At 48.9% G+C, this 42264-nt stretch carries 30 protein-coding genes and 2 other RNA genes (1 of these 32 only partly in view); 7 read left to right on the top strand and 25 right to left on the bottom strand.

All coding sequences use genetic code 11. The annotated features are described in order from the left end of the window. From QZV31_RS01060 to QZV31_RS00940, 25 genes are all read right to left on the bottom strand, one after another. On the bottom strand, nucleotides 1–1727 hold a 1727-nt coding region (locus QZV31_RS01060), incomplete at its 3' end, for a hypothetical protein (protein ID WP_295356934.1). Between the two features lie 72 nt (nucleotides 1728–1799). Beyond that, entirely contained in the window at nucleotides 1800–17051 is a 15252-nt protein-coding gene (locus tag QZV31_RS01055; RefSeq protein ID WP_295356931.1) for an LPD38 domain-containing protein, read from the bottom strand. A gap of 56 nt (nucleotides 17052–17107) precedes the next feature. After that, nucleotides 17108–18193, bottom strand: coding sequence for a hypothetical protein (locus QZV31_RS01050; RefSeq protein WP_295356928.1), 1086 nt, complete (start codon nucleotides 18191–18193; stop codon nucleotides 17108–17110). 14 nt (nucleotides 18194–18207) lie between these two features. Then, nucleotides 18208–19185 (bottom strand): hypothetical protein, encoded by a 978-nt coding sequence (locus QZV31_RS01045; RefSeq protein WP_295356925.1) that lies wholly within the window; start codon nucleotides 19183–19185, stop codon nucleotides 18208–18210. Between the two features lie 24 nt (nucleotides 19186–19209). Further along, nucleotides 19210–19953, bottom strand: coding sequence for a hypothetical protein (locus QZV31_RS01040; RefSeq protein ID WP_295356922.1), 744 nt, complete (start codon nucleotides 19951–19953; stop codon nucleotides 19210–19212). A 38-nt stretch (nucleotides 19954–19991) separates the two neighbouring features. Then, the gene (locus tag QZV31_RS01035; RefSeq protein ID WP_295356919.1) at nucleotides 19992–20501 is read right to left on the bottom strand and encodes a hypothetical protein; all 510 of its coding nucleotides are present in this window, start codon (nucleotides 20499–20501) and stop codon (nucleotides 19992–19994) included. Beyond that, nucleotides 20501–22756 carry a hypothetical protein gene (locus QZV31_RS01030; protein WP_295356916.1) on the bottom strand — a complete coding sequence of 752 codons (2256 nt, stop codon included), beginning with the start codon at nucleotides 22754–22756 and terminating at the stop codon, nucleotides 20501–20503. The genes QZV31_RS01035 and QZV31_RS01030 overlap by 1 nt, the downstream gene beginning before the upstream one ends. Before the next feature lie 18 nt (nucleotides 22757–22774). Next, on the bottom strand, nucleotides 22775–23314 hold the full coding sequence (locus tag QZV31_RS01025) for a hypothetical protein (protein ID WP_295356913.1): 540 nt from the start codon (nucleotides 23312–23314) through the stop codon (nucleotides 22775–22777). After that, nucleotides 23304–25343, bottom strand: coding sequence for a leucine-rich repeat protein (locus QZV31_RS01020; RefSeq protein WP_295356910.1), 2040 nt, complete (start codon nucleotides 25341–25343; stop codon nucleotides 23304–23306). The genes QZV31_RS01025 and QZV31_RS01020 overlap by 11 nt, the downstream gene beginning before the upstream one ends. Before the next feature lie 17 nt (nucleotides 25344–25360). After that, nucleotides 25361–25609 (bottom strand): hypothetical protein, encoded by a 249-nt coding sequence (locus QZV31_RS01015; RefSeq protein ID WP_295356907.1) that lies wholly within the window; start codon nucleotides 25607–25609, stop codon nucleotides 25361–25363. Then, entirely contained in the window at nucleotides 25609–26130 is a 522-nt protein-coding gene (locus QZV31_RS01010) for a hypothetical protein (RefSeq protein ID WP_295356905.1), read from the bottom strand. Before QZV31_RS01010 ends, QZV31_RS01015 begins: the two co-directional genes overlap by 1 nt. Before the next feature lie 13 nt (nucleotides 26131–26143). Beyond that, nucleotides 26144–27520: a BspA family leucine-rich repeat surface protein gene (locus QZV31_RS01005; protein WP_295356902.1), complete on the bottom strand. Its 1377-nt coding sequence runs from the start codon at nucleotides 27518–27520 to the stop codon at nucleotides 26144–26146. Between the two features lie 13 nt (nucleotides 27521–27533). Beyond that, on the bottom strand, nucleotides 27534–27812 hold the full coding sequence (locus QZV31_RS01000) for a hypothetical protein (RefSeq protein ID WP_295356899.1): 279 nt from the start codon (nucleotides 27810–27812) through the stop codon (nucleotides 27534–27536). Between the two features lie 4 nt (nucleotides 27813–27816). Next, nucleotides 27817–29361 carry a hypothetical protein gene (locus QZV31_RS00995; RefSeq protein ID WP_295356897.1) on the bottom strand — a complete coding sequence of 515 codons (1545 nt, stop codon included), beginning with the start codon at nucleotides 29359–29361 and terminating at the stop codon, nucleotides 27817–27819. Further along, entirely contained in the window at nucleotides 29358–29849 is a 492-nt protein-coding gene (locus tag QZV31_RS00990; RefSeq protein WP_295356894.1) for a hypothetical protein, read from the bottom strand. Before QZV31_RS00990 ends, QZV31_RS00995 begins: the two co-directional genes overlap by 4 nt. Before the next feature lie 9 nt (nucleotides 29850–29858). Then, nucleotides 29859–30515: a hypothetical protein gene (locus tag QZV31_RS00985; RefSeq protein WP_295356891.1), complete on the bottom strand. Its 657-nt coding sequence runs from the start codon at nucleotides 30513–30515 to the stop codon at nucleotides 29859–29861. Nucleotides 30516–30525: 10 nt separating this feature from the next. Then, complete coding sequence (locus QZV31_RS00980) at nucleotides 30526–30894, bottom strand: hypothetical protein (RefSeq protein WP_295356888.1); 369 nt, start codon at nucleotides 30892–30894, stop codon at nucleotides 30526–30528. A 110-nt stretch (nucleotides 30895–31004) separates the two neighbouring features. Further along, on the bottom strand, nucleotides 31005–32204 hold the full coding sequence (locus tag QZV31_RS00975; RefSeq protein ID WP_295356885.1) for a DUF5309 family protein: 1200 nt from the start codon (nucleotides 32202–32204) through the stop codon (nucleotides 31005–31007). Between the two features lie 106 nt (nucleotides 32205–32310). Continuing rightward, the gene (locus QZV31_RS00970) at nucleotides 32311–33600 is read right to left on the bottom strand and encodes a hypothetical protein (protein WP_295356882.1); all 1290 of its coding nucleotides are present in this window, start codon (nucleotides 33598–33600) and stop codon (nucleotides 32311–32313) included. 3 nt (nucleotides 33601–33603) lie between these two features. Next, nucleotides 33604–33894 carry a hypothetical protein gene (locus tag QZV31_RS00965; protein WP_295356879.1) on the bottom strand — a complete coding sequence of 97 codons (291 nt, stop codon included), beginning with the start codon at nucleotides 33892–33894 and terminating at the stop codon, nucleotides 33604–33606. Continuing rightward, a complete protein-coding gene (locus QZV31_RS00960) occupies nucleotides 33875–36154 on the bottom strand; it encodes a hypothetical protein (protein WP_295356876.1) in 2280 nt (759 codons plus the stop codon). Before QZV31_RS00960 ends, QZV31_RS00965 begins: the two co-directional genes overlap by 20 nt. Before the next feature lie 15 nt (nucleotides 36155–36169). Further along, nucleotides 36170–36466 (bottom strand): hypothetical protein, encoded by a 297-nt coding sequence (locus tag QZV31_RS00955; protein WP_295356873.1) that lies wholly within the window; start codon nucleotides 36464–36466, stop codon nucleotides 36170–36172. Between the two features lie 93 nt (nucleotides 36467–36559). Then, complete coding sequence (locus QZV31_RS00950) at nucleotides 36560–38044, bottom strand: terminase (protein ID WP_295356870.1); 1485 nt, start codon at nucleotides 38042–38044, stop codon at nucleotides 36560–36562. Nucleotides 38045–38066: 22 nt separating this feature from the next. Beyond that, on the bottom strand, nucleotides 38067–38576 hold the full coding sequence (locus tag QZV31_RS00945) for a hypothetical protein (RefSeq protein WP_295356867.1): 510 nt from the start codon (nucleotides 38574–38576) through the stop codon (nucleotides 38067–38069). Nucleotides 38577–39103: 527 nt separating this feature from the next. Continuing rightward, nucleotides 39104–39646 carry a hypothetical protein gene (locus QZV31_RS00940; protein ID WP_295356864.1) on the bottom strand — a complete coding sequence of 181 codons (543 nt, stop codon included), beginning with the start codon at nucleotides 39644–39646 and terminating at the stop codon, nucleotides 39104–39106. Between the two features lie 1096 nt (nucleotides 39647–40742). On the opposite strand from QZV31_RS00940, the gene QZV31_RS00935 reads away from it, so the two are divergent. The 7 genes from QZV31_RS00935 to QZV31_RS00905 all read left to right on the top strand — a co-directional run. Further along, nucleotides 40743–41066, top strand: a complete 324-nt coding sequence (locus QZV31_RS00935; protein WP_295356861.1) for a hypothetical protein — start codon at nucleotides 40743–40745, stop codon at nucleotides 41064–41066. Between the two features lie 16 nt (nucleotides 41067–41082). Beyond that, nucleotides 41083–41301: a hypothetical protein gene (locus QZV31_RS00930; RefSeq protein WP_295356858.1), complete on the top strand. Its 219-nt coding sequence runs from the start codon at nucleotides 41083–41085 to the stop codon at nucleotides 41299–41301. Next, an RNA gene (locus QZV31_RS00925) (hammerhead ribozyme type II) lies at nucleotides 41300–41366 on the top strand. Before QZV31_RS00930 ends, QZV31_RS00925 begins: the two co-directional genes overlap by 2 nt. 17 nt (nucleotides 41367–41383) lie before the next feature. Continuing rightward, nucleotides 41384–41650, top strand: coding sequence for a hypothetical protein (locus QZV31_RS00920; RefSeq protein WP_295356855.1), 267 nt, complete (start codon nucleotides 41384–41386; stop codon nucleotides 41648–41650). 1 nt (nucleotide 41651) lies between these two features. Further along, on the top strand, nucleotides 41652–41957 hold the full coding sequence (locus QZV31_RS00915) for a hypothetical protein (protein ID WP_295356853.1): 306 nt from the start codon (nucleotides 41652–41654) through the stop codon (nucleotides 41955–41957). Between the two features lie 4 nt (nucleotides 41958–41961). After that, an RNA gene (locus QZV31_RS00910) (hammerhead ribozyme type II) lies at nucleotides 41962–42033 on the top strand. A gap of 115 nt (nucleotides 42034–42148) precedes the next feature. Then, a protein-coding gene (locus QZV31_RS00905; protein WP_295356851.1) for a hypothetical protein crosses the window boundary here: on the top strand, nucleotides 42149–42264 show its start. Its footprint extends 178 nt past the window's final position; the window shows 116 of its 294 coding nt (coding positions 1–116); it begins with the start codon at nucleotides 42149–42151; its stop codon lies beyond the right edge, outside the window.

Here is a 42264-nt window from a genome sequence, read left to right as displayed (position 1 = left end):
CCCCCGCGATTCCCGTTTGGAGAAGGACGCGACACGATGCCCCAGCCCGCAAGCGCCACGCCGCCGTGGAGGGCCGCGTAGAACAGGCCGCAATACGCCGTCCCGCCGCTCAAGGCACCGAAGCATAAGACCTCTCTAATCCCGACAGTAGCTGCTAAAATGTACCACGAATCCTTATAATAGGTGCTGCTACTTCCTCCAAATACATCAGGAATCAGCACGCCGCACCGGCCCATGGTCTTGTGTTTGATGTAGTTCCATGAAGATGAGCCGGGTTGGTCAATTTCCACGCCGGATGCTTTGTAGTTCTCCGTAACATCGGTAGCCTGATGTGCCGTCCGTTCCGCAAAGTACAGTTGCATCTTATAGTTGTCACTGCTGTCTTTGTAGTATTTGGCAATAACATCTGCCAATACTTCATACGCACCAGCGCTATACTCAATGCCTTGCAGTTTGGCTGCGTACTTGCCGCCTGCCGGGTTACCGGGCGAACCGTCATTGCCGAGAATGTTATCACAGCTTCCATTCGGCCAGTGGAACGTGGCAATACATGTAGTGTCAGCCGTTGTGTCAAACGTGCTGTCCGTGTCCACATAGATAGCAACGTAACTGGTGCCGTTGACTGTAACATTCTCAATAGATGTGATTTTACATCCAGCGTTTGTACTGATATTGTAACAAGAAGCACTGCCGCGGTCAACATTATTACTGGCATTAACTTCTCCAACCAGTACGCCCATCCCCACTTCGTAACCGGGATTGCTGGAAAGCAGGATCCGTTTCACGCCGGTTTCGCCAGCAGCCGCTTTGGATGTGTAATTGTTAGACAGGCATCCCTGTAAGATACCATCTGCAGACAGGCTGGCGTATTTAATCATAAACATAATCCACAGGAAGTTCCAGTCACAGTAGCACATGCCGCTCCATCCGGTTCCGGTTGCTGCCGCCAGCGTATGCAGCGTGTTATGCGAAATGCTGTACGCCGTCGGGATAGGCCCGGAATAGGAAGTCAGCTTGCCATTAACCGTTTTATTAAGATATTTTGAGTGAATCACCCACGGTCGCATTTTGCTGTTTGACGGCCTGACCGATTCATGCAGCGGCCAAATGTAAGTATACGGAACAAACTTTGCCGTGTAGCCCAGCCGGAACCGGGAAGCATCGTTCATTACATAAACGTAACCGCTCTGCTGTAACACCCCTACCATCTTATCCGGGTTATAGCGTTCAAAGTTCCCGTAGATGCCGTCGATAGCCGTAATAACCGGTTCCAGTGTTTCGGGATCCATTTCAAAATTACAATCCCTCGGTGCAAACAGCGGCAGTCCTGCATAATCGTCCTGGCCTGCAGTCGAATTCGTAGAACATACCGCAGTCATGCCCGCATTGTCCCCGCCTTTTGTGCCGGTGGCAACAGCGGAAAGGTCCGGGTTATAAAAATCCACATAACCATCCCACGGAAGCCGTGTCTTTTCGAACCATAAGTCGGTTACCGCAGTAATTTGTTCTTTCGTAGGATTATCCGGCAGATTTTCCTCGAAGAACAGCTGCATACCAGCATAGTATTTACTTGGCGTTCCGTCCAGCATCAGGGCAGGCTCCACGCCAAAATGTTTGTTCAGCGTGTTTCTGATGCCGGCAAGTTCATTTCTGATTTGCTCCTGCCTTGTCAGTAGGTTTTCTCCCTGCTCATGCGTAAAGACGCGATCTTCATCAACATTGCTCAAATTGTATTCCCCCTTTCTAAATGAAAAGGCACCCTGCGCATACAGAGTGCCTTTCCTTATTTAATTAAGTGTTTAAAATTTGTCGCGGAAGCGCTGCAATGTTTTCTTTTGGATTTTGTGAATCACTTTCCGCTTCTGATCTATCATCTTCCGCTTATTCTCCGGAGAGATGTTCTTTGCGTCCGTAATCTGCTGAATTTCTTTGTTCTTCAGAGATACGTCCCGCAACGCCTTATTGATAGCTGCCACGGCGGGCGTAGGCTTGCCTTTGACGCCATACCCGGCATGGTGTTGCTGGGCTGCGCTCACAAGGTTGTAAAAATCCTCGCTCGTCCGGTTCATGTTCATATCGTTAAGGAAAAAGTCACGAATGAAAACACGTTCCTTCAACTGTTTCGCAGGCTGGTTGCGTTCTGTACCGATAACAGGGTCAAGCGACTGTATCGCTATCATTCCCATAGTACCGGTATAGTCACGCCATACATTATCAAGTTTGACCGGAGAAAGCCCCGTATTCGCACCGATAGCCTTGGACAGTTCAGAAGTGCCTTTATTGTATCTCATTCCTGCCGGTAATCTTTGTAACCGGTTGCCCTCAATAGGTTTCTCCCGGAAGAAGCTATAATTCGCTTGCCATTCCAAAATAGGAAGGAACATTGTCGGGAGTATGTTCGGCAGTAAATTGTCTTTAAACGCTTTCCACCAGTTCCCTATTGCTTCCGGGTCGTTTTTGGTAGCAAGGTCAAGCAGCGCTTCTGTACCGCTGCCGAAAATCACGCCCGCTTCCTGCGGTTTCGGTATGCGGACGCTGCCAATTATCCAGTTCTGCATCCTGATATGCGGGTCAATTTCCTCATACCAGGGTTCGTCGTGGTTAAAGCCCCACAACAGCAGAGACGGAAGTATGATGTATTTTGCCAGGTTTACCATTGTGCCTACCGGGTTTTCTTTGAACAGGTTCCGCAGCTTGTCGCCGCCCTGCAGACAGGCATTGAAGAACGGCACTACCTGATTTACTTTCCGCCCGGAAGTACCGGAACGGCTAAAGTCCAGGGTAACATCCCGTGCGTCAAACGCCGCTTCTATGACAGACTTTCCGTTTTTGCGTGCCCGCATGAACTCGCCCATACGGGTTGACGCTTCGACAAATTCGCTTGCGTTCTCCCAGCCTCTGAAAAATGCTTTTATAAGGTCGGTAAGAGAGTGAATCTTTCCGTCGCCGGTCAATTCCTTCATAGATTGTACTGCAGAACGCTCACTACCGAAGTAGTTGAACGCTGTAACGCCTGCTGCCATAAATTCGCCTTGGAGTTTTTTGTCTCCCCACCGGTCCGACAATGCCAGCATACCACGGACGCTATCCACAACCGGTATGAATCCGTTGCGACTGGAAACGCCCGCAAAAATCGTATCACGGATAAAGTTACGGATGATAAAGGACGGTGACGTGGTAGCGCCGTAACGTAACATCCTTGCGGATGTCCGTAAAGCACCGAACACGATACCCGCCGATTCATTCCCGTAACCGACAATAGGCCCGTACAATTCCTGTGTGGTTTTGAACGCCACTTTTTCACCGTTCATCAGAACAGTAAATACGAAATTCTTCGGGTCTTCTGCTTTGCCAGGAACCTTTTGAAGTATGCCGCTTTCCTGTAAGGCTTTGTCATTGGCCACCATGTTTACGAACCGCATAGCGACTTTGTTACGTTCCGCACGGTCCGTCAGTGTTTCGATACCTTGGTAGGTTGCTTCCATAGGCGATATCAGACCGCGTTCGCTACCTTCCGACAGTACGAATTTCATCATGTTCTGCACGTTGGCCATACTGCGCCCGTCAGTGTTCAGGAACCGCAGCACCTTATCAATAGATGCCGTATCAGAGTAGTCTATCATCAGCGGGCAGTATTCCTTGTACGTCTTGTTGATCTTGTCATGAACTGACGGACGGATAAGCCCGCCATCTTCCATTAAAATCAGCAGGTTTTTCTGTAACTGGTAATACTTCTCCGCTGCTGCGGCAAACTCTTTCGGCGCGTTCTTCACAACTTCCTGTAAGTCTGCCGGGTTGATTTCCTTCGGCAGCTTATAATCAGTAACGCCTTTTTCTTTCGCAATACGCAGCAATTCCAATATACGCCGTGCGCCCAGGTAGTTACTGAACGCCTGGTGCCATGAGTTCAGGCCGTGGCGCTGCAAGTAATCCGGGTGCGCTTTGTCCATCTGCGCCGTAGCAATGGTTTCCAGCACGTCTTTCATGGTCACGTTGTTGAAAATCCCTTTCAGGTATTTTGCCCGTGCCAGTTTTTGTTTGTCACTGGGGTCAATGTGCTGCCCGATACGGTCACGTAACGTATTCAAACTGTGCTCATTACCCTTTACAAGCGTTTCTGCCGTGCCGTTGGCCAGCGCCCTTACAAGGCGCATACGTTCATACACCTTTTCGTTAAACGTGAGTTTCCGGCCCAGTTTCTTTTCAACGGCTTCGTCCACCATCTTCAGGCTGGACAGACTATCAAACCATTCGCTGTAAAACTTCTTGCGCCGGTCCTCTATCCATTCCAAAGCGTTTTGGAACCTGGTCTTGTTCTGCGTGTTGTGGAAAATCTTGTCTGTGCGCCCTTCTGCGGTCGCTTCGTTTGCTGTCCGGACGTTGCGGTTTGCATACGCTTCGGCCTTGCTGAATCCTTCGTTTACAGCAGAGGAAATGGACGCTTCGACCTTCCCTTTTCCTGCCGCTAACGCCGGAATTGCAGCCTGTTCGTAGTTTAATTGTCCGTCAACAACATACGGCCTACCGTTTCTGTCCTTGACATCTTTCAGAAGTTCTGCTACACTTATTTCAGGCGGTATTGTAGCGACCTTTTTCCCACCTGATTTGGGTGGACCGGCGCTTACAATACCGTCTTTTATTATGTCGTAAAACTTGGCGTCAGAGATTTCGTACAAGCCGGAGTTCGGATTTCCCTCTTTGGCAACGATTCTAAAGCGGGTTAACGTGTTGCTGTTTTTGTTTCCCACAACGGCATAAAGTTCAATATACTTTGTCCCGCTGCCGTGCGAAGCATCAGGGTGTTTGTCAACATATACGGCTGATTCCAGTATATCTTTAATGCTGGAAAGCGCCCTTAACCTCGTTTTGTTGTTTCTGTTGCTGTGAGATTTATCACTTGACTTGAAAAGATGATCTCCGTCTTTAATACTTGAGATGCGGCCAACAGGCCCTTCATTTTGAATGGTAAACTTAATCGGTTCACCGCTCTTATCGTTCATCAGGTCTAAAATGGCCTTTTTGAGATTTGCGTTATCGTATAAATCAAATTTCGGATTTCCTGTAATATCAATCACCGGGACTTGTGTGTCTGCGGTGATTTTATTATTTGTAACCAGGTAATCTTTTACGTTCACGCCGCTTTTCGCTTCCCGGTTCCACACTTCGCCTTCCGCAATTTTGCGCATCACGTTATGGACGTTCTCTGTTCCTGTAAGTATGGCCTGTACTTTCCTTGCAAAGTCCTGTATCTTTTGGAACAGCTTTCCTAACCGGGTTCCTTTGCGCTGCTGCCGTGCCAACTGCCAGTCGCGATATGCGTCTGCGCTGACTTCAATTACGGATTTTCCCAGCTTTTCTGCCGTCGCCCCGTACTCTTTTTCCATTGCCGCCTTTTCTTTTTCGGTCATGACAAGGTTGTACGCCGGATGATAGCTTTCATGGAACACGGTCCCTTTGTCTCCGTACTGCGCCAGTGAAATAGCTGCGCCCTTATCAAAGGTTTCGGTGTAGCCGTTTACCCTGATAGGTTCGTTAGCGTTCTTTCCGTGGGCCTTGCGTGCTTCTGCCGCTTCTTCGGCGTTAAGGAAGCACTGGTTGGCAATATCTACTGAAATTGCTGTTCCGTTCGGCAACGTAAAGGTAATATGCTGCCATTCCCGGGTAAAGTTCTTGGCACCCGGGAACGCCGTCTTAACATCTGCAACGATATCGTCAACGGCCTGCCGAATTGCTGGTTCTGTGCTTTCTGCTACGGATGCTTCCAGTTTTTGTCTGCGCTGGACGATTACGCTTTGAGGTGTTTCGCCGATTTGTTCATCCTTTTCGTTGACAGCCTTAAAGGTCGTTACCGTCTCTGTGTCGGTTTCGGTTTTTGTTTTCTTCCACGGAACTCCGTTTTTCCTCGTATCGCCGGGGACTTTCCGACTGATGCTGTTAATGTTCCAAAAATCAGGGTCAGCATCATCGAGAATGTTAGACATTGCTGTGTCTACCGTGGTTTCAAAATCAGCAGTATAGTTCACATCGTCGCTCACGTCAGTAATTCGCTGGCGGGGGTCACGTTGCAGATCTTCCGGCTGGAATAACAGGCTGCCGTTCGTGTCCGTAACCTCGCTTGCCGGTGCTACAACATTTTCTACTTCTCCTGCAATGTAGCGTTCCAGTGAAAGCCCGTATTCTTTGATGGTGTCGCCGTTCGGTATCCTGTGCCCTGCAATTTCCCACTCTTCACCATTGTATAAAACGACATTTCCGATAGTAGCTATGTTCCTGTACCAGTCCGGCGCAGGAATACTATTCTCTTCCATATCCTTTTCAATGGCCTTGGCTTTCCTTTCGTATGCGTCCAGCCGTTCCTGGTCCTTCCACACACCTTTGGATGCTGATTCGGCTTCTACAAGGTCAACTTCCGCTTTGTCTAACCGCTTCTGCCATCCTTCCTTGGAACGCCTGATGTTACTCAGGGTGTTTTGCAGTGAGCCGATAGTCATTTGCAGTGCCACGTGCTCAACCTGTCCGTAATCTTCGTCCTTTACAGTCTTCAGGTCGATGTATTCCTTCTTCGATTTTGCAGTGGCCTTTTTCTTGCCTTCTTCCTTGCCTTTTGGTTCTTCAATTAACGGTGCTGCTTCTTCGGCAGGCTTTTCGCTCCTGGCTACAAGCCTATACTCACTCCCTTTCAGAAGGTTAATTTTTTCTACGCTTACCTTAAAACCTCTGTACCGGATAAAGTCTTTAGCGTACTCTTCATTCCTGGCAGCAGCCTGGTAGTTAGATTCCAAAAACGGCGCTGCCTTTTTCTCGTCAGTGAATGTTTGGAACTCTCCCGTTGCTGCGTTTCGGATTTGAATAGAGAAGTCCGGGTGCAATTCCCGGTCATGCGCATATACGGCATCGTCAATATCTGCACACTCTAAATTCTTTTTCAGTTGAGGTATCTCTCTCCGCAACCGTTGAGCGGATTCTTTACTTTCCCGTTTTCGTCCCTCAAAATTGCTTCTCTGTTTCTTTAACTGTTCAATCTTCTTTTTCGCGTCCGCAAGTTTGGCAAACCGGGTGTCACCGACTGCTGCTGCCTGGGTTTCCGCAATATCGCCGATACTGTCGTTTTCTTCTTCTGCCAGTGCGTCACTTTCAATAGTACGGACTTTGCTCTTCGTGTTCATGAAAGCTGCAATGAAAGAAGATTTAGCCGCCAGCGCTGACCATTTCTTACCGTCCAGCAGCGGCATAGTGTAGCGGTATTCCAATACGGTGTTCCAGTGGTTCCCCTGGCGCACGGCCCGCTTGTTCTCCTGTTCCAGTTCACCAGGCATCCACGGTGCGTCAATGTGGTGGATAGCACGCAAGTTTTCCTGCATGTTCACGCCTACGCCCATGGTCTTGTACGGCGCGATAACAACGGCGACTTCGCCGCTGCTTACGCGGTCTGCTAACCTCTGACGATCTTCGGGGTCTTTGAACTCGTTTTCGTCGCCGGCGACAATCGCAACCTGCTCCGGCTTGAATCCCTGTTCCACAAGTTTCTGCTTGAGGTCTAACGCCATATTGTAGCCCTCTACGGAAAGGGTATCGGAATAATTCTTACGGTACTTCCCGCCCTCTACTCTCTCTCCGCTTGTTATGGTAACAGAACGCTCGTCGTTGTAGCCTTTTTCCATAAAAATAACCTGAGCGCATGGCAAGCCCCTCTTTTGTGAATCGTCATACAGCTTTTTAATGTTGCTGACGCACATACTGGCCTTGCTCATGTTCAGGTCTGTCAGGCTTTTATACAGGTTTTTGATGCTTGCGCCGATACCAGGAACGAGGTTTTGGAATTTCAGGCCCATGCCTTTCGCAAACATTTCTTTGGCTTCTGCGCCTTTTGCTTCCTTCATCCATTTCGCAAATTTCTGTATCTGCTTATAGATGTAGTCCATGCGCTTCGTGTTGGGTACTAACACATTGATTACTTTATGGTTAGGCAGCCCTTCGGGTTTTATGCTGTGGTCATAGCCGTTTTCCAAATAATCCCGTTCTTCAGGTGTCAAGTCCTTGGCCTTGATATCCTTTCCGCTTTCCGTCTTACGTGTCGTGAACTCCGGCAGGTCTTGTGTCGTAACGATATCGATATGCTGTCCTGCAATATTACGCAAGTCAGGGATATTGATAAACTTTGTCAGTCTGTCTTCATATACGATATCGCCTGCGGCGTCCGGTTCCTGCTCGTGAACCACTTCTGTAAACGAATTAAGAAAATCATCAAGATTGTAAATACCGTGCTCTTTCAGAACGTCCGGCATTACATATTTCATGTGTGTATGGATTTCCGGTATGGTATTGGTAATAAGTGTTCCTGTAAACTCAAACACGCCTTTGTTGTCGTGGGTGTTGTTGATGTACTTCGTCAGCATATCCATCGCCGCACCCATTTCGCTTACGCTGGTATCCAGACCTTTGACCTGAAGGTTAGAGTTTTTCGGGCCTTTCTTGAATTCGTGTGCTTCGTCTACCAGGCAGCAGTCAATGCCGGTTTCCTCAAAATTGATGTAACCGGGCTGGTTTAACCTCTGCCCCATAAGTCTGCACTTCTGCCTTATGGTCCTGATACGACGGATATATTGTGCCGCACTCCCCAAACGCTTCTTTTCGTCCTTGTCCATCACGTTTTCACCGTTGGCGGTGTACTTGCTGGTAAGTACGTCAGCGTTGAAGTCTTCATCGAAAAGTTCGATTTTGTCGTCGGCCTGTGCTTCTGCCAGCGCTCTTTCGGTCCAGTAATCAATTTCTTCCTGCCGTAAGGCCAGGGCAGCTTCCTCTGTGAAAGCTATCCGGTCAATCAGGCTGTGCGGAAGTACGATAGCGTCCCAGTCGCCGCTGACAATCTGCGACATCAAAATACGTGTGGTTTCGGAATTTGCAGTTTTGCTGAACTCCTTTACATATAAAACTTTGGAATCCGGGTAATATTTCCCGAAGTTCCGTGCGATTTCTGCGCTGTTTGCGTTGTGTGCAAAGATGATCGGCTTCTTGGCCTTGCCGGTTCTGCGCATTTCCATGCACAACATAGCCATAAGCAGCGTTTTTCCTGTTCCTGCATCATGTGCGGCGATACCGCGCATTTCCGTCAGGAATTTCAGGAAAGCATTGCGCTGGTGCTTGCGCGGGAATAACGGTTTATCGTCCACCATGGGAGACATGCCGGGGAACTCCGTCATAAAGTCTGCATCATATACCGGATTAACGGTACAGTTTACCTCTTCGTTGTACCGGTGTTCCATTTCAGCACGGCGGTCTTCGTCCTTGTCCCACAACCACTCATTAAGCAGGTTGTTCATTTCCCGCATCTGTGCGGCAACCGCTTCTGTTTCGTGGATATTGACCTCTTTTTTCTTGGTGTACGAATCTACATCGTAAATCGTGTATGGCCTTTTGTTCAATACGCTGTTAAAGAACCGGCCCACTTTGGCACGACTTGAACCGCATACCCTCTTTTTGAGTTCCGAGAAGTTGTCAAAAAAGTCGTCGTCAACCTCTACTACCCACCGTCCGTTATCGTTACGGACTTCAACTGCATTATTCACTCCGTCGTTTTTCTGCCCTAACAAATCCATAAAGAATTCTTTATAGGACTTGACAGGAATCCAACTTGCACCCATGTTCACCGTGATTTCACTGGAAGTAAGGTTTTCCGGTAAAACTTTTTTCAGCGCTTCTACATTACGTTTAAATTTAGGGTCTTTTTTCGCAATGGCCTGCGCTTCACGGAGTTTTTTGCGCACGTTTCCGGACAGGTACACGTTGGCAGGTACAAAATCCCCTTCGAAAGTCTCGTAAACCGCATTGGCTTTTATCAGGTCTTTGATAACCTCTTCTTTGGCTTTGTTATTTTCTTTTGCTATCTTGTCAATGTCAATAGCTGTTGCGCCGTCGGCTATCTGCATCTGTAAGGACTGTTGCACAGAGGGCTCTTCGGCCTTTTTTCTGCTCTGCAGTGTTACGCCGGTCAGGATATCGGAAGGCTGCCCGCCGCCCTTGTCCAGTTTCGTTATACGGTCAAAAGAAAGCCCGTCACCAAACTTTTGAAGCGTTTTCAGGGAATCCGCAAAGCCTATCTTGGTTTTCCCGGTTTTTGTGTCCGGTTCTTCCCACACTAACCGGTGTCCCGGTGTGGCTTCAATTACCTTGTTGAATAAATCCAGCGTTTCAGCACGCAATTTCTCTATTGTTTCAGTGGCTTCGCCTTGGCGCATGGATTTTAACAGGTCTTCAAACTTCTCTTTGAGCACGATAAGCGGCTCTATTTGTTTTGCAAGTTCTTCACTCTTCCTGGTCCTGTCTGCTTCAACCTTTTCCTTAAATGCTGCATCAATAGCCTTTTTCGCAAGTTCAGGATTTTTCCTTTCTACATCATCCAGTTTTTCTTTCCAGCTATAATTTTTACCATCCGGCTTCTTGTCCAGTTCGCTATTGCGCCAGTCTAAATCCTTAAATTCAGGATGCCGTGCAATAAAATCGTCATAGCCGTTTTGGGTAGTGCTTACGTTCTTGCCGGTCGGGCTTTGGCCTGCCGGGATGTTCAAAATGTTCTTCAATGAAGTTGGGCGGGCCAGCTTGCTTTTTGCCATCTTGTCGCCACGGACTGAGATTTCGCTGCTTTCTTCCTTGAATTTCAAATCGCCATCCTTCATGTAGAAACTGTAATTAGGACGGCTCACGTCAGCCGATACATATTCGCTCTCCGCTTTTGTCAGCGTTTCGCCCATGATATCTTTCGGGAAGTTATCTGCAACGATTTGTTCTACGGCCTGGGCAATTTCTTCGTCCGTTCCCTTAAATTCCGTTTTCAGTGTAGGCCCGAATTGCCCGGTTCCCACACTCATATCACCAACGATGTTATCGGGATTGTTTACAAAATAGTCATTTACAACAACACTGGTATTACCCTCTTGTTTTAGTAAATGCGCTTGAATCCACGGTTCCTTTGCCGCTTCCATTCCGCTGATAGGCGTTTCTCTCTTGCGGAACACGAGCAGGTCGCATGCCGCGTCCGTACCAGCGCTCCGTTTAAAGGTCTTATTAGGCAGGCGGATAGCGCCTACCAATTCGGCCTGTTTTGCCATAGCAATGCGGATCTGCGTGTCCTGCTTGTCCATCGTGCCGGTCGAAGTCAGTCCCATCATAATGCCGCCGGGACGTAACTGGTTGATGCCGCGCAGGAAGAAGAAGTCGTGAATCCTCACAGATGCCGGGTTGGTGAATTGCCGTGCTTCCGGTGTATCTTCCATTGTAGTCGTGTCATACGGCACGTTGCTAACGATGAAGTCAAAGGAATCTTTCTTTGCAAGGTGGTCTTCGTAATGTTCCGTGAAGACGTGCGCACTCGGGTAAAGCTGTTCAGAGATTTTTGTGGCTACTTTGTCAATATCAATGCCTGTCAAAGTGCTGTTTTCAAAAATTTCCTTCGGCATGGTAGCAAAAAAGCCGCCTACACCCATAGACGGCTCCAAAATATTACCATGCTTTAATCCTAATTTTTGCGCCAGTTTCCACATGGCGGTTGTGATGCCATACGGCGTATAGAAAGAAGTGGTGGTTGAATCCTGCACGGATTCCCATTCTTCCTGCGTCATAAGGTCGTGAAGCTGCTGTGCTTCCTTTTCCCATCCTGCCTGCGGCTTCATGTTGTCGTACGTGCCGCCGAAAAGCTGGTTACGGAAACGTCCGAAGCCGTTATAGTTTGCCAGTGCGTTCATTACTTCCGGCGTAAATTCAACGGTTTCGTCTCCCTCACGGATGCGCCTGATAGTTTCCAGCGCCAGCACATTGCGGTTGAACGCTTCTTTTTCAGTAGCGCCGAACTCTGCTTTTACCGGGTCAATGATGTGATAGTCGCCCGACGGCAGGATTTCGTAACTTCCGTCTTCGCTTACTGCTCCGACCCTTCGCTCCTCATATCCCCTTCGTCCGAGTCCGTTTCCGGGTATCGTAGAATCATTCTCGACAACATTTCCTTCTCGTGAAGGTACTCGTCCGGATCCTTTATCTTGTCCGTCACCCACAGTTCCTTCAACTGTATCATTCTCCGTGACCACGGATGATACAGCGCTTCCGCTGTTGCTACCACTCTGTCTTCCTGTTTCAGTCTCTCGAACATTCTCGGACGCATTTCTTCCCAGTCCCGAATTATCGTTTCCAGTGTTTCCGCTGGCGGTGTCCCGTACTTCTTCCGCTGTTCCATCGCGTCCTTTATCCACTTTTTCCGATTCTTCGCTTCCTGCTCCGTTAGTCTCGGTATCTGTTCGTCCAGCATTTGTTGAAGCGGCGTTTTCAGATAATCCGCTACCACTTTCTTGAAGGTTTGTACTTTCAGGTGTGCGTCCAGTAGTGTTGGCATTTCCCTTTTCTCCTTCGCCTATTGCGTCGTTAATCTCCTTTGTAATGTTCGTGGGGTTCGTCAGTTCTGACATACCCTCAAAAGCAGCCTTGATAAACGGTTTGTATTGCCGTACCGCCTTTTCGCTTCCAGCTTCCTCTACCAGCATTTTGTAAAGCTGGTCCGGTGTAATATCGGGGAATTTCTGCTGTACAGCGCCGACTAACTTAAAGGCGCTTGTCATTACATCGGGGTCTAAAACCTCTTCACTATCATAGCTTTGCAGCGTTCTCCACAATGCGCCTAACCACGGTTTAATCTTTTCGCCGACGTCGTGCGCCATTGTCTTGGCCCATTCATGTAACGTCCGTGCGCCCTTGGCCATGCAGTGCAGCCCGTACCGGCAAGCAGCGCTCCAAAGGTTGGGGTTGAACATCGGGTTCGCTCCCAGTTTGGATAGTTCGGCTTGCAGATCCTTTAATGCCTGCGCCCCGAACTCGTCACTTGCGGCCTTTGCGGTCAGCCTGTCAATGGTTCCTTTTTTCAGGTTCTTCGCAGCGTCGTTGTGAATGAGTTTTGCGTCTTCCTTGCCCTGCTTTCCTTGCCCGAAAGAGAACATCATCCTTGCGGCGTTTTTTGCTCCCTCTGTTACCTCGGAAACTCTTTGCAAGGCTTCTTTTTCTGCCCGGTCACAATCACGAAGCTGGTCTTCCCGGCGTGCGTCAGCAACAGGGTAACTCCCGTTTTCGCGTTTAGATGCTTCCATCCACCCGCGAATCATTTGCCTGTTTTTCTCTTGGGTAGCACGTACTGTTTCTCCCACTTTTTCCGCTATATTGCTGAAAATAGCAACAGAATCCTTATAGGTTATCTTTCCTTCCTTAATAGCATCTTTAACCGTTTGTAAGATGTCAGGCCATGCACGATTAAAGTCTCCTACATGCCCTAAAGTGGGAAGCGTACCTGCAAACTTTTGCCATACATTCGCAGCCTGTTTGGAAAGTTTTACCGCCGGTACTGGTGTGACTTTCGCAGCAGGTTTCTTTTGCGCTGCTTTTTTCACGCCTACTTCTGATAAGAAGTCCTGCACGTTTTCTTTAGCAGACTTATTCTCGGTATCAAATCCGAACTTGTCTTCCTGTTCAGATTTTACCACTTTTTCATGTTCTAATGCAACTTTTTCTTCTGCTGACTGCGTTTCCTTTGTCTGTGCCGGTTTCTCTTCTTCTTTCTCTTTCGTTTCCGGCTTCTTTTCTTCCACGACAGGCGCTTCCTGCGGTTTGGTTTCGGTGGTTTCTTCCTTGCCGACAAGTTTCTTGATACCGTCTTCAACAGCGTCCAGGAGTTCTTTCTGCTGGTCGATGTTGTCCAGCTTTTCCTGTTTCCCAGCAAAATAATCCTGCATTTCTGATGATTTCGGGTCTACGCCTGCGCTTTCCCAAAACCATGTGTTTTCACCAATTTCTGTCTGAATCGCAAAATTGCGGATGAACTTTTGCGACGGAGTGCCGCCGTACTCTTTATAAACTTTAGAATACCACAACTCATTATTGCTGGAACGTAACCATCTGCCGGTTTTTGGATCCGGATATAATGCTACGCCTTTGCCTTTGTTTTCCCAAAGAACTTTAAACATCGGGTCGGAAAACGCTTTTAATTCGTCTTCTACGGCCTTTTTCCATTCGTCCAAAACGGCAAGCGGATTATCCGGGTCTATCATAAAAATAGATGTTACCAGTTCCCGCTGTTCGGGGTCTGAAAACTCGTTATTGATACGCTCCTGTAATGTTGCGTCCAGTTCCCCTGTGCCACCGTTAGAAACATCTTCCGCAACAGCATCTAATAGCTGCTTGCCCTGTTCTGCTTCTGCCTCGGTTGCGTACCCAGTACGGACGGCAGCATCTAACAGACGCTTACCCTCTTCCGCTTCGGCCTTTACTTGTTCTTTGTTTTTGGCTTCTGTCACACGCTTGCTGAATCTGCGTGTAATCTTGCCGGTCGGGCGCAAATAGTTCACTTTGCGTTTCTTCCCTTCCGGTTCTGCTGCCTTTTCTTCCTTGGGTTCTTCTTTGGACTGTTCTTGGCTCCGATCCTTTGGCTGCTCTTTTATTTCATTTTCGCCTTGCTCTCCTGCGGCTTCACGGTCCGCACCTTCTTGTTTTTGATTTTGTTCAGGTTCGGCGTTTCTACTTTGATTCTCTCCGGTTTGCGGGCTACTCTGCCCCTGTAACTGCGCTGACTCATTCTGCTTTTCCTCTCTTTCTGCATTTAATTGTGCTGCTATCCTGCTCTGCATAGATGCGGGCAGTTTGTTAAATGCCTTTGCTGCGTTTGCGTCGCCTGAATTTGCCCGCCGTAACATATTGACAAGGTTCTGCGGTACAGGGCGCAGCGTGCGTTGCATTTTTACATTTTCCGGCAACTTGGAAATGCGTTTTGTAGGCTCTGCAGGCTGCTGGTTTACCGTTGGATTATCCCAGGGAATGTCTGATAAATCTGACTGATTCTGCTGGTTTTCGGCCTCTAGTACAACTGGTTGTGCTGCTGGTTGTGCAACAGGCTGGCTTTGTTGTGCTGCCGGTTGTGCTGCGTTTTGTCCTTGCGCTACTGCCGGTTGTTGGGCAGACTGCGGCTGCGCTTGCGGTTGCTGCGCTTGTTTGCTTTCCTCGGCAAGCATACGGTCGCGTTTATCACGGACAGCTTTAATCTGTACGTCCTTTGAAGCGTTATTAAATCCCGGATACTTAGGGTTGCCGCTTTTGTTCTTCTGATTTTTCCGTTTTGAGAAGAACATTTTTAATTTTTTCTGCTGTTCGGGTGTCATAGCGTTCCATTCTTCACTTGTGAACGCTTCTTCTGCAGACGCAAGTTTCCCACCGTTACGCTTCTGATTAATCATATTCTGAATATGACTGCGGTAGTTTTTGGCAATTTCACTGTTATCGGATTTATCATCCGTGCGCTGCATAAAATCTTCCAATTCGTCGGCGGTAAAGTCGTTGATGTCCTTAACAGTTCCATCTTCTCCCACGTAGGAAGGCCGTTCCTGCTGTTCGGTTCCTTCTGCGAAAGAATCCTCAATGTTGCTGATACGACGCTGTGTTTCTGCATCGAACTCGTCCAGTTGCTCGGCGGTCATGGTTTCGCCCTGCGGCTGGCCTTGCGAAACGTTATCGGACGTTGTGCTTCCTGTATATTCTGAAACGCTGCCGTACCCCAGTACATCACCGAAGTATTTCTGCGCTTCTTCCATGCTGCCACGGTGTACGCCGCCAGTGCTGTTACGGGCAATATAGCCGTCGTTTCCGTCATAAATACCAACATGGTCTTTCCAGTTAATCAGGTCGCCGGCTTTCGGTTCATACCCGGAACTGGTTTCATGGTATGCGTCCCCAAACTGTTTTACCAGTTCGTCGCCATTCACATGGCCCAAACCTTTGATACCTGCATTTTTATACACGTCAGAGACAAAAGCGGAACACTGTACCCGGTCGTCCTCAACCTCCGGAGACTTCCATTTTTCTCCTTCCGGGTGGGTATTGGCCACGTTAAGGATAGACTGTCCGATAGTGGTTTGGGGTTGTTCTTCCTGCTCTTGCTTGCCGAGCATCTTGTTCATGGCATATCCGGCACCGCTCATTACACCACCTTGGCCTAATCCTGCAATGCCGCCAACGGCAGCAGCATTAACCTGTTCAGGATTCCACTGGAGCGGATTCACGATCTGCCCGATGTTGTCAATTTTGCCCTGTGCATACAGGTTTGAGCCTTCCTGTGCGCCTTCTTCCCATGCGTTCTGTCCAGCGTTAGTCAGTAAGAACTCTGCGCCCTGTTTCACCTTTCCTTTAATGCCTTTTGCAGCGCCGCCAAACAACCGTCCTAATCCAATACCTTCTACCAGGTTGCTTGCGCCCAGCACGGCCATGTTTCCTGCAAAGTTTTTCGCCATGGCTTCCCGGACTGCATCACGGTCAACGTCTTGCAGTCGTTCTCCGGTCTGCTGGTCGTGTGTCATTTCGCCACCGGTTCCACCGGCTTCGCTTGCAGCTTCTAAAGGAACCTGTAACATCAGATTGCTTAACAGTTTACGCCCGCCCTCGGTTGCTAAAGCCCGTTCAACAGATGTAAGCCCTAACCTTCTTGCAACGGCACCTATCGCGCCAGCGCCCAAAGATGCAGCGCCGGTAACGCCTGCTGCCGCTAACGCTTTCATCAGGATAGCAGCTTCTAATGCCATTGCCGCGGTCGAGCCAAAGCCGCCGCCAACGTCATACGACATTCCATACGGGTCAGCAGCATAATTTGCAAACTGGCCCAAACTGCCGAAAATCTCGTTGGCACTGTACTCTTTCGGACGTGAATACTGTTTTGTGTAACCGGTAAGGGTATCGGCAATTTTACCGGCTGTTTCATTTCCTGTAAACGAAGCTACCGCTTCTGCCTGGTTCCCTACCACGCCTAATCCTTGCGCCGCTGCGCCACGAAGGAAAGCACCAATAAGGCCAGGTTTGTCTTGCTGTGCGCCCGCCGCCAGTTGCTCCTGTACTGCCGGATTCCCCATACCGATACTGGCCCGGTACCGGTTCCATTCGTCATCTAAACTTTGCGCTCCCGGGGCGATCTGCATACCGCCGCTGGGGGCTGCGAAAATGTTCTGACTTTCTTGTAGTAATTCATCATAACTTAATGCCATTTTATTATCTCCTTGCGTTCAAAAGTGCTACTTCTCATCCGCTCATAGGATGCTTGTTACTCTCTGACTGTTCGCCGCTGCGCTCCTTTATATCCTTTGGTAGCTAAATACTGGTTGATAGGATGATTCGGGTTTTCGTCGTCCGGTTGCAGCCCGCTTCCGGCCCGTAACGCCCTGACTAAATTCTCGTCAATGCCGCCGTTCCTGCTGATAAGGTTGTCTACCTTCTGTTGCCAGTTCTGATAGCCGAACCGGTTATTGTAATATTCGTCATACGCCTTTTGGAAATGCAGGATTCTCGCTTTCAAATCATCAGGCACTTTACCGCCGCTTGCTTCGATATTGGAAGCCTGTTCATTCAGACCGTCAATAAGTGTCTTTAAGTCTTTTATTTCGGACGGCTTTATGCCGCCTGCTACATTTCCCGACGTGCCGCCGATTCTGTTTCCGACACCTAATACCGCTGCCGTTGCCGTCTTTTCGTCATAGCCAACGTCCATAAGCTGCTTGACTTTGTTCAGCGCCTGCTGCTTTGCATACGCTTCCTGTAACTGTTGCCAGCGCATCTTATTTTGTATCTGCAGATCTGCACTGTATTGCATATCGCTCAATTTCTGCTGGCGTGCTGCGGCCCTGTCTGCTAATACATTTTGCCGGTTCCACAGGTCACGCCGCCCGATGCCTTCCTTCAGGTAAAACTTGCCCAAGGCCGGATTCAGTTTTAACAGTTTCAGGGCGTTCATGCGGTAATCGGTACTGTCTATCGGGTTATTCTCCATTTTCGCCGCCAGTTCGTAAGACAGTCTTTCATTGTTCGCCGATTCCTGCTGCTCGTATGCTGCAATGCTCGGAGCCATAAGCCGCGCAGCATCCTCGTAGGAGTACCCTTTGTTGGTCATGAGGTAGTCGATAACACCTGTCTTATACTGCTGCGCTGTAAGCGGCGCTCCCTGGTTCACTAACTGTGTGATTCTCGTCGGTTCCTGCTGAGGGACAACGACGGCATCCGGGGGCTGAACCGGCACAGGCGTAACGGAAGGCGGCGGCATGTTTGCGGTTGCTTCCCGTTCCCGCTCCGCTTGGAACTCGCTTTTATTGTTCCATGCCTGATTAATCGTGTCTTCAAAAAATCCCATCGGCATAGTGCTACCCCCTGTTAAAACACATTGGTAAAGGCTTTGCTCTTTAGATATTCTGCAAGCTGCGCCAACAGGCCGCCGTTGTTAAAATCACTTTCCTCATTTACGCCATAGCCGTATTCGGCATAGGGGTTGTTATCTACCGCTAAATTGGGTGCGGCTTCTACAACCTCCGGCACTTGTGCAAACGGGGCCTGGTTTGCGCCGCCCCCACCATGCGGCTCAATACTTCCACCATGAATAGTGGGCATCGGAGGTAACGCGTCGGCAACAGGAATATCGCTTCCTGTGTCTATGATGTTGCCCTGGTTCCTTACGCCGTTGTAGTCAGCCTTTGCGGTTGGCGTGTTGCCGGGGTTATAGGTTGATTTATTTTCCATTGCCTGATATGCCTTTTGCGGGTCAACCATACCGCCAATTAAACCGGCATTTTTAGTTGTAACCGGAACTTGTCCGCTCTGCTGCGGAGTACGGGGAATATTATCAGCAGCAGGCGCTACGGCGTTTGCTCCTGTCCTGCCTTCATACAGGACCTTCCCTCCGCCATTCTTGTATTCATTGAGTGCCTTTTCCCTTGCGTCCCACGCAGACTGCGGACCGGTGCTTATGCCTGTAAGGTTTCCGTTGGCGTCGCGGCTAACCTGTACACCAGTTGTGTCGCCTGCACCATATTCTCGCATCGGGGCAAATCCGATTTGTGCCAGTGCGTCGTTCCGGCTCATCCCGCTTTTAATTGCTTTGTAATACTGGTTGAATTGGTCTCTTGTTGCGTTCGGATGTAGTACCATGAAGTTTGCTTCCGCACGGCTTTTAGCCTGCTTATCACCCCAGTATTTCTTACCGATGGCGCTGCCGATTAAATAACCGGTCATCATTTGAGGGTCTTTCTGCATCATCTGCAAAATTGCCAACCGCTGCCTGTCCATTGTGAGACTGCCTGAATTCCCGGTTGACCTGAAATTTTTATCTGCATTGGTATATGTGATGTTAGCCATGATTATTTACCGTCCTTTCTCTTTTTATAAGAATCCGCCTAACAGGCCACTTATCAGGCCGCCGCTACTTTGTTTTTGCGTGGTGGTAGTAGCACCCTTACCTGCCACGCCTGCCAGTGCACCGGAACCGACGGAGCCTACACCAGTAACAAGCCCCATCAGCGATAACGGAGCGTACATGTCTGCTTCACGTGCTGATGCGTCTGCAGCAATCTTGGCTGTCGCCTGGTCAACCTGCTGGCCCGCAAGTCCGGACAGCAAACCGATATTCTGCTGATAACCGCTTGCCATTGCATTTGCAACGGAATCTGCCATATCTTTATTGGCCGCCGCCATTACGGACGAATTGATTACTCCACTCTTGCTCTTATCATTCAGGGCTGTACCAAGTGTCTTTTGTACGCCCTGGTTGATAACAGAGGTCATGTTATCAACGTACTCTTGCGGCAAAACTCCTGATTTGAGGTCGCTTACCGTTGCGTTTGCAGAATCAATCTGCCGTTGTGCCTGTTTGCTTAAATTGCCGAAATTCGTTTGTGTGGCACCGTAGCCTCCTTGCAACAGGCTTTTTGCTGTGTCATTCGCCCAGTTTGCTGTCGGCAGCATACTTTCATAGTAATCGCCCTGTAACCGCATCAGGCGCTTTTCTTCTTCTGTGGGAGTGTAGGTCGTGGTGCTGCTACTCCCGCCTTTGAATCGGCAGTGTTTTGTGAATTTACCAAAGCTGAATTTACCGTTTTTGTCATAATTGCTTTTGAAGAAAAACATTGCGTTGTATCTCCTTTCCGAAACAAACAGGAAACACGTTACAGATTTGGCTTATCGCCGGGGTTTAGGTACAGTATCGCAAGATATGTATCTTTTCCTGTAATATCATCCTTGCCCCTGTATGTCAGTGTCCCGTAACGTCCCCGCCGGTCTTTGGCAAGGAAGCGTTTCTGCCCTTCCTGTACCCATTTTTTGACGATCCTGCCGTCCCAAAAACGGATATAAGATTCGATGTGCCGGGTACATATCGTACCGATGCACCTGCAGTTCCACATGGCGGCAATGATTTCGGCGAAGTCATACCAAAACTTTCCGTCTCCTATCACGTAGTCAATTACCAACATAGATTCTTGGGAATCGCCCGTAAGACGGCAAACCATGATACCGCGTTTCGCTTGGAAATATAAAGCGGCGTTCGCTTTCATAACGAAAGTGTCGCCGCTCTTTTCCTCGTACCATTTAATCCATTCTTCTTTTGTTCCGTAACGCAACCGGTTCGTGTTCTTTTTCTCTTCCATAATTAGCGTCCCTTTCTCTTCCCTGGTCATTAACTGCTGCTCCTATTGTATTTAATCATCAGGTGTCCCTGCTCATTGAAATATAAATACGGCCTGCTATTAACCGTCGCTACTGCCGTTTCCGCTGCCGTCTTTGCGGCTACTGCTGCGTCTTTGGCGTTCAGCGCAGCCGTTGCGCTTGACGCTGCTGCCGTGGCGCTGTTCCCTGCATTGGTAGCGCTGGTAGCTGCGTTGGTAGCAGACGTGGATGCTTCACCTGCTTTCGTGGTGGCGGTAGTCGCTGCCACACCTGCTGTCGTAGCACTTCCTGATGCCTGCTCGGAATAATATTTTGCTGACCGGTATTCGGTAGTGTGATCACTTCCTGTAACCTTTGTAAAAGCATTGGCCGCAACCGCAAAATTCTCTGCATCCGTTTCTGCGTTCCCTGCTGATGTAGCACTCCCTGCCGCCGCAGTTGCGCTTCCGCTGGCCGCAGTAGCACTGCTGGCCGCTTCCCCGGCCTTTGTTGTGGCGGTGGTTGCGCTCCCGCTGGCGGATGTGGCACTGTTTCCAGCGTTCGTGGCAGCTGTTTCTGCAGCCCCTTTGGCCGTAACCGCATCATCTTTTGCCGAAACAGCAGCGTTCTTTGCATTGGTAGCATCTGTAACGTACCCTGATAAATTGCTTTCCACATTGCTTGCAGCCTGTGTAGCCGCCGCCGTGGCTGCGGTGCTGGCGGCTGACGCTGCCGAAGTTGCGGACGATGCCGCCTGTTGTGCGTAGTATTTTGCGCTGTATTCGGATCCGTCAACCGTTCCGTCGGTTTTGGTAGACCACTTTTCAGCCAATATTGCGCTGGCTTCTGCTGCGTTCTTGTTATTGGTAGTGGAAGTGACATATCCTGCAAGTTCCGTCCGTACCGCTTCGGCTGCTGCCGGGGCAGCCTGTGCAGCCGCTGTTTCTGCTGCCGTAGTCGCCGCCGCTGTGGCTGCTGCCTGTGCTGCTGTTGTCGCTGCTGATGAAGCGGCTTCAGCAATTTCTTCAACCTTTTCAGCAGCCTTGCCCGCGTAATACTTCGCAGAATATTCTTCACCGTCTACCGTGTCGCTGGTCTTTGTCGCCCATGCTGCTGCTAAATCCGCACTGTTCGCTGCGTTGGTTTCAGAAGTGGCTGCGTTGCCTGCGTACTGTTCAGCGTTTCCAGCCGCATTGTTGGCATTGGTTGCGTATTGACCGGATTTTTCCGAATAATACTTCGCGGAATATTCCCCGCTATCCACTGCACCGTCCGTTTTTATCGCCCAGTTTTGCGCCGCTGTGGCGCTGCCAGCTGCTTCTACCGCTTTATCGCTGGCCGTTCCTGCACTTTCGCTGGCCGACGTTGCGCTGCCAGCAGCTGCGTCTGCATAATGTTTTGCGGAATAGTATTCCGTTTCGTCCTCTAAATCTGTTACTTTTGTAAAGGCTGTTTCCGATACTGCAAAGTTTTCCGCATCGGTTAATGCGTTTCCTGCTGCATCGGCACTGTCTGACGCAGCATCCGTGTAAGCGGCAAGTTGCGTTTCTGCAGCTTCTACTGCTTCCGAAGCTGCCGTTTGCGCTACTGCAGCCGCTGCGTCAGTTGCCGCGCTTTCAGCTGCTGTAGCTGCATTATCGGCAGACGACTTTGCACGCATAGCGTAGTATTTTGCAGAGTATTCACTGTCAGCAACAACATCATCAGTCTTGTTTGCCCAATTCTGTGCCAATGTGGCCGCCGCTTCCGCTGCGTCTTTGGCGTTCGTGGAATCGGTAACGTACCCCGACAATGTGTCGTGTACGTCCTGCGTTGCCGTTTCTGCGGCATCACTGGCCGCACTGTCTATCACGCTTTGAATAGCTGCTAATGCTGACTGTCCGGCTGACGTGATGGCATCGATCGCCCGCTGTAACGCACTGCCCAAAATGCCAGGGGAATGCGTTTTAGGTAACTGGTCTGCTACAAGTCCGCTGGCTTCTACAATAATTTCCACGTCGGCAGTGGTAATCAGTTTGTTCGGATCGCTTTGTGCGCCGTACACATTCATGCGTATAATGCCTTTGTCTACCAATAATTCCCACGGCACCATACATTCATTGTTGTTGTCCAGTCCTTCATCATAGAACAATCCACCGGCACGCTTAAACTGAACATACTTCCCGGTTCCGTTCCAGTCGTCGGAAAAATCAAAATGGGCTTTCAAATATCCCTGTGAATCCGCAATAACTTTCGTGCTTCGCGGGTACAGGTTTTGCCCTTTCACTGTAAATTTAATTGTTTCCACACTCTTGCACCCGCCTTTCTATGTAATATCCAGAGTATTTCCTAACACACGGCTCCGGTTTAACCGCACTGTTTCCGGTTCTGTTTCCCGTAACAGTATCGGGCAGAGAGAAGCCGGTATATATAATTTGTTTTCCGACTGTACAGCGTTACCATGGGCCGTGTAAGACAGTGCCGCCCGCCGTTTGTCCAATTTCTCCTGCGTTTCCGGGCTGACAACGATGCCCGTTCCATCAATTTTCCCGGACGGCAGTATAGGAACCAATACTTCACTTGCAGTAATCAGAACAACGTCCTGCTCGTTCCTGCCGTCTACACTGACAATCAAATCTCCCGGTTTGGCAACCACATTGTCAGGAACGTTACACTCATCGTTTGCGTCCAGTGATACCGCAACCGGCACTCCGTTTATGCCAACTTTGAAGTATGCCGTTTTATATGTACCTAACCAGTGTTCGGAAAACTTGAATTTAGCCCGGATAAAACCTTTGCTTCCTGCAATAATTGCCGGAAACGTGCCATACAGGATTTGTCCTTTAGCCTGAAAATTAATCACCATCAGAATCACTCTCCGGGATGTCCAGCAGGAAATAATCTGCTGCGTCTGCCGGGTTGTCAATGTCCCGGACGGTCAGTGCCAGTTGTTTCAGCTTGTTCCTGAAAAACTCTCCTGTACTACTCTGATTGTTGCCGATACGCGGAGAAGCATACTGTAGGCCGTTGAACAAATAAGAATCATTGTATGTGCCTTGCAGTTCGCCGTCGATATAAAGGTGAACCTGCGTTGTGGTGGCAACAAACGCAATGTGATGTTCTCCCATTAGATCCAGCCCGCTGACATTCATTCTTGAACCGTTCGCATAATGTCCCAACCATGTTGGATAGATTTCAAGTTTCCCAGTATTGGTATTGCTTCCACCCATAGAATAAACACCATCATATTGATTAGATGCGTATGTGTTGGAAATGTTCAATACCATTTCTAAAATGAAAGTGGGATTATCCATACCGCTGTAATCAGGCACGCTTACGGACACCGGAAAGAATTTTGAAGAACTAAAACCGCCGATGCCGTCCTCACTGATGTTGTGATAGTAATCGCCGTAATTCCCATAAGAAATGCTGCCGTAATTGCTGTAATCCGGCTCCAATTTTGTAAAGTCTAACTTTAAAATACTGGTTCCGTTAAAGTTCTCATCCGCAACCATGCCGGAAGCATCAATGGAAATATCTGTATCTGCATCGGAAACGTTAATCGTTCCGGTCATAGTAACAAAACCAGGTGCAGTGATCGTGTATGCAATGTTGTCGCTTGCCTTTGCACCTAATATCGTCCTGTCCCTGCCGTAGTATTCACCTTTGGACGTGACATACCGGCAGAGTGGTTTGCAGTTGCTGTTACGAACGATGGCAACGGCGTAATCAATGGCCGTGCTGTCGTCGTAGCTTTCTTTGGACTTAATCTGGTTTTTATACGTTATCCAGTTAGACGCTTTTTTGTAAATATCCAACCATTTCAGTGGCACGTAAACAAATCCGTTGCCGCTGGCAATGGGTGTGTTGTTGAATGTGTTGGTATTGGCCAACACACACACAAAGTTCTCATTCGGAAGAAACAATGCCACAAGATTTGTGCATCCAGCAAACTGATTTCCTTCACTGAAGCGTTCCAGCTTCGGGAACGTTAGGGATGTAAGCCCTGTGCATAAACCAAAAGCGTCCCGGTTTATCTGTTTCAGTTTTGGGAATGAAGCATGCAGTAATGTCGGCACGTTGTAGAACGCTTCGGCGTTCAATTCTGTCACCAGTTCCGGGCAGGTAATCTGTTTCAATCCTTTGGCTTCCCTGAAAATGCGGTAATATAATGCCGTCAGCAAGGGGAATATCACTTCTTCAATGTAGGAATTGCGGAACATGTACTCACCGCTTACCGTAGTCAGATTCGGGAATGATACAGATTTTAAGGCCGTGCAGTTGTAAAACACATCGTTTGCATTTATGGTTTTAAGGTTTGGCATATTCAGCGTTTCCAGTTTGGTACATCCATAAAATGCCCTTGTGTTCAGTGTTTTTAAGGCTGGAAAAGACAATGCTTCAATGGTGTTGTCATTATAAAAGGCGTCAATACCGATGGTTTCCACAAGAGGGAAATTGGTATCTTTCAGTGCGTAACAATAACAGAACGCTTCCTGCCCAATGGTTTTCAGTTTAGGGAAGTCTGCTTCTTTAAGTTTTGGGCATTCCCGGAAAGCACGGTAATTTAATGTTTCGCATTTGTCCATTTTGACATAGAGCAAATTGTCACAATACCGTGCTGCTTCATTTGCCATGCTTGTGGCCGCCGGAAGAATTAGCGATACAAGCGAATCGTTATTGTTCAGCACCCTTGTCCCGACCGAACCGTTTATTTCCCCATTTATATCGTCAATTTCAGTGACGGTTCCTGCAAATATTCCTTTAATGTCTATGGGGGAAACAAGGTTGCTGGCGTCCTTATATACCGCACTGCCGCTGTCGTCCGCTAACGGCACTCGCAACATATCCACGCCCCGGAACGTCACGCCGTTTATCTTAATATCTTGTGCCATGTGCGCACCTTCCTTTACTACTTAACCAGTACGATCTTTGTTGGCAGATAAATTTGCTTCTGTTCTAACTCGACAAGGCAATGGCCGTCAGGGAATACCAACGTGTTTCCGTCCAGCGTTAGTACTTTCAGGCCGCTTACGCCCTGTATCATTGCGATATTTGCCGCAAACTCACGGGGCTTCATGTCGGCTGTTGTTCCTAATTTTGTCCGGATAGCGTTTGCCGTATCGGTCAGTACCTGCCTTTCCACTAATACGTTTGCCATCAGAAGCCCACCTCGTTTACATCAACGAAATCAATTTTGCTGTCAATATACCGCTTGATTCCGTCGCTGGTCACTAAATTGCTGCTGCCCTCTGTCGGTTCTTCGTCAAATTCCAGCGCCAGCTTTTCATTTGTTACGGATCCGTCCGCAAGATTTTCTGTCTGCACGTTGCCGGTTCCTAACAGTTTGGCGATAACATCCTCATGCAGCATAGTTTCTGTTACTTTACCATCGCCCAGCAGCAGGTCTGTAACTTCCGTAGCCAGCTTTTGTATCATAATGCACGCGTCTTTTATTTCGTCCGTGCCGACGGTATTATAGCCAGGTATTACAGGCGCATTGACACGTGCTTCTGCGATTTCCGCAAACATCTTCCAGTATTGCTGCATACGCCAAAACGGATTTCGTGCCGGTTCCGGGCACTCCACTTCAGCAAGATTGCATATCAGCTTGTACATATACTGTTCTTCAAGGCTGTGCGGTTTTGGTAATTTCGCTATTTTTGCGCTGTAATCTGCCATTTCTCACACCGCCTTATACGTTCAATGTCACATCTACCTTGCCGTTGTGCCGGGTAATGGTGTACTTGGCAATATCGTCTATCTGTGAAAGGCGTCCTGCCCAGTTTGGATGATTCTTGTACAGGCTTACCATATTGGAAGGTACAAGATATTTCACATAGTTGTTGGGATTACCGAATATATAATGCCCACTGAATTTGACTTCCGTATCGTCGTCCATGATGATGTATTTCACCGCCGGCGGCATGGTAAGCGATTCAATGTTATCGGTTTTCCACCCCGAAATATCCAATGCAATGATACCCGTGCAGCTTGCGAACATGTCACCGGCAGAGCGCAGCTTTTCGGTACACCAACCGGAAAGGTCAAGAGATTCTAATCCGCCGCAACCAGCAAACATACTTCCTGCATATACAAGGTTCCTAACATCCCAGTTTGCAATATTTAAAGACTGTAAACCGCCGCAACCATCGAACATAGAACTGCAATCAGTAGCGTTGCCCATATCCCAACCGCTACATGTGATCTCCCGTAATGAACGCAGTCCGTAAAACGCTTCTGTGAAATTTGCCGCTTCGCCTGTTCTCATGTTCGTCCGTACCGCTGTAACACCAAAGGCGGCAGAAGAAACGCCGGTATTGGAAGAACCTAATGTGCGCCGGAAAGAATCAATGTAGCCGTTTACATCTACTATAATGACTTTTCCACTCAGCCCGCTTTTATCTATCCAGTTTGTACATTCCCTATTGGAAGCAATAGCCAGGCAGTAGTCCCACTGTCCATAGAAGTAACTCTTTGCGCCGTTTATGTATACCGTTCTCCAACCCTGTTCGTTTTCAACAGTCGCTTCGGTAGCGTATATGGTGTAATCTTTGTCCAGTGCTACTACCGTGGTTGAACTCATGTGGACGCCGTTCACGATCAGATCTCCGGCAATGTATCCTTCGTCAGCTTCCACTTTAATTTCAAGGTTCCAAAATACTTCGGCAGCGGTAAAAGTCGCCGTGTACAGTGTAGAACTGGCCGCCAAATACTTACGGACGGTAATGTACTGGTGTTCTGATTGTGTAATCGTCACTTTGTAGCTGTTGGCTTCGCCGTATGCACCACCGCTGCCGCCGCCGGACAATGCCGCCAGCATCTGTGTGATTTCCGATTTTGTGTACATATTGTTCAGCCGTGTGGTAATCGCCCGGTTTTCTACTGGGTTCGGGCTGGTCGCGCTCAATGCTTCATCCACCACTACACCACCGTTTCCCTGTACAATACCACGCAGCAGCTTATAGATGTTTTCTACTTCCTTTTTGTACTTGACGGCAAATTTGTTTGCGTCGTCGCCGTTGATATTCGTATTGACCGGAGCGATAGGCTCATAGTTTTGATCTGCCATAGTATCAGTCTCCTTAACTGCCGCCGCCGAACATCATATTCCACACTTCTTCCTTTGTGGGATATTGTGCCAGCTTGGCCGTCACTACCTTATTCTGTACCGGGTTCGTGCTGCTTTTGTTCATCCTGTCGTCCACAACCAGCGCACTAATCTCGGAATCATTGATAACACTGTTGATACATGTGTAAATGTTTTCCATTTCCGCATTGTATTTTTCCATCCATGTCTTTAAATCGTCACCGCCGGGGGTAAAGTCCAGTTCGGCCACCGGCGCAAAGGTCGGGCTGCTCATGTTCCTATACCTCCACTTTGTCGTATGAAATGAAATTCAGGTAGAACGGGAATCCCGTTGCTTCCAACGAAACACGTATCGCTTCGTCCCTGCATATCTGCCGTTTCTTATATAAGACGCTTCGTCCCGGTGTTACCGCTTCATAATTCAGGAACACTTCATCGTCGCCGTCATATCCCGGTGTGCTTTGCGGTTCTTTCACCGCAACGGATAAACCGGTCTTTTGCATACGCTGTCCGTCTTTAGTCGCCCTGCGCTTCGGGAACGGCAGCGTTACACGTGAAACGTGCAGCGCGCATCCTTTTACGTCGTTGTAGAAACTGGTCAGCGGCGTGATAGACAATGCGACGGATTTTATTAACTGGTCACGCAAGGCTGCGTCTGTCTTAAAGTGCGCCCGTGCTACCAGCGCCTTGCCGTCGTCCTTGAATTCGTCGCTTTCATTCAGCAGGCAGAGCCTTTCCCGTTTGGCAATGAAAACCTTGCTGTCCACACATAAGGCGTCCACCACTTCACTATTGAAATACCGTTCCGTGAATACGCCGGTAGAAGCATCGAAAACCAGTACATACTGGCTATCGTCAATGAACCATACCTGATGTATCGCCGGTAAGAATCGTACCTTTACGTCCGGGGACAGGGTTTTAATTTCGTTGCGTACCTGGCCGCCCATTTCCTGCGGGCGCATATCGCCGTAGTCCTGTGTGGTCTGAATCTCCTGTAAGCTGGTGGAACCAGCCATTAATACCGCATTGCCCAGCGCACAGAACGCCGCCGGTCCTTTGCAGTAAATGTTTCGGCCCAATTCTGATATTTGCCAGTCCGGGTATTCGTTCCGTAACCGGAATACCATGCCGTTGTCTTTGATAATCAGCAGGTCTGTTGACAGGTTGATGATACCGATAATCTTGCCGCCTACCTTGTACCCGATTTGCACGAACAGGGAAGCCGACGGGTCGTTGGTGTCCTGCGTCCAGTTCGTCTCGTCGCCCACGCCGGAATACAGCAGCGTATCTTCTGCGTCGAATGTCAGCACGCGCCCGGAGCGCACGAACACGCCCTTGCATACTTTCGGTACGTCCTCACCTTCATTGATAGTTCCCACAAAGTAGTCCGTGTACAGTTTTGTGGTGTCCCCTTCCGGGAATCGTGCATATTGCAGGTAACCGCCGCTGGCAATTAACAGGCCATCTTCCCACGGAGTAGTGACGATTTCCGAATCGCCGTCCAGTGTTCCGATAGTCCGTGTCGTGTTTTCCTTCAGGAAATACGCCCGAATGCTTTTATCTCTGCCGAACAGTAGCACCACTTTGTTAATCACGTCGTAGGCCATGGCCTTAAACGCCACGTTTGCATCCGTGAAGTCGAACAACTCCGTTGTTCCCTTTACGGTCCGAAGCACGCCGTTGTTTTCGTCCACTTCCATATTGGCCACTTTCCAAAGCTGCTTTTCGGAAATGAGTTCATCTGTTACGGAAGTGTTCAGGCCGCCGGAAAAGTCAGACAGCATTACGGTCTGCTGGTCCGGGTGTTTGGTTGCCGGTTTCATTGTTCCATCACCGCCCCGCCGATAACATTAGCCAGCGCCGCATTGATTTCGTCCAAAATCGCCTTATCCTGGCTAATATCCGCTTCTACCTGGTTCAGTGCGAAAATAGCCGCCGCCTGTATGGTCTGCTGGTTCAGTGCATCATGGTGGAACGGCATCTCGCCGTCCATCTCCACCAGTTCATACGTCGCAAAATAACGCAGTTTCAGTGTCTTTCCTGCTTCGTAGTCCAACCATTTCAGCGTGTTTCCTGTAACCTTTACCGGAAAACCACCCGCTGTCTTTACATAGTTTTTAGGCAAGTCTGCAGTCTCGGTACTGACCGTCATATCCTGCACGATTAATGGACTGTTGGCCTGAATCAGATAGCTTGACACATACTGAATGGCTTTGTTCAGGTACATGAGCAATTCTTCATCTTCCAGTTCCAATTCGTCTTTGTCGTTTATGATGTGCCGGATTTGAATCAGCGCTTCTCTTACTTCCATAAAAATCACCTACACTTTAAACGGCATCCGGGCTTTTATGCCGGATACTCTTCTGCCGGGTATCAGGTTATTGGTTACCCGGTTGATCTCCTGCATCAGCGTATCCGTTTCCGGGTTGCCTGTCAGAATCATCACCGTGATTTTCACCAGGATACTCTTCAGGAACGGCGGTAAAGCGATTTCCGCTTCGTCACTGGACAGGTCCTCAAATTCCAGCTTGTCAATTTCGCCCCGGTACAACAGGTAAAAGTCGGTATTTGTGTAAATCCTGCCGTCTGTCACCTTATACGTTGCGGTCGTGTGCGGGCTTATGTTTTCGATAGACGGAACCGGGTGCATGTGATACCCGTCCTTCGCCCGGATAATGTCCACAAATTTAATAAGGTCGTCCGGTAATTCCACTCCTGTAACAGGAAAATTGTATAGTTCTTGCAGGTCGTCAGGGTGCGCTTCGTTGTGTGCCACTACTGCCGCGTTCATATCTTCCTGGTTGAAGTATTTACGCTTCTCCAAAAAATCGCTGCTGCGCAACGCCTTATCCATGTTGAAGTAGCTGATGCACTCATTCAAAGCGTCCTGAATATCAAAGTCGCTGTACGTCACTTCGTCCATGTCTTTAACCTTATTACGGATATCCCGCACCAGTTTCTTAACTTTTATCGCCATAACTATCACCCTACCTTACGGTGTATATCCGTTTTTGGAAGTCCGGCGCTAACTGTGGCTGTAAATCCAAAAACATCTTGAAGTAATGCGTAAAATGTGCTATGTCGCCGTGCTCCCTGAAAAAAGCAGCCCTTTTCAGCAGCGGGTCAAGCGCCCATAATTCCAGCGGAATTTCCGCCTGAATTATCACTTCGTCACTGCCTTTTCCAAGCCGCCCGCCTAATCTTTCGTTATCAAACTGTACCTGCCGTATGGCTTCGTCCAGCGATACCCTCGTCTGTAAGTGGTAACGGGCCTTGCCGAACTCGTCCCACTCCGTGGTCAGATCCTGATAGCAGATATTGGAATCTTTATTGTCAATCGGATACCTGTTGTCCATTTTTTCATTCTCTCTTTCTTTTACAGTAAAAGCCCCGCCTGTTTCTCTTGAATCGAACAGACGGGGCTTTCGGGTTGTGTGCCGTTTCTCTATCAATATGCCAAAGAAGATTATTCCTCTTTGATGTTGTAAATAGCGGCAGAAGACAGGGGCTGGTCAAATTTCAGTCCCAGTGTGGATTCAATTACGAACTCACTGTAGTTACCTTTTTTAGCCAGTCCGGGCACTTTGCGGGTACGTGCGAACCATTTCTTCTCCAGGTACTGATTATCCAGCAGGAGCAGCATATCGTTGGGGAACCAACGGTGCGGCTTGCAGGTAATCACACCGAAGTCGGTTTCCAGCGTAGAAGCAATCAGATTGCTCTTCTTTTCGCCGGATTTGCGGGTTGTGTAGCTCATTGCGTTGACAATTTCGCTGAACCGCGCTTTGTTTCTCGGAGACGCCCACATGGTGTGCGGATCGCCGCCACGACGGTACGCCATCTCCATAGCCGCGTTGATATCTGCCACGGTGAAGTCCCGCTCGTTGTTCAGATCCTTCACGTTGTTCAGGACTACAACAACAGTGCTGCCAGCAGCGGACGGAATAACCTGTTTTGCCGTTACGTTCTCCACTGCTGCTTTCATAGATGTGAAGATGGTGAAAATGGTCGCCGGGGTTGTGGCATCCAGGCGCACATAATACAGCGTGTTCTTCTTCAGCCCGGTCGGCATGGTAGCCGCATCGAAGTACACGAAGTCACCGGTCTTCAGGTTGTGTGCCGCAGAAGTCGTAATAGCACCGGTAGAGGTGTTCACGTTGCTTACGGACAGGGTTTTCTTTGCCATGAAGTACGGCAGGCCGCCGGTCATTGCCGCTACTGCGGAAGTTCCTGCAACCTTTTGGTCGTTGTTCAGGAACGCATACTCAATATCCCGAGCGTGTTCCTTGAACGCTTTTGTCAGTTGACGGTCGAATTCGTCGTCACCGCCTTTGTAGACCTTACGCGCTTTACGCTGCATATCGGTCACGTAGCCGGATGTCATGAAAATCTGCACCACGTTGTCCAGGGATTCCATGCTGCCAACCGGGTGGCTGTTGTAATCCTCTTTCTCCAGGTGTTTGTTCACTTGCGGCGGGTGCAGTTCTTCAGTGGGCCAGCTATATGACGGTTCTACTGCATTAGGGCCGTCAGGGGTGCTGGAAAAAATAGGGGTTTCGTCCGGTGTCAGACTTGTAACAATCGGGGAAATGTCTTCATCAAGACCCCAAGCGTCGTAAGTATGACTCTGATTTGCAGACGGACCAGGGTCACGAGTTACTGCCATGATTAATCACTCCTTCTTAAAATTTTTTATTATAAAACCGCCGTCAAAGTAGTCCTGAATCAATGCTCCGGACCCCTTTGCGGCGGTTCTATGCCTGATTATTCAATTACTGTTTAAACATGTTGCCTACCAGCTGTCCGATAGCGCGTCTTTTTGCACGTTCGTCCATTGAGCCTAAAGCGCTTAAATCGGGAGCCTTTTTCGGCGGTTCCTTGCCGTTTCCGGGTGCTTCCACATGGGCCGGTTGCGGGGCAAGCGGAACGCCGGTCTTTTTGGAATAGTATTCCATCCTTGCCTGGTTGTACATCTCCTGGAACACAGGCAGGTCTGCCATAGACAGCCTTCCCGCTCTTGCCTTTTCGATAACCGGCACGATTTTTGCCGCTTCTTTATGCGGCATAGAATCGATACGTGCCAGCATGTACTTGTCGATTTCATCAAAGTTCTTATCTTTTTGCCGCATCTCGGCAGCAAAAGCAGCGATAGTCTGATACGCCAGTTGGGTATCCGCAGCAGCGGCCCTCTGCTGGCGCTGAATGGTATCGACGGCCTGTAAAATCTGCGACTTGTTATTCTCTACGGCGGTATTGTAAGCGCTGAATTTGTTTTTCAGTTCTTCATCATCCGTATAAGGCGCTACATCCAGTTCGTCTTTTGTGATACCGATCTCCTTCATGGCCCGGTCTTCGGCCATCCGGTTTACTTCCGCATAGAATTCCTGCGCATTGTTTCCCTTGCCGTTGTCCTGCTGCTGCGGTTGCTGTTGCTGCTGGGCGGCCTGCTGCTGCGCCCTTGCCATAGCGGTGTAATAACTGGCCCGGAACTGAATGGGAATCCGGTTTTCGTCCACAACACCGGCCCGCATAGCGTTCTGTAATTCCTCTGCCGTATATTCTGCAGTAGGATTTGCAGCCGGGGGCTGTTGCTGTTGTACCTGCGGCATGTTACCGGCCTGTACCTGCTGCATGATTTTTAGCAGTTCGTTTCCCTCGTAACCGTTTTTCTGCTGCGGGGGCGTTTGCTGCTGTTGCTGCTGGGCGGGGGGCTGGTTGCCGTCATCCTGCTGGGTATTATCTGCCGGGGGCGTGTCGTCGTCCTCGTCCTCTTCCTCTTTTTCCGGTTGTTTCGGCATGGTGGAAACGACTTCGTTCATGCCGGTACGTTCGTTATATACCAGTTTGAAAGAGCCTTTTTCCGATGTAGCGATAACCTTTTCGCCGCCGGGTACCGGGGCAGGACTGCCGCCGTCATTATTCTCATTGGCAGGGGCGGGGCTGCCGCCACCGTCCGGGGCCGGTTCTGTTGACGGAGCGCCGCCCTGCGGTGCCGGGGTAGCGGATGCCGGTTCGCCTTCGCCGTGTAACTGCATGATGATTTTGAACAATTCCTTTTTCATTTCTTATTCTCCCTTCCTCTTTTTGAGTTCCTCTAACGTCTTACGCTTAATCATCGCTTCGTTAATCATGGTGGAAAATTCTTTTTCCAGCATGAGACAAGCCTTGTAATACATCTTGATTCCCAGCAGTGTTTCCGGGTCGCTGGTTTCGTTAAGGGTTTTTAGTGTCAAGTCCTCTACACCGTCCAAAAAGATGTCAATAATTTCTTTGGCTTCTTTGGCCTTGTTCCCGAAGTCAACGACTTTCATCAGGGCGGCTTCACGCGCCCGCTTTTTAGCCTGCCGGTCTTCCATTGTCCCGATTTCCACCAGTTCCTTGCGGAGTTGGCGGTACGCTGGGTTTCTTATTTGCTTCCTTAACACTCTCTAATTCCTCCTTCTGAATGATATCTTCGGTATTGACCTTCGCGCCCAGTATCTGCAGCAAGTCCAGTTGTGCCTTGGGCGGTAGTTCGTCATAAGAAATACTGATGCTGGTATGGGGCTGCCGCGCTTTTTCAATTTCCATCTGCGCCTTTTGCATTTCAGCCTGCATCTGCATCATGGCCGCCTGTTTGGCCTTTTCTTCCTGTTCAGCCTTGAACGCTTCCGCTTCCTTGCTGTTCGGGTCAAGAATGTAATTGGCCACATTGCGGATGCCCATCTTCTCCAGCAGTTCTGTCACGATGTTGTACCATGAGTTCGGCGTAATCAGTCCCGCTTGCGCCAAAATCGGGTAAATCTGATTAATCATCACCATCAGGTACTGGATCATGGCTTCTTTGGTGCCCGGTCCCAGCCCGACGTTGATAATCAGGTGATAATCGATGTTCAGTTCATCTTTGGTAATGACAATGTTCTCATTGGTCAGCCGGATAAGCTGCTCCTGGTCCATGTACTTCTGATTCAGCAGGATAATGTATTTGAATATCGGCACGATGAAGTCTTCCGCATACATGCGGGACATTTGCTTCATGCGCTTTTCGGCCTGTCCTAAGATGGCTGTCAGACCGGTCGCCGTCTTATTGAGCGAATTGCTGTCCAGCCCCTGGTTATACCGGGTGCTGCCGGATTGCGCTTCTATCTCGTTTTGTGCATACTGCACGACTTCCATTGACAACGGACTGATAGGAAGCTGCCCGCCGACGGAAACTTGTGTCGCCGGGTTGTCCGTAGTGTCACACAGCACATATTCATCGTTGTTAATCAGTGCATCGATATCTACATTGTTGTTAAGGAACGTCTGCGGGCTGTTATTTTTTGCCACATTGGTAATAATTTGCCTGAAAATGGCCGTCTTCAGGTCCTGCATCTGTTCCAGGTCGTCTGTGAAGCCCTCGTTCTCATTAAATGCGTTAATCGGGTCTGATTCGACAGAGAAAGTAAAGAACGGAGCCATATCCATATCATTTTTCGAGATACGGATAGGCGTTTCGCCGATAGCGTGGACGATAATGCTCTCAAAACGCCCGTCATTGTTGTAATCAACGTGCAAATAGCACTCGTACAATTCAAATTGTTGCGAAGCAAGGTCGTCGTCGCTTAACCGGGTGCCTATGGTGTCCAATTCCCTGTTAGAGAGTACCTGCAATTCGTCCGGATGGGTGTCACCGTTACCGTTTTGATAATCCCGCATGGCCTTGTCCACGTTTTTGTAGACTCCCTCGTCTTCTTTTTGTTTCAGGTAGTCGCCATTGACGATTTTTCTGTGTGCGATAAATTTAGCGTCCTGCACATTGCGCCCGTCCGGTGTGTAGCGCAGTTCGTCCGGTGACATATACTGCACCACGGGGTGGTTGGCCGTGACCGTTACCTTATCAAAGGTCAGGATGGCGATATCAGGCGCTTCCTTCAACGGTTTTACGTCCACAATCTCCACGTTGCCGGCGGCTTCTTCCTGTTCCAGCAGGATAACGTACTCAGTATCCCGGGAAGAAATCATCTGTTTATAGCGTTTGCGCTCCACTTCCCGCTTCCACCACACCTTTGCGACGCACCAGTTATATTTCAGGGCGTCCTTCCACTCGCTTTCAATGAAAGCCGGGTAGGCGTTCTTCCGCTGCAATTGGTATTTCAGAAGCTGCTGCACCTTTTTGGCCTTTTCGTCGTCGTCGATTTTGACCGCCCGTATATCCACAGGGTCGTCCGTGCCTAAAAACGGCTCCACCAGCGACGGCAGCATCCATTTGATAGTGCTTTTGATATCCCGGGAGCAAAATTCTGATGTTTCGGACAGCCTGGGGAATTTATGCTCGTAATGTTCCTTCTTCGCCAGATACATTTCCCGGCGCTCCTCCAACCGTGGACGGATAGTTCCGTCAAAATAGTTGTTGGCTACGTCCTTTCCGGTATCAAAAGCCTTCATGATCTTTTCAATTTCAGCCTTTTTCAGTGTATCCAGTGATATTTCTTCGGTTTTTTCATCCGGGGAAGCCGACATGGTCAGAAAATCTATCGGTTTCATGTTTGGGTGAATCATGGGTGTGTTCCCGATGCCCTGCCCTTGGGCGACGCTGGCCTGTGAATCATTCAGTTTTGCGGTAAAGTCGAGGCCGTTGCCTTCTGCTATGCTCATATTTTCACCGCCCGATTAAAAATACTCGGCAATAATCACCGCTCCGCTGCCGACACCGTAAATATTGGCAGCACATCCCTGCTGTACCGGGAAAATCCGGGTCTGCCCAGCAGGAACCGGGATACCGGTTGTCGTTGTCACGTTCTCGTCTCCGATATAGGCCGCAGCTTCGCCCTCTGTATTGTTTACTTCCAGCGCAATGCGGCCATTGTCCATACGTTCTTCCAGTACTTCCGTGCTGGCCAGCTTCTGTGCCGTGCTTGAGAGAGTGATGCTGGATGTTTTTATTCTCCCAAAACTACGTAAAAACATATTCTTTTCCCCCTTTGCTCTTGTTTTTTATGAAAAAAGGCATAAAAAATAGCGCTTCGCGCGCTTTTTGTCCTTTTTTGTTGATTTTTCGTGTCACATACTGCCGTATTTTCGCATTTTCCCTTGTTTCCGCAGCTTTGCGAACCGTGCCCGTTTGTTCAACAACACCGGTTGTGCGAAGGTAAGGGCCAATGCGTCACCGAAGTTCGGGGAAGCAAGCCCCCGTTTCTTCATATCGTCCTTGCTTTCCAGTTGCAGCTTTCCTCTGCGGTTGATGGATGCTTCCGGGCCGGTCAGGTCGGTCATAAGTTCCTGCTTATTCTCCAGCGTGCCGCCCTCTTTGAGCCATTTTTTCAGTTCAGACCACATTTCGGCCCGCTTATTGGCGTAATAGTCGTCCACCGGCTTTCCTGCAAAGGGTATCAGTTCCCATGCGTCGGCCCGGCCCATGCTTTTCAGCACGGAATAGATGCCGGTCCCGTAGCCCTGGTCGATAAATCCCTTTGACATGCTGTATTCGTCCTGGAAATAGGCCAGCTTTTCAGCCACACGGGAATCGTCGTTGTTGTTTTTCAATTCCCACAGGACTTTGCAATAATTTCCTTTGCGCAGATACACCACCAGCGTATCTTCACCGGTCCAGGCCGGGTCAACGCCGATCACCACGGGTTCGTTGTCGGCGGTATTTTCCATGCCGAACTTTCTCCCCCGTTTCATGGCTTCTTCCACCAGCGTCCGGCTTATCAGCTGGTTCGTGGCAGCGTTCGGGAACTCGCCTAATACGTGGACTTTCACGAAGTCACTGTCAAGGCCCCATTCTTCCACCCACTCTTCCAACTGTTTTTTGTTGGAAATGCGGACGGTCCGGGAATCTATCTGTTTCTGATGCCAAAAGTTACGGAATTTATTAAAGCAATCAAAAAAGCGCCCATTCGGACGCGTCGGGTTGCCGAAACAACACCATAAAATTTCTGTATTCGCATCAGTTGTTGCACCTTCGACAGTCTCCCATATCACATCAGCGATAGCCGACGCTTCATCGAAGATGATTAAAATCCGTCTGCCCTGGTTATGCAGACCGGCAAACGCTTCCGGGTTCTGCTCGGACCAGGGAATAGCGTCTATGCGCCACGTTTTTTCATGGGCCGGGTCACTGGAGTACAGCGACGTTGCCGTATATTCAAAAAGCGGGTTGCCGATAAACAGTCTATGCCATTTCGCCAGTTCCGCCCACGTCTTTGTCCGAAGCTGTGTATCGGTATTGGCCGTCACCACGCCTTTTGTGTCCTCATACGTGGATATGGCCCATAGTATCAACCAGCTTACCAGCGCCGATTTTCCGATACCGTTGCCGGATGCCACCGCTTCCCGGATTACCTGCGCTATTGTTTTCAGCCCTTTTCCTACATCATCCAGCAGTTCCAGTTGCCATTCCTGAGGCGTCTGCCCTTGCAGTTCACCCTCGCCCCACGGAAACGCAGCCCATACGAAACCAACCGGATCATGCGCAAATTCCCCCAGGAACGCGGCGACCGCCGCTTTATTGTCCGGGGAGAATTCCTGAAATTTTTTTGCCATTTGACCACCTTTGCCCCGCCCCTCATTTTACGGACCCCGTGGGGGTAACATCGATTATTTCAGCAGCTTTCGGCAGTTGTCTTGCCGTAGCCCGTTCCCGTGCCGCTTTGAGCATGTCGGCCACGTTCACGTTGACTCTGACTTCGGACTTATCTTTGAAGCCTCCCTCGCAGCGTATGATATCTTCCGCCGCTTTAATACGGTCAGCAAGAGACGCTTCCAGCCCGAACTGGTCAGACACCTTTCCTTCCATAACTTCCGTCAGGAACGACTTTACCCGGTCCAGTGAAGCATAGCCCTTCGCGGCGTTCCGGTCTATCAAATCCTGCATGTACTGGATGTTCTCCGGTTTCCGCAGTATCTCTTTGCACCGCTCCCGCGCGACCGCTTCACTTGTCTTTGGGAACACCGCCTGATAACTCTTCGCCAGGAGATGCGTCTTGTAATACTCCCTCACTACCGCCTGTTCCTTCGCGGCGTCCAGGATAATATCGACTTCTAATTTTTGCGATTTCTCTCTTCCCTTGTTCATACATTTCCCCGCTGTTCAGCTTGTTCCAAATCTCTTTATGTAAAAAATTGAATAACTCTCCCTGCTTGACAGTCCGTATCAAGAGGAGCGACGCATAACGAGATTTATGTATCTTCGGATTCTTCCGCTGGTTCGGGAACCGTTCATTGTATTCTTCCGTCGTCATGCTCAACGACAGCGAATAGACCGTATAAACCTTCCCCGTTTCATCAGAAACTTTCTGCTCCGTGCTATACAGCAGCACTATGTCATATTGCAGCCGCACCGCCTTTATTAACTTGTGGATCAGTACATGGAAATTTGCCATTCGCGCCCACCAGTTATAGAAAAATTTCACAAATTTATTGAGAGGGGGCTGTGTGTTCAATACCCTACCCCTCACATGTGTTCGGGGTAGGGGGTCTAAGGTTGGAATTTTAAAAAAATTCCTACGGATTATATGCGCGCCCCCGCGCGCCCCGCCGCCGCCCGCACGGTTCCCCCACGCTTTGACGCCTGTTACCCCTGTTAAAACGTAGTTTTAAGTGCTAATACCCCTTGCCGTCATACCTGTCAACGACCCATTGCGGGAGAATGGACCGCAAATCTGTCTCAAAAAGACGGAATAAGTGGTACGAAAGATAGCGACCACGGAAGAAATAACACGGATTCATGTAAATTCTCCCCTGTTCGCTCGCCATGATTCGTTTTTCGTACATGCTGGAGAGGAATCTGTACGTCTGTCTCTCGGATAATTCCAGCCTTTGGGCCAGCATGGGAATGGTCAACGGTTTATACCAGTTGTCATTGCACCGATAAGAGAGCATATTTGTTTCCGCTTCCATGAGCAGAGCGCAATCGTAAAGGTTCGCCTTCTCTGCTTTGGTTATCTTCGGCAGCCCACAGGCCGGAAATATCCTCACTGGCACCTCGTTGAGCCAGTAATGATAGCCGAACTCGTCATTGAATCTTGCATCCTGCCATTCCTTCCCCCATGAAATGCGCTTCGGGTAACTTCTCGCTTCGCCCTGGCGTGCTGCGGATATCCCGCTTCCCAAGATGTACTGCTTCGATTTTCTAATGTCGTCCATTTTTCAGTCCATCATTTTTGAAAATTTTTGTTCAAATTTACGTCCGATAAGATACCTTATGTAAAAAGTTACACTTTTGAATTGAAATTTTTAAAAAGTGTAAACCTGCTCTCAAATCGTCTGACAATTTCTGAATCCCGCTTCCCGTCTGGAATTGAATCGCTTTAATAAGCAAGAACGCTTCCCAATTTGTGACATCTGATGTCAGTAACGCTGACACTGGACGTCAAAACACGATGCCGATTCCAATTTTGCGCCGATTCTCGCTTCGCACCGGATAATCTTGCTTTCCACGTGTTTTTAATAGTTGTGTAGCGGTTTTAGCAAAAACGTGACCGGGATTTTACTTTCTCACTCAGTTCTACTCTTCCAAAAAAAATAAATAAATGATTAAAAATAAATAATTTATTAATAAAAATAAATAATTATTAATTATTTAATTAGTTTTCAGCTTTTCACATAGTGAAACACTGTAATTAGAGATATATCCCTATTTCTCAATGAGAAAATGGGAATCATCTCTGTTCTACCTGGTTCCAAGTTTAACTATGATGCTCCGCCGAAAATAAAAACGTCGCAAAACAGGCCACAACGGCCTTAATTGGCGCTATGTGATAACTATGTTGCGAAACACGGCCAAACGCGCCTACGAGCGTTTTACGTTGAAATAAGGCCATGCTCTTTTATCTTGTTTCCCTAATGTGCGCTTCCTGCCTAAACTGGACTGGATTTAAGCACGAAAGCGCACTGGAAGGGAAGAAAAAGAGAATGGGAACAGACATAGAAAAACGCAGTTCCAAGCTGCTCTCACCCAGCCCGAAACCGCGTTGTATGTGTGTTTTCTATTCTGCTTCCGCACTGATTATATCATAGAACCCAGTAAAAACGCTATTCCATTCCAAAATGCAATGTGAAATATTGTTTACATCGAAAAATTTTTAATGCTTCAAACCCAGTATTCATGCGGCTTTGCGAACCTACACGAAAAAATCTTTAAAAATTATCTTGTTTTCCTATTGACAATCAAGATAGGATATGCTATTCTATTCTTGCCAAGCAATAGAAAAGCAAGATAAAAAACGAAAGGAGAAATGAAATGAAATATCAGCCAAAGGGATTTACAGAGAAACGGCTCCGCGCCTGGGGAGCAGGAACCATCAGCGGGAATACCGAGTACAAGTTCTACAGCCTTGACGAGTACGTGAACATCGAAGCGGAAAGCCGGAACTGGAAACAAGAACAGACGGAATCCTGGAAGGAATACCTGAAAGAATGGATGGACGATGGGAAAGAGTACATCCGGGAGAAGCTGGTAGGATGCCAAATCATGCTGGACTTCATGACGCAGAGCGAAGTCGCGGAAATCCTGAACCGGTACGAAGACGAAATCAATGAAATCGCAGAAGCCAACGGGTTTTGATGAAAGGAGAATGAACATGTACGAAGACAAAGCGAGAATTCTTGAAGCCCTGTGCGAAACTTTGAAACTGACGAGATACGGTAGCGATATTGAGAAAATCACGTATCTGATGGATAAAAACTCCGAGGAATGGGCCATAGTAACATGGAAAGGCGGATACCCAAAGAAAATCTGCATCAGCGGAGATAGCGGAACAGCAATAATCACCGACGTAATGAATCACCTGTTTGAATAGTCGAAACCGGGCGCAATGCCCGGTCTGCCGGAACCAGCCCACCGGCACTGATGAGACAGGCCAAGCGAAAGGAGCATGAAACATGATACACACCTACTCATACGGCGGAAAAAGCCACATCAACGTATACAGCGATATGAATGACTGGATGGACGTGACCTTCACGGTCGACGACAAAGACCGCGCAGACGCAGTACAGACGCTGAGAAAGGCTTACGACGACTGGTTCGAGCCTGTACCCGAAGCAGAGTGCGAGTGCTACGGCGACTGGTTAGAAGCGGCAATGAAAGAAGCCGGTATCGAATACGAAGTAAGCTACGCAGATAGCGATAGTGACGAGGAGGAATAACATGATGATTATGAACATGCACACCGAAAAACTGAACATCAACGACAAAATCTTTTTGGAAGCAGAAGCCCGGAATATCGCAATGATGAAGAGTGTAACCAAAGTTAAACCGGAACACAGGGCAAAGCGTACGGCCAACAGCAATGGAGCGATTGTCGGTTACCTGTACGCCATGCTTCACAGAGGAGAACTGAACGAAAAGAACGTCGAATGGTTGACGGAATACTTTTCCGAAACTTTGCCGAGAGAAATGGAAATCAAAGCCAGTTTTAAGGCAAGGAAGGACATGGAGCAAAAAGCAGTATGATGATAGCCGAAACTGCCCGGTTACTCCGGGCAGTCTGCCGGGAATCGCCGCCCGGTACTGACGATGGCAGGCGGTTGAGGGAAGGAGCAATATCATGAACGAGAAAGACAAAGAGACGTTATACACAATAGCTGTACTGATTATAGCACTGGCCGGAATGACCATTGAGATTTAAGAAAGGAGACACCACCATGAATAAACTGAAAGAAAACGTCCTGAAAGGATATGCCGACGCTTACGCCTGGGCTGTGATGTATGACAACATTCTGCACCAAGATGAAATAAAAATCAGAGAGAGCGACCGGAA

Origin of the sequence: uncultured Succiniclasticum sp. (genome assembly GCF_902793885.1) — a bacterium.
In the GTDB taxonomy this organism is placed as follows: domain Bacteria; phylum Bacillota; class Negativicutes; order Acidaminococcales; family Acidaminococcaceae; genus Succiniclasticum.
This window is presented reverse-complemented; position numbering and strand designations above follow the sequence as displayed.

Bases quoted from the DNA above. Each gene is read 5' to 3' on its own strand.
- QZV31_RS01000 (WP_295356899.1), bottom strand. From the start codon at position 27,812: ATGAGCAGCCCGACCTTTGCGCCGGTGGCCGAACTGGACTTTACCCCC.
- QZV31_RS01010 (WP_295356905.1), bottom strand. From the start codon at position 26,130: ATGGCAGATTACAGCGCAAAAATAGCGAAATTACCAAAACCGCACAGC.
- QZV31_RS01020 (WP_295356910.1), bottom strand. From the start codon at position 25,343: ATGGCACAAGATATTAAGATAAACGGCGTGACGTTCCGGGGCGTGGAT.
- QZV31_RS01045 (WP_295356925.1), bottom strand. From the start codon at position 19,185: ATGGCTAACATCACATATACCAATGCAGATAAAAATTTCAGGTCAACC.
- QZV31_RS00980 (WP_295356888.1), bottom strand. From the start codon at position 30,894: ATGGACAACAGGTATCCGATTGACAATAAAGATTCCAATATCTGCTAT.
- QZV31_RS00935 (WP_295356861.1), top strand. From the start codon at position 40,743: ATGAAATATCAGCCAAAGGGATTTACAGAGAAACGGCTCCGCGCCTGG.
- QZV31_RS01050 (WP_295356928.1), bottom strand. From the start codon at position 18,193: ATGCCGATGGGATTTTTTGAAGACACGATTAATCAGGCATGGAACAAT.
- QZV31_RS01025 (WP_295356913.1), bottom strand. From the start codon at position 23,314: ATGGTGATTAATTTTCAGGCTAAAGGACAAATCCTGTATGGCACGTTT.
- QZV31_RS00975 (WP_295356885.1), bottom strand. From the start codon at position 32,204: ATGGCAGTAACTCGTGACCCTGGTCCGTCTGCAAATCAGAGTCATACT.
- QZV31_RS00955 (WP_295356873.1), bottom strand. From the start codon at position 36,466: ATGTTTTTACGTAGTTTTGGGAGAATAAAAACATCCAGCATCACTCTC.
- QZV31_RS00985 (WP_295356891.1), bottom strand. From the start codon at position 30,515: ATGGCGATAAAAGTTAAGAAACTGGTGCGGGATATCCGTAATAAGGTT.
- QZV31_RS00930 (WP_295356858.1), top strand. From the start codon at position 41,083: ATGTACGAAGACAAAGCGAGAATTCTTGAAGCCCTGTGCGAAACTTTG.
- QZV31_RS00915 (WP_295356853.1), top strand. From the start codon at position 41,652: ATGATGATTATGAACATGCACACCGAAAAACTGAACATCAACGACAAA.
- QZV31_RS00920 (WP_295356855.1), top strand. From the start codon at position 41,384: ATGATACACACCTACTCATACGGCGGAAAAAGCCACATCAACGTATAC.
- QZV31_RS00945 (WP_295356867.1), bottom strand. From the start codon at position 38,576: ATGAACAAGGGAAGAGAGAAATCGCAAAAATTAGAAGTCGATATTATC.
- QZV31_RS01040 (WP_295356922.1), bottom strand. From the start codon at position 19,953: ATGTTTTTCTTCAAAAGCAATTATGACAAAAACGGTAAATTCAGCTTT.
- QZV31_RS00965 (WP_295356879.1), bottom strand. From the start codon at position 33,894: ATGGAAGACCGGCAGGCTAAAAAGCGGGCGCGTGAAGCCGCCCTGATG.
- QZV31_RS01005 (WP_295356902.1), bottom strand. From the start codon at position 27,520: ATGGCAGATCAAAACTATGAGCCTATCGCTCCGGTCAATACGAATATC.
- QZV31_RS01035 (WP_295356919.1), bottom strand. From the start codon at position 20,501: ATGACCAGGGAAGAGAAAGGGACGCTAATTATGGAAGAGAAAAAGAAC.
- QZV31_RS00940 (WP_295356864.1), bottom strand. From the start codon at position 39,646: ATGGACGACATTAGAAAATCGAAGCAGTACATCTTGGGAAGCGGGATA.
- QZV31_RS00970 (WP_295356882.1), bottom strand. From the start codon at position 33,600: ATGAAAAAGGAATTGTTCAAAATCATCATGCAGTTACACGGCGAAGGC.
- QZV31_RS00960 (WP_295356876.1), bottom strand. From the start codon at position 36,154: ATGAGCATAGCAGAAGGCAACGGCCTCGACTTTACCGCAAAACTGAAT.
- QZV31_RS00995 (WP_295356897.1), bottom strand. From the start codon at position 29,361: ATGAAACCGGCAACCAAACACCCGGACCAGCAGACCGTAATGCTGTCT.
- QZV31_RS00990 (WP_295356894.1), bottom strand. From the start codon at position 29,849: ATGGAAGTAAGAGAAGCGCTGATTCAAATCCGGCACATCATAAACGAC.
- QZV31_RS01015 (WP_295356907.1), bottom strand. From the start codon at position 25,609: ATGGCAAACGTATTAGTGGAAAGGCAGGTACTGACCGATACGGCAAAC.
- QZV31_RS01055 (WP_295356931.1), bottom strand. From the start codon at position 17,051: ATGGCATTAAGTTATGATGAATTACTACAAGAAAGTCAGAACATTTTC.
- QZV31_RS00950 (WP_295356870.1), bottom strand. From the start codon at position 38,044: ATGGCAAAAAAATTTCAGGAATTCTCCCCGGACAATAAAGCGGCGGTC.